This window comes from Desulfobacterales bacterium (genome assembly GCA_034003325.1).
In the GTDB taxonomy this organism is placed as follows: domain Bacteria; phylum Desulfobacterota; class Desulfobacteria; order Desulfobacterales; family JAFDDL01; genus JAVEYW01.
This window is the reverse complement of sequence record JAVEYW010000013.1, coordinates 57,672-115,342: the sequence shown is the minus strand read 5'-3', so window position 1 is coordinate 115,342 and position 57,671 is coordinate 57,672. Positions and strand designations below refer to the sequence as shown.

49 protein-coding genes (2 of these 49 cut by a window edge) are annotated in these 57,671 nt (G+C 50.4%); 22 read left to right on the top strand and 27 right to left on the bottom strand.

Annotation, left to right across the window (positions count from 1 at the left end; translation table 11 throughout):
- From RBT11_14600 to RBT11_14550, 11 genes are all read right to left on the bottom strand, one after another.
- Window positions 1-961, bottom strand: the 5' portion of a protein-coding gene (locus RBT11_14600; protein ID MDX9788011.1) for a class I adenylate-forming enzyme family protein. Its footprint begins 719 nt before the window's first position; 961 of the gene's 1,680 nt are visible here — the first part of the coding sequence; it begins with the start codon at window positions 959-961; its stop codon lies off the left edge, out of view.
- 113 nt (window positions 962-1,074) lie between these two features.
- The gene (locus tag RBT11_14595) at window positions 1,075-2,595 is read right to left on the bottom strand and encodes an FAD-dependent oxidoreductase (GenBank protein MDX9788010.1); all 1,521 of its coding nucleotides are present in this window, start codon (window positions 2,593-2,595) and stop codon (window positions 1,075-1,077) included.
- 99 nt (window positions 2,596-2,694) lie between these two features.
- Entirely contained in the window at window positions 2,695-4,779 is a 2,085-nt protein-coding gene (locus tag RBT11_14590; GenBank protein ID MDX9788009.1) for an acetate--CoA ligase family protein, read from the bottom strand.
- A gap of 108 nt (window positions 4,780-4,887) precedes the next feature.
- Window positions 4,888-6,048: an acyl-CoA dehydrogenase family protein gene (locus tag RBT11_14585; protein MDX9788008.1), complete on the bottom strand. Its 1,161-nt coding sequence runs from the start codon at window positions 6,046-6,048 to the stop codon at window positions 4,888-4,890.
- A 43-nt stretch (window positions 6,049-6,091) separates the two neighbouring features.
- The gene (locus RBT11_14580) at window positions 6,092-7,228 is read right to left on the bottom strand and encodes an acyl-CoA dehydrogenase family protein (GenBank protein MDX9788007.1); all 1,137 of its coding nucleotides are present in this window, start codon (window positions 7,226-7,228) and stop codon (window positions 6,092-6,094) included.
- 21 nt (window positions 7,229-7,249) lie between these two features.
- On the bottom strand, window positions 7,250-7,714 hold the full coding sequence (locus RBT11_14575) for a hypothetical protein (GenBank protein ID MDX9788006.1): 465 nt from the start codon (window positions 7,712-7,714) through the stop codon (window positions 7,250-7,252).
- An 84-nt stretch (window positions 7,715-7,798) separates the two neighbouring features.
- Window positions 7,799-10,180, bottom strand: coding sequence for an MMPL family transporter (locus tag RBT11_14570; protein ID MDX9788005.1), 2,382 nt, complete (start codon window positions 10,178-10,180; stop codon window positions 7,799-7,801).
- Entirely contained in the window at window positions 10,181-11,356 is a 1,176-nt protein-coding gene (locus RBT11_14565) for a YCF48-related protein (protein MDX9788004.1), read from the bottom strand.
- 75 nt (window positions 11,357-11,431) lie between these two features.
- Window positions 11,432-12,808 (bottom strand): DUF1329 domain-containing protein, encoded by a 1,377-nt coding sequence (locus RBT11_14560; GenBank protein ID MDX9788003.1) that lies wholly within the window; start codon window positions 12,806-12,808, stop codon window positions 11,432-11,434.
- A gap of 116 nt (window positions 12,809-12,924) precedes the next feature.
- Entirely contained in the window at window positions 12,925-14,484 is a 1,560-nt protein-coding gene (locus tag RBT11_14555) for a DUF1302 family protein (protein ID MDX9788002.1), read from the bottom strand.
- Window positions 14,485-14,637: 153 nt separating this feature from the next.
- Window positions 14,638-16,317: a class I adenylate-forming enzyme family protein gene (locus RBT11_14550; protein MDX9788001.1), complete on the bottom strand. Its 1,680-nt coding sequence runs from the start codon at window positions 16,315-16,317 to the stop codon at window positions 14,638-14,640.
- A gap of 449 nt (window positions 16,318-16,766) precedes the next feature.
- On the opposite strand from RBT11_14550, the gene RBT11_14545 reads away from it, so the two are divergent.
- A complete protein-coding gene (locus tag RBT11_14545; GenBank protein ID MDX9788000.1) occupies window positions 16,767-17,042 on the top strand; it encodes a DUF4338 domain-containing protein in 276 nt (91 codons plus the stop codon).
- Window positions 17,043-17,050: 8 nt separating this feature from the next.
- A complete protein-coding gene (locus tag RBT11_14540; GenBank protein ID MDX9787999.1) occupies window positions 17,051-17,434 on the top strand; it encodes a DUF4338 domain-containing protein in 384 nt (127 codons plus the stop codon).
- 39 nt (window positions 17,435-17,473) lie between these two features.
- Here the strand turns inward: RBT11_14540 and RBT11_14535 are convergent, their stop codons facing one another.
- Together RBT11_14535 and RBT11_14530 are read right to left on the bottom strand one after the other, a co-directional pair.
- On the bottom strand, window positions 17,474-18,103 hold the full coding sequence (locus RBT11_14535) for an MBL fold metallo-hydrolase (GenBank protein MDX9787998.1): 630 nt from the start codon (window positions 18,101-18,103) through the stop codon (window positions 17,474-17,476).
- A gap of 340 nt (window positions 18,104-18,443) precedes the next feature.
- The gene (locus RBT11_14530; GenBank protein MDX9787997.1) at window positions 18,444-19,190 is read right to left on the bottom strand and encodes an N-acyl homoserine lactonase family protein; all 747 of its coding nucleotides are present in this window, start codon (window positions 19,188-19,190) and stop codon (window positions 18,444-18,446) included.
- 224 nt (window positions 19,191-19,414) lie between these two features.
- On the opposite strand from RBT11_14530, the gene RBT11_14525 reads away from it, so the two are divergent.
- A complete protein-coding gene (locus RBT11_14525) occupies window positions 19,415-21,199 on the top strand; it encodes an adenine deaminase C-terminal domain-containing protein (GenBank protein MDX9787996.1) in 1,785 nt (594 codons plus the stop codon).
- A 128-nt stretch (window positions 21,200-21,327) separates the two neighbouring features.
- Window positions 21,328-21,801 carry a CBS domain-containing protein gene (locus tag RBT11_14520; GenBank protein ID MDX9787995.1) on the top strand — a complete coding sequence of 158 codons (474 nt, stop codon included), beginning with the start codon at window positions 21,328-21,330 and terminating at the stop codon, window positions 21,799-21,801.
- Between the two features lie 91 nt (window positions 21,802-21,892).
- Here RBT11_14520 and bioB read toward each other — a convergent pair whose 3' ends face one another.
- The 5 genes from bioB to queD form a co-directional block, all read right to left on the bottom strand.
- A complete protein-coding gene (gene bioB / locus RBT11_14515; protein ID MDX9787994.1) occupies window positions 21,893-22,897 on the bottom strand; it encodes a biotin synthase BioB in 1,005 nt (334 codons plus the stop codon).
- Complete coding sequence (bioD, locus tag RBT11_14510) at window positions 22,888-23,559, bottom strand: dethiobiotin synthase (protein ID MDX9787993.1); 672 nt, start codon at window positions 23,557-23,559, stop codon at window positions 22,888-22,890. The genes bioB and bioD overlap by 10 nt, the downstream gene beginning before the upstream one ends.
- Window positions 23,549-24,715, bottom strand: coding sequence for an 8-amino-7-oxononanoate synthase (locus RBT11_14505; GenBank protein MDX9787992.1), 1,167 nt, complete (start codon window positions 24,713-24,715; stop codon window positions 23,549-23,551). Before RBT11_14505 ends, bioD begins: the two co-directional genes overlap by 11 nt.
- Window positions 24,708-26,012, bottom strand: coding sequence for an adenosylmethionine--8-amino-7-oxononanoate transaminase (gene bioA, locus RBT11_14500; protein ID MDX9787991.1), 1,305 nt, complete (start codon window positions 26,010-26,012; stop codon window positions 24,708-24,710). Before bioA ends, RBT11_14505 begins: the two co-directional genes overlap by 8 nt.
- Before the next feature lie 361 nt (window positions 26,013-26,373).
- On the bottom strand, window positions 26,374-26,754 hold the full coding sequence (queD, locus tag RBT11_14495; GenBank protein MDX9787990.1) for a 6-carboxytetrahydropterin synthase QueD: 381 nt from the start codon (window positions 26,752-26,754) through the stop codon (window positions 26,374-26,376).
- 258 nt (window positions 26,755-27,012) lie between these two features.
- Between queD and RBT11_14490 the strand changes: the two genes are divergently transcribed.
- From RBT11_14490 to RBT11_14480, 3 genes are all read left to right on the top strand, one after another.
- The gene (locus RBT11_14490; protein MDX9787989.1) at window positions 27,013-27,348 is read left to right on the top strand and encodes a hypothetical protein; all 336 of its coding nucleotides are present in this window, start codon (window positions 27,013-27,015) and stop codon (window positions 27,346-27,348) included.
- 348 nt (window positions 27,349-27,696) lie between these two features.
- The gene (locus RBT11_14485; protein MDX9787988.1) at window positions 27,697-28,239 is read left to right on the top strand and encodes a YeeE/YedE thiosulfate transporter family protein; all 543 of its coding nucleotides are present in this window, start codon (window positions 27,697-27,699) and stop codon (window positions 28,237-28,239) included.
- Window positions 28,236-28,766, top strand: a complete 531-nt coding sequence (locus RBT11_14480; protein MDX9787987.1) for a YeeE/YedE thiosulfate transporter family protein — start codon at window positions 28,236-28,238, stop codon at window positions 28,764-28,766. The genes RBT11_14485 and RBT11_14480 overlap by 4 nt, the downstream gene beginning before the upstream one ends.
- 6 nt (window positions 28,767-28,772) lie before the next feature.
- Here RBT11_14480 and RBT11_14475 read toward each other — a convergent pair whose 3' ends face one another.
- Window positions 28,773-29,594: a radical SAM protein gene (locus RBT11_14475; GenBank protein MDX9787986.1), complete on the bottom strand. Its 822-nt coding sequence runs from the start codon at window positions 29,592-29,594 to the stop codon at window positions 28,773-28,775.
- Between the two features lie 216 nt (window positions 29,595-29,810).
- Here RBT11_14475 and RBT11_14470 point away from each other — a divergent pair, with 216 nt between their 5' ends.
- A complete protein-coding gene (locus RBT11_14470; protein ID MDX9787985.1) occupies window positions 29,811-30,317 on the top strand; it encodes a ferritin family protein in 507 nt (168 codons plus the stop codon).
- Between the two features lie 9 nt (window positions 30,318-30,326).
- Here RBT11_14470 and RBT11_14465 read toward each other — a convergent pair whose 3' ends face one another.
- Complete coding sequence (locus tag RBT11_14465; GenBank protein MDX9787984.1) at window positions 30,327-31,004, bottom strand: Crp/Fnr family transcriptional regulator; 678 nt, start codon at window positions 31,002-31,004, stop codon at window positions 30,327-30,329.
- 153 nt (window positions 31,005-31,157) lie between these two features.
- Between RBT11_14465 and hcp the strand changes: the two genes are divergently transcribed.
- The 8 genes from hcp (at window position 31,158) to RBT11_14425 (ending at window position 39,893) form a co-directional block, all read left to right on the top strand.
- Complete coding sequence (hcp, locus tag RBT11_14460; protein MDX9787983.1) at window positions 31,158-32,786, top strand: hydroxylamine reductase; 1,629 nt, start codon at window positions 31,158-31,160, stop codon at window positions 32,784-32,786.
- Window positions 32,787-33,108: 322 nt separating this feature from the next.
- Complete coding sequence (locus RBT11_14455) at window positions 33,109-33,849, top strand: HD domain-containing protein (GenBank protein ID MDX9787982.1); 741 nt, start codon at window positions 33,109-33,111, stop codon at window positions 33,847-33,849.
- A 59-nt stretch (window positions 33,850-33,908) separates the two neighbouring features.
- Window positions 33,909-34,667 (top strand): 4Fe-4S binding protein, encoded by a 759-nt coding sequence (locus tag RBT11_14450; protein ID MDX9787981.1) that lies wholly within the window; start codon window positions 33,909-33,911, stop codon window positions 34,665-34,667.
- 551 nt (window positions 34,668-35,218) lie between these two features.
- Complete coding sequence (locus RBT11_14445; protein MDX9787980.1) at window positions 35,219-36,400, top strand: ABC transporter substrate-binding protein; 1,182 nt, start codon at window positions 35,219-35,221, stop codon at window positions 36,398-36,400.
- A 40-nt stretch (window positions 36,401-36,440) separates the two neighbouring features.
- Window positions 36,441-37,358: a branched-chain amino acid ABC transporter permease gene (locus tag RBT11_14440; protein ID MDX9787979.1), complete on the top strand. Its 918-nt coding sequence runs from the start codon at window positions 36,441-36,443 to the stop codon at window positions 37,356-37,358.
- An 11-nt stretch (window positions 37,359-37,369) separates the two neighbouring features.
- Window positions 37,370-38,386, top strand: coding sequence for a branched-chain amino acid ABC transporter permease (locus tag RBT11_14435; protein ID MDX9787978.1), 1,017 nt, complete (start codon window positions 37,370-37,372; stop codon window positions 38,384-38,386).
- A gap of 17 nt (window positions 38,387-38,403) precedes the next feature.
- Window positions 38,404-39,171: an ABC transporter ATP-binding protein gene (locus RBT11_14430; GenBank protein ID MDX9787977.1), complete on the top strand. Its 768-nt coding sequence runs from the start codon at window positions 38,404-38,406 to the stop codon at window positions 39,169-39,171.
- Entirely contained in the window at window positions 39,171-39,893 is a 723-nt protein-coding gene (locus RBT11_14425; GenBank protein MDX9787976.1) for an ABC transporter ATP-binding protein, read from the top strand. Before RBT11_14430 ends, RBT11_14425 begins: the two co-directional genes overlap by 1 nt.
- Before the next feature lie 117 nt (window positions 39,894-40,010).
- Here RBT11_14425 and RBT11_14420 read toward each other — a convergent pair whose 3' ends face one another.
- Together RBT11_14420 and RBT11_14415 are read right to left on the bottom strand one after the other, a co-directional pair.
- Complete coding sequence (locus RBT11_14420) at window positions 40,011-40,712, bottom strand: OmpA family protein (GenBank protein MDX9787975.1); 702 nt, start codon at window positions 40,710-40,712, stop codon at window positions 40,011-40,013.
- 408 nt (window positions 40,713-41,120) lie between these two features.
- Complete coding sequence (locus RBT11_14415) at window positions 41,121-41,438, bottom strand: glycogen-binding domain-containing protein (protein ID MDX9787974.1); 318 nt, start codon at window positions 41,436-41,438, stop codon at window positions 41,121-41,123.
- Between the two features lie 521 nt (window positions 41,439-41,959).
- Between RBT11_14415 and RBT11_14410 the strand changes: the two genes are divergently transcribed.
- Window positions 41,960-43,024, top strand: a complete 1,065-nt coding sequence (locus RBT11_14410) for a mechanosensitive ion channel family protein (protein ID MDX9787973.1) — start codon at window positions 41,960-41,962, stop codon at window positions 43,022-43,024.
- On the opposite strand, the gene RBT11_14405 is transcribed toward RBT11_14410, so the two are convergent.
- The 5 genes from RBT11_14405 to RBT11_14385 all read right to left on the bottom strand — a co-directional run bounded on the left by RBT11_14405 (window position 42,994) and on the right by RBT11_14385 (window position 52,433).
- Window positions 42,994-45,675 (bottom strand): GNAT family N-acetyltransferase, encoded by a 2,682-nt coding sequence (locus RBT11_14405; GenBank protein MDX9787972.1) that lies wholly within the window; start codon window positions 45,673-45,675, stop codon window positions 42,994-42,996. The two genes, RBT11_14410 and RBT11_14405, sit on opposite strands and share 31 nt — an antisense overlap.
- A 60-nt stretch (window positions 45,676-45,735) precedes the next feature.
- Window positions 45,736-47,874, bottom strand: a complete 2,139-nt coding sequence (glgP, locus tag RBT11_14400; GenBank protein MDX9787971.1) for an alpha-glucan family phosphorylase — start codon at window positions 47,872-47,874, stop codon at window positions 45,736-45,738.
- A gap of 278 nt (window positions 47,875-48,152) precedes the next feature.
- Window positions 48,153-48,623, bottom strand: a complete 471-nt coding sequence (locus RBT11_14395; protein MDX9787970.1) for a DUF1499 domain-containing protein — start codon at window positions 48,621-48,623, stop codon at window positions 48,153-48,155.
- A 172-nt stretch (window positions 48,624-48,795) separates the two neighbouring features.
- The gene (locus RBT11_14390; GenBank protein ID MDX9787969.1) at window positions 48,796-51,192 is read right to left on the bottom strand and encodes an ATP-binding protein; all 2,397 of its coding nucleotides are present in this window, start codon (window positions 51,190-51,192) and stop codon (window positions 48,796-48,798) included.
- Between the two features lie 128 nt (window positions 51,193-51,320).
- On the bottom strand, window positions 51,321-52,433 hold the full coding sequence (locus RBT11_14385) for a hypothetical protein (protein ID MDX9787968.1): 1,113 nt from the start codon (window positions 52,431-52,433) through the stop codon (window positions 51,321-51,323).
- A gap of 224 nt (window positions 52,434-52,657) precedes the next feature.
- On the opposite strand from RBT11_14385, the gene RBT11_14380 reads away from it, so the two are divergent.
- The 5 genes from RBT11_14380 to carB form a co-directional block, all read left to right on the top strand.
- Window positions 52,658-53,248, top strand: a complete 591-nt coding sequence (locus tag RBT11_14380) for an N-acetyltransferase (GenBank protein ID MDX9787967.1) — start codon at window positions 52,658-52,660, stop codon at window positions 53,246-53,248.
- A gap of 83 nt (window positions 53,249-53,331) precedes the next feature.
- Window positions 53,332-54,723 carry an argininosuccinate lyase gene (gene argH / locus RBT11_14375; GenBank protein MDX9787966.1) on the top strand — a complete coding sequence of 464 codons (1,392 nt, stop codon included), beginning with the start codon at window positions 53,332-53,334 and terminating at the stop codon, window positions 54,721-54,723.
- 287 nt (window positions 54,724-55,010) lie between these two features.
- Complete coding sequence (locus RBT11_14370; GenBank protein MDX9787965.1) at window positions 55,011-56,276, top strand: argininosuccinate synthase; 1,266 nt, start codon at window positions 55,011-55,013, stop codon at window positions 56,274-56,276.
- Window positions 56,277-56,355: 79 nt separating this feature from the next.
- Window positions 56,356-57,462, top strand: a complete 1,107-nt coding sequence (gene carA, locus RBT11_14365) for a glutamine-hydrolyzing carbamoyl-phosphate synthase small subunit (protein MDX9787964.1) — start codon at window positions 56,356-56,358, stop codon at window positions 57,460-57,462.
- A gap of 5 nt (window positions 57,463-57,467) precedes the next feature.
- Window positions 57,468-57,671 carry the 5' end (the start) of a carbamoyl-phosphate synthase large subunit gene (carB, locus tag RBT11_14360; protein ID MDX9787963.1) on the top strand. Its footprint extends 3,006 nt past the window's final position, so the window shows 204 of its 3,210 coding nt (coding positions 1-204); its start codon is at window positions 57,468-57,470; its stop codon lies off the right edge, out of view.

The window sequence follows — 57,671 nt, the reverse complement described above, 5'->3', positions numbered from 1 at the left end:
ATTTTATCAAACTACTCAAGTCATACTTTTCTGCAAAGGGCCCCAGCAGCGCCCTTTCGCCCATGGCCGGTACCCCATTCCACATGGTTATTTTTTCTTCCTCGGTTAAACGTAAGGCCCATTCATCACTGTAATGGGTTTGCAAAACCACAGCGGCACCCACGGCCAAAGGCGTCCATATGCCCCCCCACTTCCCGGCAGTACCACTCATGGGACCGAATAAAAGTGCCTTATCACGGCTTGTATAATTCACTTTTTCGGAAAAACTTATTGTAAACGTTTGAAAATAATAAGATCCGTGAACAACAAGTTTAGGAAGCCCCGTGCTTCCAGATGTTTCCAGGATTATCCACGGATCAAAGACACCGACCTTTAAGGCGTCCAAATCTTCCGGAATAAATTTTTCCATGATTTTTGGATTCAGTAATTCAGAAACAGATACCGTTCCCTCCGGAACCTCATCGCCAATTACATATATTTTTTTAAGTTCAGGATGCTGTTTCTGATATTCTTTATACCACTTTACAATATCCCTGCCGCGCCAGTCAGGTGTAATAATGGCAATTGTCGGTTTAACGTGCTCAAGAATTCCCTGTGTCTCCGTCTGACCAAAATCCACATGATTGCTCAAAAACCAGCATCCTATTTTGCTTGCGGCAATGTATGCGTAATAGTGCTCAATGCAATTGGGCAACTGGCAAATAAGCGTTTCACCTTTAAACAAACCGGCTTCCAGCAGGTTAAAAATATATAGGTTAATATCATTAAGCGCCTGCGGCCATGTTTTTCTACGTCGTTTTTCAGCTTCGATGCCATACAGGGTATCGACCAGTGCTTCTTTTTTGGGATATGCAAACGCATTTCTTTTTACCCAATCATACTCGGTGGTCATGTCGTAGAACCGGCGCGCCCCCAGCTCTCTGCTTTTATAGATCATGTCTGCGGTGAACAACGTTTTCATCGTACTCCTCTCTTAACATAGTTAAGAATTTACTTTTCCATAAAAACAATCCGTTTCATTCTTTGAAGCAATATCGAAAAATCTGCTTCCCCATACTGATATATTTTTCTCTTTCACCTCATGTATTCCGGAAGTATTTTCAGGCAATCTTTCCCCGTCACGGCTGATGCGCAAATAAGTGCGCCGTGGGCCGCACCACTGGTGCCCACATCCCATTGGCTAACCGTATCCCCTGTGAAAAACAGGTTCTTAAGATACGGGTGTTTGACCCCCGGTCTTCTATCGCCTATCTGGCCGGGGATGGGGCTACACCCATACACCGACTCAGCAACCACGGTAATGTACCACTCAAGAATTTCATCAAATCGGGGCCACTGTTTCCTTATAAAATCCAGTTGCGCCTTGTTCGCCTTTTGCATCAGTTCCTTATTGTGAATTTCATCCGGGTCTTTTGCTGAAATAGGCATCCATGTCTGCGTAATACACCCTTTCCCGTTAATTATTCTGGAAGGATCAACTTCGCTGATCTGCTCGAACCCCCATACGGGATTACCGCCTTTCAATTCAATCCCCGGTAAGCGATCTATGACGTAAATGCCCTTGGGCCATTCCGTTTCAAACGGCTCACGAGTCTTGATACACATTAACAAACCGGCAACCGGTTCATAACTTTCAATTCTTTTAGCAAGTTCCTCAGGAAAGTATTCTTTCGGTATAATGCTGAATATCTGACTCATTTGGAGATTCGATATCACATTTTTTGCATAAATCTTTCTTTCCTTGCCGTTTACCTCCACAACAACGCCGGTTGCCTTGTGCTTTTCTATGATAACGTCTTTGACTTTCGCCTTGGTAACGATTTCGCCACCGTTTTCCCTAATGATATCTGCGAAAACAAGTGCCACAACCTTTGTCCCGCCTTTGACGTCGCCCATTCCGCCGCCAAAGGATAAATGCCTGCCGGTCGCACTTGTCATATTGTTACAAAGGATCCAATCGCCGGCGGATATCATTCGCTCGTCATTAATACAGTACTGCCATCTAGCCAGTGTCGTATAAAAATCAATCACCCTTTTGTCATCCGTCAACGTTGAAAGATACTCCTTTATGCTCAAATGAAAATATTCAGCGGCCTCTGCACGGGAAAGCGAAATTCTCTCAGTAGCGATTTTGCCTCGTTCGAGACTCGACTCTTTTGACCAATCATTAAAATATTCCCTGAACTCCACCCAGTTACCATCTTTCCAGTATAGGAAACCGATGGGATTTTCGGCGGGCAGTTTTTTCCCCAATGCCCTTGCTATCAGGGAGAACCTGTTACGGTCGCCTGCCGACATACCATGCCATCCCCCTTCTATAATATGGTCCTTAAAAATACCATTCTCGATAATCTCTGAAAGAGAAGGTTTTGAATCGATCACCCAGGTTCCCATGGCCCCGCCAAGAAGGCGGCGATATTCCTCTTCAGTATATTCTCCATAAGGCCCTCCGAAGCATTGAATCCGTCCTCCTATCTCACTTTCCTTCTCAAGCACCAGCACCTTCATCCCTTCCCGTTTGGCCAGCACGGCGCCAGTTATTAAGCCTCCCATTCCCGCCCCAATGACTATTGCATCATACTCTGTGTTTTTCATCGTCTTCACCTCTCAAAATGTTTAATTTTCTACTATCAAGTCAAATGGTTAATGACTCATCCATTTCCTATTGTTGATTACCATTCATTCTACTTTAATTTAAAGAATGAACCTAACATCCAACGCCAGACAGCCCGTTTCATGGACCATGACCGGATTCATATCGATTTCTTTTATCTCTTTAAAATCCTGCGCGAGAACTGAAAGCTTAAGGAGGATATCCGCCAGACTATCCACATCTTTTGGTTTCCGGCCGCGGACGCCGGAAAGTATCCCGTAGCCTTTAATTTCCTTTATCATTTCAATAGCATCGTTACGATTTATCGGCGCAATTCGAATACTGATGTCTTCCATCAGCTCTGCGAATATACCGCCCATCCCAAAAAGCATGGTCGGGCCAAAAGACCGGTCCTGTTTTACGCCCAATATTACTTCCTGGCCGTTGGATTCAGCCTGGCCCATCACGATGGCAACAAACGGTTCATGCCCTGGCAGTGAGTTGCCCAAGCGTTGTTGCATGCGCGTGAAAGCTTCGCCCACATCGTCCGGGGTCGTAAGATTCAATTCGACACCGCCAACATCGGATTTGTGAACTACGGAAGGCACATCTATTTTCAAAGCCACCGGTAAGCCGATTTGAAAAGCGGCTTCCGCTGCAGCTTGTGCGGTATGAACAGTCCGGTATTCAGGTGCGGGGATTTGGTACCGTTTTAAAATATCAAAACATTCAGCCTGACTTGGATTGCGGTTTTCATTCGTGGCCCTGCGGATAATATTGGCGGCTTCCTTTGGGACGACCGTTCTCACTTTCGGCATTGTCCTTCGGTTGCGTTCTTGGAACAAATGACGCTGATAGGAAGCTCTCAGAGCCTGAACACCTTCTTCAGGAGTATCAAAAAAGGGGAACCCCAAATTTCTTTTTATATAACTTGCCTCCTGCTCGTCAATCATAAGGCATAAAGCAATCGGTTTCCCGTATTTTTCACTCAAGTCTTTGACAATTCGCAATAATCTTCGAGAGTCATCACCAATCTCATCATCGTATGTATAGGCCAGCAGCATCCCGTGAAAATTGTCATTCGATAACACCCGTTGGACCGTGGACGCGTAAACGGAAAGATCAAAAAGGTCGCCTAGATCAAGCGGATTTCTGAGACTGATAACACCGCCGCGCACATGTTCCCGAACGCTTGAAATCGCCTCGGCCGGGAAAGGAGGCAATTCAAATCCGGAAGACTCGGCAGTATCGGCTGCAATGACGGCAAAACCGCCGGAGCGGGAAACAATAGCCAGGTTTCGGCCTCTCATCAACGGCAAACCAAATATTTTAACTAAATTTACCATCTCGCCGGTAGTCTGCACGCGAAGGATACCGGCCTGCTTAAAAGCAGCGCTCACCACCTTGTCGTCTGTCGATAACACGGCGGTGTGCGATGAAGCTGAAGCAAATCCGGCTGCATTGATACCGGCTTTGTATGCGAGTATCGGTTTTTCGCTTTGAGCGGCAATCTCCATGAGTCGGCGCCCTTCTTTTATGCCTTCCAAATACAAGCAGATGATCTCAGTGCCATTATCCTCCTTAACCAGGTATTCGAGCAGATCGGATTGATTCACGTTTAATTGATTACCAATAGAAATAACTTTGTTGGTGTATATGTCATAATGAGAAAAATATTCTATATAGGTGTCGGCTATACCGCCGGACTGAGATATGATGGAAACATTTCCTGTTGCTGAAGGAATTTTTCTCGGCAAAAAAGAGGTGGCAAGACTGGTTTCGGTATTGACGATCCCAATACAGTTTGGACCGATAAATCGAATGTCAAATTGCCTTGCAAGGCTTACCAATTCATTTTCCAATGTCTTTCGATCACCGGCGAATTCGGTAAAACCGCCTGATTCGATAATGATCCGCTGAATGCCGGCTTCACCGCATTCCCGCACGGCTGTCGGTACAACGCTCGCCGGTGTGATAATAACCGCCAAGTCCAGATTAGATCCGATCTCCTTCGGGCTTTTATGGATAGGAGTTTCCCTTATCATCCCTCCGCTGGGACCAACGGCGTAAACCATTCCTTTAAAGCCGATATCAATCAGGTTTTGGACAATATTCCGGCCTAAATTATCCGGCTTATCACTCACGCCGACGACCACGATGCTTTTCGGGTAAAAAAACCCTTTCATAATTCTCCAATCCCAACGTTATAACAAACGAAATGCATATAAATAGGCATTGTGCAGGTTATGCCCCTGCGTCATTCGATAAAGGCCATCCCGCCCTTCCCGGCCGACCTATATAGACCGACTGATCAATCCTTTCATTATCTCGGATGTTCCGCCGTAAAGTCGCATAACGCGAGAATCCCGCCAGAGGCGGGCGATTTCGTACTCTTCCATATAGCCGTAACCGCCGAATAGTTGCAGACAGTCATCCACAACGCTGCTGCGAAGCTCACTGTGCCAAAGTTTGGCGGCCGCCGCCTGATGAATAGTGAGTTGCTTATCAACCAGAGCTTGTATACATCCGTCAAGGTGCGCCCAGCCAACCTGAAGTTTGGTTTTTATGTCGGCTAATACAAAACGGGTATTTTGAAATTCCAGGATGGTTTTGCCAAAGGCTTTGCGATCTTTGACATAGGGAACAGTAATGTCATAGGCGTGCTGAGCTGCCGCCTGACAGGAGATCGAAATCGAGATCCGCTCTTGAGGCAACTCTTGCATCATATAAGCAAAGCCCCGGCCTTCCTCGCCAAGTAAATTTTCAGCCGGAACAAACACATCATCAAAAAACAGCTCGGCCGTATCGTTTGCGCGAGTACCGACTTTTTCCAATTTCCGTCCCTTTGTTAAGCCCCTGGCTTTTCCGTCACAAACAAATAACGAAAGGCCTTTGCCGCCCTTTTCGGTACCGGTTCGTGCTGAAACAACTGCCACATCACAACTGATACCGTTCGTGATAAATGTCTTGGCGCCGTTCAGCAAATAGCCGCCATCAGCAGGTGTCGCTTTGGTTTGAATCGCTTTTGAATCGCTGCCCGCATTCGGCTCCGTCATGCAGATGGCGGCAATGGCTTCCCCTGTTGCCATTTTAGGGAGCCACTGTTGCTTTACCGTTTCAGCACCATAGGTGTTAATATAATGCGCGACGATATCGTTATGGGGGCCAAAACCGGGACCACATGTCCCTGCCATTGACGTTTCTTCCAAAATGATCGCGTTGATTTTAAAATCAAGGCCACCGCCGCCATATTCTTCCGGTATGTCCGGCAATAACAGGCCTTGCGCGCCGCAGGCGAGCCAGAACTCACGATCTACCATTCCGACCTTCTCCCACGTTTCAACCTTAGGCAAGAGCTCACGTTTATAAAATTCTTTAACACTATCGCGAAACAGCTCGTGATCATCATTGTAGATAGAACGCTTCAGCATAGAGCCTTCCTTCCTTTCATCCAACAATTACTTTCCATTCTCTCACTTGGAATCTTTGATTCTAAAATTAGATAGACCGGCTGATTAAATCTTTCATTATTTCGGACGTGCCGGCATAAAGTCGCATGCAGCGTGAATCCCGCCAAAGTCTGGCGATTTCATATTCTTCCATATAACCGTATCCGCCGAAAAGTTGCAGACAAGCATCCGCAACGTCGAAGCGAAGCTCGCTATGCCAGAGTTTGGCGGCGGCCGCCTGGTAAACGGTGAGTTCTTTATCCAGCAAAGCCTGCAAACAGGCATCTATGTGCGCCCAGCCGACTTGAAGCTTGGTTTTTATTTCAGCCAAGACAAAACGGGTGTTTTGAAAATCGATAATGGATTTACCAAAGGCTTTTCGCTCCCTGACATATGGCACCGTGATGTCATAGGCGTGCTGTGCCGCCGCTTGAGCGCGAATCGCGACCGATATTCGCTCTTGCGGCAGCTCTTTCATCATAATGGCAAAACCTTGACCTTCCTCGCCGAGCAGGTTTTCTGCCGGGACAAACACATCATCAAAAAACAGCTCGGCCGTATCGTTTGAACGGATACCTATTTTTTCGAGTTTTCGCCCTTTTTTAAACCCATCGGCAGCGGCATCGCAGAGAAATAACGAGATCGTTTTGGCGCCTTTATCGGACCCGATTCTAGCGGCCACAATAGCCACATCGCAATTAATGCCGTTTGTAATGAAAATTTTAGAGCCATTCAGCAGATAGCCGCCATCGACGGGGGTTGCTTTGGTTTGAATCGCTTTTAAATCACTGCCGGCATTCGGCTCAGTCATGCAGATGGCGCCAATGGCTTCACCTTTTGCCATTTTGGGCAGCCAGTATCGCTTGGCCGTTTCAGTGCCATAGTTATAAATGTAGGGTGCAATTACATCATTTTGGGGCCCGAAACCGGGACCGTCAGTTCCGGCCATCTGAGTTTCCTCAAAAATGATTGCATTTATTCTGAAATCAAGCCCCCCGCCCCCATATTCTTCCGGGATATCCGCCAATAGCAGTCCTTGCGCACCGGCGGCCAACCAAAACTCACGATCCACAATCCCGTCCTTCTCCCACTTGTCAATCTTCGGCAATAGTTCGCGTCTAAAAAATTCTTTAACACTTGCGCGAAACATTTCATGATCTTCATTATAAATTGTTCTTTTCAACATCGTCATTATCCTTCTTGCTTTTTATTCAACAATAACTTTCCCTTCTCTTATAATTTTTCGTCTTTCGCTATTCCCTGGTTTTTTGGCTTTTTCCAATATCTCCAATCCGTAACCAAACGTCCCGGGTTCCTTAAACCGTAGACTTACCGTCTGACCGTAAGCTAAAAAATCGGTAAGAAAGCATCCTTCCGCTTCGATAAAACCGGATGGTGACTCACTTGCAATGATGCATGATTTTGAATTTTCATGAAAATTGATACTGACATTTTCTTTTTCAATCCAACTGACCCAGATAACACAACTGCCTTTAGGCACTTTCACCTCATTTGGATAGAGATAGATTCGGCTCTCTCCGCCGACAGTCTCTTTGGCAATTCTGACGATAAAACACTGCGCGGCATCGGATATACCGGTATAAGGCAGCATAAAAGTACCGATGACAGCCAGTATTAAAATCGCAACCAGATAACGCTTATTTCCCTTCATTTACCGTCCCCTTTTTACCATGAATATAGTCATGGCACGGTTTTCCGCGATAAGCCTCATCAAAGGCAAATGGCAGATCATTGGTTACGCCGCCATCGCAGATCCTATTTTTGCCGACCGACGCTTATACCGCACTAACAAGCTTGCCAAGGCCGGCAGCAGAACGATCGCTCCGATCATATTCACCAAAAACATAAAGGTGAGCAGGATGCCCATGTCCGCCTGAAACTTGATCGGCGAAAAGGCCCATGTCGCCACACCGACGGCCAACATCAGCCCAATCAGAATGACCGCCTTGCCGGTGGTTATAACGGTTCGGTAATAGGCCGTGGAAAGCGATAGCCCATCGCTCAGGTACGACTGCAATTGGCTGTATATATAAATTCCGTAGTCAACCCCGACACCCACCCCTAACGCAATCACGGGCAGCGTTGCGACCTTGACCCCGATACCGAGCCACATCATCACCAATTGACAAAGCGCCGAGGTCAGCATCAGCGGTAAAATGATGGCCACCATCGCTCCAACCGAACGGAAGGTGAGCAGGCAAAGCCCTGCCACGATGCCATATACCCAGATCAGCATTTTATATTGGGCTTTGCTGATAACAATGTTGGTGGCCGCTTCAATGCCCGCATTTCCGGCCGCCATTAAAAATTGAGAAGTTTCCGTAATGTTCTTGTAAGCAAACCGGTTGACCACATTAACCACGGCCTGAAGCGTCTCCGCCTTATGATCCTTCAGGTAAATGATGATCGGCGAAAGCGTCCCTTCACGATTATTGGCAATGGGCGTAGTTCTTACAGCCGATGCATTTAGCGTCTGCTGATTGCGGGGTAACCCCTTCCATTTCAAATTCCCCTCATTAAATCCCACCAGTAGTGTCTTTATTTCATCCACCAGGGAACTGGTTGATTGAACTCCCGGAAGCTGTTCAAGCCGCAACTGGAGCTGTTCCATTGCAACCATATTGGCATAAGCGCTGTTTTTCTCGGGCGGCGTTTTTACCATGACAACAAACAAATCGGAACTTGATGAGTAATTCTCCCCCATAAATGCATTGTCCAAATTATACCGTGAGTTCGGCCTGAGTTCAGGCGCACCGGGGTCCAGATCACCGATTTTCAAATTCTTACTGCCGACGATTCCGAATATAAAGAGCCCCCCCGCCACCAACACGGCCACCGATGCCGTCTTGGGACCTGTCATTTTTGCAAGAAATCCCCAAATTGGGTGTTTATCAGCCATTTCATCCTGCTGCTGGTACTCGACTTGCTTTCGGCTAACGCCCAAATATGACACCATAATCGGGAGCATCACCAGGTTGGTAACAATGAGAATGATGACACCGATGCTGGCCCCTAATGCAAGATATTGAATAACCGTCACTTGAATGACGGCCATCGTGGCAAATCCGATACCGTCAGTTATCAGTGCAGTAAGTCCCGGTTTATAGATCCTGCGAAAGGTTAATCGTGCCGCCTGAAGCCTGTCCGCCCCTTTGGCCGATTCACGGTGTATGCCGGAAAGGATTTGTACACCGTGGCTCACGCCGATAGCAAAGATCAGAAATGGAACCAGCATGGAATAAGGGTCAAGATCGAGGTGCATTATCCTCAAAATCCCCAGTTGCCAAACAGCCGCTACAATTGAGCAGACAATTAAAACGAGTGCACTTCGCAAACACCTGGTGTAGGCTAACAATATTACCATCGTGATCAGAATCGTGACGGCAAAAAAAATGGCCACCTCCCGGCTTGCGGCCAACATGTCCCCCATCACCTTTGCAAACCCGACCATATGAATTTTAATGGTATCGCTTTGGAACTTTTTACGAACCAGTTTCTCAATGCTATTTGAAAATTCCCGGTAACTAAGCGGTTTCCCGGTATCCGGATTGATATCCATAAGGGGAACATTCACAATGGTGGACTTAAAGTTGTTCGCCACCAGAGATCCAACGATTCTAGCTTTGAGAAGATTCTTTTTCACTTGCTCAAGAGTCGCAGGCGATCCGTCATAGTCATCCGGAATCACTGCGGCGCCCTCAAAGCCTTCCTCGGTCACCTCAATCCACCGGGTATTAGGTGTCCATAAGCCTTGAATGGCCCCCCGCTCCACACCGGGAATAAAAAATATCTCATCGGTGATTTTTCGAAGAGTTTCCATATACTCTTTGGTGAAAATATCGCCCTTTGTGGTTTCTACCGCCACCCTGATAACATTTCCAAAGCCTTTCAGATCTTGCTTATGCGCCAGGTAATTCACGATAAAGGGATGTTTGGTCGGAATCATTTTTTCAAAACTGGCATCCAATTGAAGATCTGTCGCCTTATATCCCAGGAAGAACGTTGTTATTGTAAAAATAATCAATAAGATAAGACGATTTTTAAAAATTAGGGATTCCAGCAACGGTGGTTTTTCATCCATCGATTTCAAGATAATTGTTTTCTCTTGTGAAGCCATCTATTTATCCCCTTGCTTGTCATCAGCGATAGGTACCTGTTTCGCTCCTCTCATGCCGACAATAACGGCGTGGCCATCCCGTGCGTCTGCCACACCAATCAGACCCACACCCACCTTTTGTTGATCAAACACAGCCGTGTCTCCAGACCCAATCAACATCAACCCGGAATAAGAAACCATCATCAGCCTTCCGTCGGAACATACGGCGCCCCCGCCCAAAGCACCGCCGGTTCCAGTCAGTATGTGCCGCCAACTTTCGCCCAAATCCGCGGAATGAGCGATGTTGCCGTTAATCCCGAAAGCGATGACATACGAATCGTTGGGGCTGGCCACAATACCGAAAAAAGAGCCTTCATAAGGGGATAACAGCGTTTCCCAATGCTCGCCGCCATCCGGCGAACGAAACAGGGTTCCGGCTTCGCCGGCGATAAAAAGCGCCCCTTTTGCTGCTTGCGTAATTCCGTTAAGATGAAGCCGATCCGGATTGTCGGTTCGGTCCCACCAGGCCTGCCACGTCTTTCCCCCATCCACCGTTCGGCAAAACTGGCCGTAAGCGCCAACAACAAAGCCTTCTCTCTCATTTTTGAACCAAACATCCATAAACGGCTCGCAGCAAATGTCATCATCAAGAGCCCGCTGAAATTTCTCCAGTGTGCGTCGGGAATCTTCCAGCTCTTTTGAAAACTTCTCGCGTTCCTCTGGCGTTGCATGGGAGAGAGCAGCCTCTTTGTTTTCAACAAGCGTCTTTGATAAAGAGGCATTGGCTTTTAAAATCCCGTGCCCATCCAATTGCTGTGTCCAACTTTGGCCACCGTCATTCGAATGCAGGATCACACCATCATGTCCGACCGCCCACCCTTTTTGAGAGACCGGGAAAAACACGGCCGTTAGCGTTAAACTTGTCGGTACCGTTGCTTGTTTCCAGGACTTTCCATTGTCCTCCGAAAAAACGATGACGCCGTGTTCTCCAACGGCCACAAGACGGGTGCCGGTATTGACTACATCCGTCAGCATTGATTCGGCTGCCTTATCGTTCTTCATCGCGGGAAGATCCAGTAGCGCCATGACGGCAAAAGCAGATGGGATTGCGCCCCAAAAAGCCGTTAGCAGCACCGCGGCATAAAACGGCCATACGCGTTTAAAGGGCGCAATTAATAATTGAGGAAAAAAGAACATACTCCCCCCTCTTGGAAAACCGGATAGGCCTCTCGCGAAAACCCCTTCAGCCTACGCGAGAGGCCGGGTTTTAAATTATTGCCCCATTCTTCTTATCTGATCGGGCGTGAAGTAGTCTTCCGGTAACCGCTGGTTGAAAATCGTCAACTTTTCAGCTTCCGTAGGATCAAAATTGGTAGCATAAATACCACTTGGCAAATCGTAATGAATATTAGTGAACGAATTTACGCCCGGCAAATCATAAGCATTCGCAGTGACGGCCATATTGGTTCGCCAGAGTTTATCCCGTCCATCAAAACTATCCGTTAAAATGAGAATATAGCTATCCTCGTCATGAATAAAGATCCGCCGACCATAACTATGCCGCTCTCCACTTTTCAAGGTTGCCTCCACCACCCAAACCCGGTGCAACTCCCAGCGAAGATACTCCGGATTCATATGGCCTTTTTGATACTTGGCGGATGGTGCCGTTTTTTCAAGCGCTTTGTAACAATTGTAGGGAATAAACATTTCTTGCTTGCGTATAATTTTCCAGTCGTATCGCTCCAGTGTCCCATTGAACATAAAGGCATCGTCATAGGTAACTGTACCGCTGAAAGCGGGGTTCGGAGTGTCATAAGCTACCGTGGGTGCCCTTCTCACTCTGCGCTGTCCGGTCAGGTACTGGTAGCTTCTCCGCGGGTTGTGCGCCAAATCGACTGAATCGATAACTAATACAATCTCGCCTTTCCTTCTTGCAGGTTGAATATATAGTGAAAGATATAAAAAATAATCTCCTTTGAAGCTTTCCAGCCCCCCTTCCTTATAATAATAAGGGTATTGCGTATTAATAGTCGAACCGCTGGAAAGAACGATGTTTCCGTCCGGCTGCACAAGAAAACAATTATAAGTAAGTGATTGCGCATCTCCCAGCCATCTTAACGTATGATTCCAGACAATCTCACCCCCTGTTTTGGGGATTGGAAACGGAACGCCGCCATAAGCGCCTGTCACATGATTATCATCGTCTATAAGCTCGGCACGAGTAGCATTTTCCTTCGTGTGATCGTAAACCCACTCTGGAGCGGCATGGGACCGGTGCGTAGGATAAACATCCAGTCTGTAGGTGTCCGGATACTTGCGTAACAGCTCCTTAACGCCGTCACTCAACTGATCACCATATTGTTCCATGTTCCCGGCATTGATGCTGAAAAGTTTTTTATCATCCTGATACGGGTCGGGGTATCGGCTGCCCGGCCCCTGATAGCCCAGCCCGGCGGGCGGTGCGGTTATTCCACCGTCCCACGCGGGTATCGTGCCCGCCGCGTTTCCTGCCCGCTCAGCCCCAAAGGGGGTTAAGGTAGTCCCTAACGCCGCCGCTTCTTCGGCAGTAACTTTGGCCATCACAACAGGCGCGGTTATCAACCAGAAGCTGATGAGTATACCAAATATAAACAATATCTTTTTGTCCATTTTTACCTCCAAGGAACCGTATCATTATTTAGAATTAAGTTAATATTTACCGAATTCACCGGGGCTGCCCAAAAAACGTCTCTTGGTTTCATTAGCTTACAAACCCTATTAATTTGCTAAAATGTATACTTTATATAGGCAGACACGTAATCTCGATCCGATTTTGCATAGTCTTGTGCGTCGCCTAAAAAGTTCGTGTAACTCAGGCTAAATTTCAAATTCAAGTCGTAGGTAAAGTCGAGCCCCATGGCGAGCTCATGTTCACGTTCCGTCCAGGTCCCAGTAAGAGCGGATTTACCTTTGACCTTGTGTTTAAAAGTAACCGGAACCTCTAGATCGACCCTGGGCAGCACACGAAAAAATTGAAACGTGGTTTTGATCAGATAGCCACACGCATCGGTATCCTTGGAAAGGTTTTCCGCTTCCAACACGGAGTTAAAACCGCCTTCGAACAGCACGATCGTGTTGTCTATAAAGGACATGGGACCAAACACGTGATATACATTTAGAAGAACCTGGACAAGATCAACTTCCTCATAAGTCGGCAACCCCGCTTTTACCTGTACCGGAAGATCCATTCGGTAGGCAATTTCACCACCGTAATTCGTATCTCCGATCGTCGTGCCGAAGCTGGCGCCGATGAGTCCGACATCCTCCGGGTACACGGTGTAGTAACCACCCGCTGCAGGGTTAATTTTTAACAGCGGAAATTTTTCATGATAATTGATGTAACACAAAGCAAATTCGGTATCATAGAAATTCTGCGCCCTGTAGCGAAGTGAAGCGCCCCACTGCCCGCCATTGCTTGGCTCCTCATCTGCTATTCGGGTAAAAGCCACCATGTTTGGCGCGCCCAGATAATAATGCCCGCCTTTATCTATCAGGTCTGAAGTGCTGAAAAATGAACCGGCTGCATCGAGTATATTTTTCTCCCACTCCCACTGGTAATATCCGGAAAGAGACAAATCATCCACAAGCGCAACCTGAAAATAGCCTGCACCGGTAGGAAGAAAAACATCCCTCAGCTCGTAGCCCGGCACGTTAATCTTCGTTGCATCCGCATAGCTCATGGCAGATGATATACTACCAAAAGTTGCAAGGGATTCCCCCCAGGAAATAACTTGCTTTCCGACACGAACCATTAAACTCCGGTCTGCTATTCGAAAGTCGCCGGAAACATAAAGGTCTCGAAGATCCCCCGACCTGCCATGAATTTGCCTGGTGTCACCGTCAAATTCATCATTTTCTGCAATACGGCCCCCCACAAAATTATTGTTTGTCGATGGAGAATCGTTTTCATTATCGGCATTATATACCAGATCATAAAAGCCATATAGGTTGGTATAAAAGGTTAAGTTTTTGATAATATATGCAACCTCTGTCGATATCGAGCCACGGTTGGAAGTCAATTTTCCTTTATCAAAATTCCGATTGCCGTCATCTCCATTGATATTACTAAGGAGTGCAGAATCAGGGTCCACCAAGCGCATGGAAAAACCGTAATTTAATGTGGTTTTAATGTCGAGATTGGCATCCCCAGGCATGTCTATATTAATTGCGTATGCTGCAGATGCAAGGATTCCAGACAAGACAAGGTTAAACACCACCAGACTTACCGATTTGATACACCCCTCCCAAAAGTGCACCAGACCCATTCTTTTTTCCTTCGTCACCATCTTCTTCCTCCTCCTCTACGTTTTATGGGTTCATAAATCGATCCGGCAGGGAAAAAACCGCCCCGTCCGGCCGTTCCGCGATAACAGCCTTTACAGATTGTTGACTGACCTTCCGATTCAATGTATTGATCTTCCGTCGCATGGGCATTAACGCTATTGACAACTTTCTTCTTTTATTTTTTTTGCAATCAGTTTCTCCAGCTTAAGTTTGTCAATCTTTCCCGCTACACCAAATGGTATTTCATCTATAATTTCTATTCGTTCCGGATACTTCATTTTCGCCAACCCTTTGTTCCCCAGAAACGTAGCCACTTCACCCAAGGTTAACTGCTCTCCTTCATTAAGTGCTACAAAGGCACAGGCTCTCTCATGTAAAACAGGATCCGGCATTTTCACTATTGCCACCTGGCTAATTTTAGGATGTGTTATTAAAATTTCTTCTATTTCTCTTGGAAAGATATTTAAAGCGCCTCTCAAGATCATATCCTTTGATCTTCCGGATAAAACGAGATGGCCTCTCTCATCGAATTTCCCCAAATCCCCTGTCCGCTGATACCCTTTCCATTTACCACCCTCAATCCACGCCTCTGCCTGGTATTCCGGCTGGTTATAATAACCATGATGCATCGACCATATATATACCTCTCCGATATCACCCTGCGGGACTTCATTGCCCTCGCTGTCAACTAATACAATTTTATGGCCCGCAGGAGGTGTCCCTATTGTATGAAGCAGCTCGTCCTTATTCATCCAGTAATTTAAAGATGCAATGCCGCCGGATTCGGTAGTACCATATGCGTTTATAACTTTTACGCCCTTGTCTATTAATAGAGATGATATCTCTTTAGATATGGGCCCACCTGCCGAAGCAAATTTTATCAAACTACTCAAGTCGTACTTTTCCGCGAACGACCCCAGAAGCGCCCTTTCGCCCAAAGCTGGAACCCCTCCCCATACCGTTATTTTTTCTTCCTCTGTTAACAGTAGGGCACTTTCATCGCTGTAATGGGTCTGAAAAACAACCGTGGCACCCACATGCAACGGCATCCATACGTATGCCTTCCCGGCAGTGCCGCTAAGAGGGCCGAACAAAAGGGTCCTGTCGCGACTGGTAAAATTTGCTTTCTCGGAATAGCTACCCATAAATGTTTGAAAATAGTAGGAACCGTGAACAACAAGCTTCGGAAGGCCTGTGCTTCCAGAGGTCTCAAGGATCAACCACGGATCGTAGACACCAACTTTTAAAGCATCTAGATCTTCCGGTATAAATTTCTCCATAATTTTTGGATTAAGCAGTTCAGAAACAGATTCCGTTCCTTCAGGGACATTCTCTCCAACCACATAAATCTTTTTTAATTCAGGATGCTGCTTTTGATATTCTTTATACCATCTCGCGATATCCCTGCCGTGCCAGTCAGCAACGATAATTGCGATTGTCGGCTTTACGTGTTCAAGAATTCCTTTTGTTTCAGTCTGCCCAAAATCCACATGATTGCTTAAAAACCAGCATCCTATTTTACTTGCGGCGATAAAGGCATAATAGTGCTCAATGCAATTTGGTAGTTGACAAATGAGCATTTCACCCTTGAACAAACCGGCTTCCATCAGGTTGAAAATATGCAAATTGATGTCACTAAGCGCTTGAGGCCACGTTTTTCTTCGTCTTTTTGACGCCTCAACGCCGTAGAGAGTGTCGACAAGCGCTTCTTTCTTGGGATAGGCAAACGCATTTTTCTTTACCCAGTCGTACTCGGTGCTCATATTGTAAAACCGTCGGCCGCCCAACTCTCTGCATTTATAAATCATATCGGGGGTGAACAGGGTTCTCATCATTTTACTCCTTCATTAATTTTTAACTTATTCTTGACTATACTCAAACAATCATTGATCATTATAATATTATACTTGCTCAGCATGTATTTAAAAAAACGGGAGCAAACCGGCAAACAGACACATCGATCCGTAAACACTCAAAACTTAGGCTATGCGTATAACAACGGCATGATGAAATAGAAGAATTATGCGCTGTAATGCTTTCCAAATACCAATATCCAGTCAGCTTGAAATGCCCTAAAATTTCTTTATATATGTTCCGCAAGGAACAAGTGAGCTTCGGTTCTTCCCGCTGTCCTAATAGGTGTCTCTTCATGCCACGGTATTTACCATCGGCTCAAGCTACAATGTCTCATAAAAGTAAAGCTTCGGTACACTTTTGAATAAATGTACTATAATTTTTTTCTGAAATTAGAATTGCATTGTAACCAAAAGGTTGGAAGTTTCGAATGCGGCAGTTGCGTTGCCTCATCAATTCGCCTCACGGTTGGCTTGACGGTTTGGGATTTGCGGCGGCCGCTCTGCAACTGGACGACCGCGATGAGTGGATCGGCTGGAATGGCGAACAGCGGCAAGCGCATCTGGATTTGGTGGTGGGCATGAGCCGTTTTCTGATTCGTTCGAGTGTGCAATGTCGGAATCTGGCCTCCAAGGTGCTGGCCATGAGTAGGCGGTTTAACCCGAGGATTTCGAGCGGCGATTCGGCTACAGGCCCAGCCTGGTAGAGAGTTTCGTGGATACCGATCACTATGCTGGGACGTGCTACAGGGCTGCAAGTTGGATCGAAGTGGGAAAGACCAAGGGGCGGGGCAGGCAGGATCGTTTTAAACACTCGACGCTCAGCAGGAAGGCGATCTATGTTTACCCCATCGACAAAGAGTTCAGAAAACGAATGGGATTATCCGCCGATGCCGGTCTCGGTGCACTGACTCCGGATGATGAGTTGGCCTGTGAGCATTGGGCGGAAAACGAGTTCGGCGGCGGCGCCTCCCTTGGGGATGGCCGGCTGAGCAAAAGGCTTGTGAGTGTGGCGGAAGATAAAGCACAGATGCCCAGTGTTGTGTTCGCCTATATATGGGCAAAGGGTAACGGTAGTCAGCCTTTACCCTTACGATGAAGGCGCCGGTAATGCCAGCGGCATTGTCTCATCATAAAATTATGCCGGTTTCAAAACCACCACATCCATCTCGCCGGAAAGCGCCGCCTTCACTCTTTCGGCATCGCTCACCGCTCCCACAACGGTTCCGTAATGCATCGGAATGACAACGCGGGGCTTGATGGTACGAGCCGCCTGAATGGCTTCATCAGCCGTCATCACATAGGTGCCGGAAACCGGGAGCAACGCGACATCGATTTGAAGATGCTTCATTTCCGGTATGAAGTCGGTATCCCCCGCATGATAAACGCGCACCCCGTCGATTTCGACGACAAATCCAAGCCACCCGTTCGCCTTTGGATGAAACGGCTTGCCTATATTATAGGCCGGAACCGCAGTAATAGTCACCTCCCCGATCATCACCACATCGCCCGGCGTGACCACCCGTACATCACCAGAGAGCTTTGCCGCAGAATTCTTTTCCGTAACGATCACGGTATGGTCCTGTTGAATACGCGCGATGTCATTCGGAGAGCAATGGTCAAAATGCTCGTGACTGACCAAAATGATATCCGCTTTCACGGTTGAAGACGTCTGAAACGGATCGATATAGAGGGTTCGAGACCCGTCAATTCGAAATCCATCATGCCCCAGCCAGACGATTTTCTTTAAAAATGATTCTAACACCATTTGTCCACCTCCGGTGCTGATAAAGAATCGCTATTGGTCTTCGCGTTACGCTCCTTATTTTATTCACCATGTATTTTAGCGTTTAATCCATTCAAGGCCAATAGTCAATTAACCGTGTTTAGAAACAACCCAATGGAATAAAAGCACTTTCTTAAAACCCAACGGGAATTTCAGCCATACCGGGCAAAACGTCCAGGGAAAAAGCAAGTCCCCCGGGCACTGACTCATGGGGCATCGTCCTTTATCGGAAACATGCACGAAAAAGCGTGTATCATTGGAGAAGGTTGTTAGCTGCCAAGCATCCCAGCATCCCAGCCGCCCAGCTTCCGGCTTTGCCGGATTAAGGGATCGTATCCACCGACGCAAACGCGGGCTCGTGAAGCGGCAGCAAAATATCCGCCGCTTCTTTTATTTTCAGCATGATATCATAAGCCTCATAGACGTTGACATGGGTTCCCGGCGGGATCACGTCCATCTCCATGGCCTTGATTTCAACGGGCGGGTCAAAATTTTCGTTGATAACACAAAAGCCGGTAATAACCGCCTTGCCGGACGGGGTGTCAATAAAGACGGACAGGCCGCCCGCGGTATGAACCGGCGTATGCACGCAAGTGATTCCCGGTAGTATCTGGGTATCGCCGTGAACGGTTACAATCTGGCCGTTATCTTCAACATCTTCGATAAAGTCCACCAGGTAGCGATAATCCAACGGGTGCGGATTGTGTATGGTCTCAAGTTCTTTTTCATGTACGATAAATTTTGCATTTTCGCATTTATAGTCATTTTCACAATGATCATTGTGAAGGTGGGTATGAATAATCAGATCAATATCCTTCGGCGAAAGGTGCCAACGCGCCAGACCCTGCTCAAAGGTATAAATTTGACCTCCGACGGCTTTTTGCCTTTCCGCGGACTGAATCGGGTTCATTTCCCCGGTATCCACAAGAATTTTTTGGTCACCGCCCTCAATATACCAGCAGTAAATCGGAATTGTATACAGTTGACCGTTTCCGTATTGGTAGGTCATCATGCTTTTATCAAACACCTTGGTTCCCATGACAAGGGGATGAATTTTATATTGAGTCATTTTTCAAATCCTTATGCCCGCTTTGCTGAAAAGCCGCTGGTTCATAGCCGCTAGTTTCAAGTAAACGCCTCGTCAGCGAATATACCCTTTTTCAGTTTCATGACACACAAATTACTTTTCATATAACCGCTGACCCTATATATTGAATGAACAAAAGAAAGCGATTTGTCAACCATTCCAGCCCGGCATTCGCGGGTCTGATAAAACATGAAAGGAGCCGCTGCATGAATGGCTTTGGCCCCCTCAATGCGGTCAAAAACCGAAACTCCCGATTACTGATGAATGTCGCGATGGGAAAGCTGGCGGCCGATCTGGTTATCACGAACGCGAGCCTCATGAATGTCTATACGGCGGAGATTCTGGAAAACCACGCGGTCGGCGTAAAAGGCGATTTCATCGCCTATGTGGGAGAGGCGCCTGAGAAGCTGATCGGCCCAGCCACACACTGCATCGATGCCGCAGGGAAGACGCTCGTACCGGGCTACATTGACGGGCACACCCATCTGGCCTTTATGTATGGCATTGACGAATTTTTGAGACATGCGATTCCGGGCGGCACCACCACCCTTATTACCGAGGTCATGGAACCTTACCCGGTCAGCGGTGTTGCCGGTGTGCTGGACTTTTTAGCGTCGTTGCAACATCAGCCGGTCAAAATTTATGCCACTGCGCCGGCCATGGTGTCCATTTCCGAAAAAACGAAGGGAATCCGACCCGAAGATTTGCAAACCTTGCTGGACAGAGATGATGTTCTGGGTCTCGGCGAATCGTACTGGCAGGCCGTGTTGCAGTCTCCCGAGGTGTATCTTCCGGCACTTGAACAAACACTGCAACAAGGCAAGGTTCTCGAAGGACATTCCGCAGGCGCCCGGCACCACAAGCTATCGGCCTATGCCGCCTGCGGCATCACCTCGTGCCACGAACCCATCAGCGCGGAAGAAGTGCTGGAACGGTTGCGGCTGGGCTTTTATGTGATGGCCAGAGAGGGAAGCATTCGACGGGATTTAAACGCCATCGCGGAAATAAAAGACAGGAATGTCGATCTACGCCGGTTGATTCTTTGCACCGACAGCATCGCGCCAGGCGAATTGATTGAAAAAGGATACATGGAACATGTCGTGCAGCAGGCGGTGGGGTATGGCATTGATCCCATCACGGCCGTTCAAATGGTTACGCTCAACGTAGCAACGCATTTTTCCATCGAGCATCTGGTCGGCGGTATCGCGCCCGGCAGGTACGCCGATATGCTGATATTACCCAATCCAAGCACTTTTTCACCGGAACTCGTCATCAGTTGCGGAAAGGTAGTCGCCCGAAACGGCCAATTAACCGTTGCGCCGAGAAAGCATCCCTACTCTCACCAAAGCAAACATAGTATTGCATTGCCTAAAGCGCTAACACCTGCTGATTTTATCATTCAAGCGCCCTTTTCAAGCAAGGCGGTTGCAAGCGTTCGCGTCATCGAAATGGTGACGGACCTGGTGACGGCGGAAAAGATCATGAGCCTTCCCGTAACAAATGGGGCAATCGAAATTTCAGCCGATCAAAACCTATTGAAAATCGCCGCCATCGACAGAACCCATACACCGGGCCAACTATTTACCGGGCTCATTCTGGGATTCGGTCTTAAAACCGGCGCATTTGCCTGCAGCGCCACGTGGGACGCTTCCGATATCATTGTGGTGGGGGTGGATGAATCGGATATGGCCCTGGCCGTCAACAGCGTTGCGCAGTTGCAGGGCGGCGCCGTGTTGTGCGCTAACGGGCAAATTATTTCTCAACTGGCGTTGCCGGTATTCGGCCTCCTGTCGGAAGCGCCTATGGCGGAAATCGCCGCCAATATCAAGGCCATTAATGAACGGACAATCGGCCTGGGGGTTTCCTTTCCGGACCCGCTGTTGTCCCTGAACACCCTGACCGGCGCTGCGATTCCCTATCTCAAAATTTGCGATGAAGGCTTGGTGAATCTTAAAGACGGCAACCTCACCGGTTTGTTCGTGGAAGTCTGACAGCAGCGAAGAACAGACATTGTAAAAATAATTTCGGAATGGTAGTTAATAACTTAAAATCATCCCAAAAGGTTAGTATAATTTTAATCCATTGAGATTTCATACGATTTAATAAAGAGGCGACAGAAATGAAAACCATAAAAAGCCTGTTGGCGGAAAAAGGCCATGACGTATGGTCTATTTCATCCGGCGAAACCGTTTACAAAGCGCTGGAATTGATGGCGGAAAAAAACATCGGTGCCTTGATGGTCATTGACGATTGCAAGGTCATCGGCATTATCACGGAGCGCGATTATTGTCGGAAAGTGATCCTTAAGGGAAAATCCTCTTATAATATCCTCGTTGGCGAGTTGATGACGACGAACCTTACCTGCGCGACACCTGAAGACACGCTGGACCATTGTTTGTCGCTAATGGTCGCCAGGGATTCTCGTCACCTGCCGATTTTTGACCATAGCGAATTAGTGGGTATCGTAACCCTGGCTGATGTTGTTAAACAGATGCTTTCGAAACAACAGATCGAAATCGATAATTTTGAGAATCTGGTATATGGTGGTTATCGGGCCTGTGACACCCCTTCCACGCCGCCGAAGGAACGATAACCGGATCTCACGCAAGATCGCAACAATTGCAGCGCTGCTCTATGGCTCCTTCTGGGCGTTCTTGGCGGGTTTCGCGCTAAAAATTTCTTTTTTATGAAGTCGTCAAACCTGAGCCGCACCTTTCTTTCACCACCATTCCCAACTGTTTCAAAAGCACCAAATCGCTTTCCACGGTGCGGCCGGCGGCAGTCAGGTAATTTCCCGTCATGATACCGCTGGCGCCGGCATAAAACACGAGGGGATGAAGTTCTCTTAAATTGGCTTCCCTGCCGCCGCAAATCAGAATCTGCTTATCGGGCAGCACAAACCGAAACAAAGCGATGATTTTCAAACAGCGCAACGGCGTCAAACCCACGGACTTCTCAAAGGGCGTCCCCGGAATCGCCACCAGGAAATTCAGCGGCACCGCATCGACATTAAGGTCGCGCAACGCGAGGGCCAATTCCAGCACCTGGTCATCGGTTTCGCCGATCCCGAAGATGCCGCCGCTGCACACCGTCAGCCCGGCCGCCTTGGCAGCCCGAACCGTGGCCACGCGATCCGCATAGCGATGCGTGGTACATGTATTATCAAAATGACTTTCCGCGGTTTCCAGATTGTGATGGTAGCGCCCTACCCCGGCGGCTTTCAAAATTTCAAAATCCTGCGAAGTTAAAATCCCCAGCGATGCGCAGGTTTCGATTCCCGCCTTTCCCACTGCCGAAAGCGCGGCGGCGACTTCCTTCACCTCGGATGTTGCAAGGCTTCTGCCTGTGGTGACAATGGAATAGCGATGGATAGGAGAATCGGCAGCGCGTGTTCCCACTTCAACCAGTTTGCGCCTTTCCAGCAACGGATAGACCGGGGCATCCGTGCAGTAATGGGCCGATTGCGCGCAAAACCGGCAATCTTCGCTGCATCGGCCGGACTTGGCATTGCAGATGGTGCAAAGATGCACCGTGTTGCCGAAAAAATGCGCCCGCAACAGATCCGCCCCTGCCATAAGGTGAAATACCTTTTCTTCGGGAAAGCGGGCAATGGCGCGCAAGGTCTTCAGGTCGGGGGTTTCCCCGTCGATCCTATTCTCAGCCAATGCGATAATTTGTTTTAAATCCATTCATCCCCCTGTCTTGCGGCCGCAGCCCGCTTCAAATCAAAGCAACGGTTGAACGTGTCCAAAAGGCTTTTCCCGGTGATAACAGCCATGGGCGGAATTTCTGTGATCACCCGAATATGGCCGAACGATTCGATGGCGGCCCGGTTATCCGGGTTGATTGGCCCATTCATGACGACACCGAGAATGTTGGCTTTGATGCTTCTCAATTTCTCCAGGGACAATAAGGTATGATTGATGGTGCCCAGCGTGCTTCGGGCCACCAGCAGCACCGGTGCACGAAGCTGATGAATGAGATCCGCCATGGTCTCTTTTTCGTTCAGCGGCACCATGATGCCGCCGGCACCCTCAATAATCAGGTGATTGGCCAGGCGGCGTTCGGGCAATTGAATGGCAGCCAGATCAATGCGAACGCCTTCCCGGGAGGCCGCCGCATGGGGAGAAAGAAATGGCGAAAGCACGTATACCTCCGGGTGAAAAAACGTGTTCGGCAAGCCCGTTTTGGATCGTATCCACTCCGTATCCGTGCCCGCTTCGGCGCCGCTTTGCACCGGCTTCCAGTATTCCGCGCGAAGTCCCGCAACCAGCAACGCGGAGACAACCGTTTTACCAACCGCCGTATCCGTGCCTGCAACAAAAATCGTGTCCGGGAAATTACCTGCCATGCTGCTCGCTCCAGGCCTTAAACGCATCGATGACCTGTTGCGCCTGCTGCCGGGTGTGCAACGCGGTCAGCGTGAGCCGAATGCGGGATTGCCCGGCTTCAACCGTGGGCGGCCGAATGCCGGTGGCCATAATGCCCCTATTTTCCAGAAAGGCCGATAAGGCCATGGTTTCTTCTTCTCCCCCGATCACCACCGGCACGATCTGAGTAGTGGACGCTCCCGTCTGCCAGCCCATTTTCAGCAGAGCGTTGCGAAGATAATCCGCATGCGCGGAAAGCTGCGCGCGCTCGGCATCCATTTGCGGCACCAGGTCCAGCGCGGCATCGATGCTTCCCAAAACCGCGGGCGGCAAGGCCGTGGTAAAAATAAGCCCATGACAGCAGTTGATCAGATAGTCGCGAATTTTTTCCGAACAGGTCACATACGCCCCGTAAGCCCCGCACCCCTTGCTGAAGGTGCCCATGACCACGTCCACCTTTTTCCCGGCCGTAAGGCCCATGCCTCGCACGCCGAAAACACCGGTCGCATGCGCCTCATCCATATATAAAATGGCGTTGAACGCATTGGCCAGCTCGATCAACGCATCCACATCGCACCGGTCCCCGTCCATGCTGAACACGGATTCGGTGACAATCAAAACCCGCGAATACGCCTTTTTTCGGCTTTGCGTCAAAAGTTGCGCCAGATGCGCCAGATCGTTATGACGAAATCGCTCAACGCGACACCGGGCCAGCAGCGCGCCCCGAATCAGGCTGTTATGGTTCAGCCAGTCCGATAATATCAGCGAATCCCGGTCCGCCAGCGTGGAAAGAAGCGCGATATTCGTCTGATAACCCGCATTCATGATAAGCGCGGAAGGGCTGCCCTTAAGATCGGCCAGTTTTTTTTCGATGCCGTCAAAACAGCTCAGGTTGCCGCAAATATGTCTTGAGGCCGTTGCCCCGGCGCCGAATTTATCCATAAATTCGGCAGCTCGCTCCCTTAACAACGGATGTTTAGAAAGCCCAAGATAGTCATTGGAGCAGCAATTGAGCACCAGTTTACCATCAAGGGACACCATCGGGCCTGTTTCCGGCGCAATTGAGCGAAACCTGCGAAACAGATGCCGGGCGTGCCGGTCCTCAAGCGCATGGTCGATAAAATCGAATTTATTCAACTTCCGCTTCCGTCACCACCTCGCAAATCGCCCGCGTCACCGTTTCCAGATCCTTTTCCGAAATGATGTAGGGCGGCATCGTGTAAACCAGTTTACCAAAAGGCCGAATCCAGACCCCCTTGTCCACAAACCGCTTTTGCATTCGGGCCATATGGACGGGCTGCTTCAGCTCCACCACGCCGATGGCGCCCAGCACCCGCACATCCGTTACCTGTGCCAGGCGCTTGCAGGGCATGAGACCGGCCAAAAGCCCTTTTTCAATATTCAGCACGCGTCTTTGCCAATCCGAATTCAACAGCTTTTCAATGCTGGCCGCTGCCACGGCACAGGCCAGAGGATTTCCCATAAACGTCGGACCGTGCATAAAGACACCCGGCGCATTGCCGCAAATGCCGTCCGCCACTTCCTGAGTGGTCAAGGTGGCGGCAAGGCTCATGTATCCACCGGTAAGCGCCTTTCCCAGACACATAATATCGGGGTTAATCCCCGCATGCTCACAGGCAAAGAGTTTTCCGGTCCTGCCGAATCCGGTGGCAATCTCATCCAGAATCAGCAACACGTCATACTCATCACAAAGCGCCCGGACCCGCTGAAGGTAAACCGGCGAATAAAAGCGCATGCCGCCGGCGCCCTGCACCAGCGGCTCTAAAATAACGGCCGCGATCTCGTGATGGTGCGCGGAAATCAGGGCCTTGAACCCGTCCAGGTCCGCCTCGTCCCAGGGCGCATCAAACCCACATGGGGGAGCGTCTGCAAAATAATGCACCGGCAACACGCCGGTAAACAGCTCATGCATGCCGGTTACCGGATCACACACGGCCATTGCGCCAAAGGTGTCTCCGTGATAGCCGGATCGAACCGTCAACAGCCGGTGCTTGCCCGGGCGTCCCATGGCATGCCAGTATTGAATGGCCATTTTGATGGCGACCTCTACCCCCACGGAACCGGAATCGGAGAAAAAAACCTTTTCCAAAGGCTCAGGCGTCATCTGCGTCAGCAAAGCCGCCAGCGCCACGGCCGGCTGATGCGTGATGCCGCCGAACATCACATGACTCATTAATGTTACCTGGTCACAAAGCGCCCGATTCAGCTCCGGGCAGTTATAGCCGTGAATCGCCGCCCACCAGGAGCTCATCCCGTCAATGAGTTGCCTGCCGTCCGCAAGCGTCAATCGAACCCCATCGGCCGATACCACCGGATACACGGGCAGCGGGTCCGTTACGGAAGTATAGGGGTGCCAGATATGCTCCCGGTCGAATTTTAGCCAGTTGTCGGAAAAAGTCTCTCGCTTATTCATCCATCCACTCGTAACCATAAAAAAAATTAACGCCGGTTTAAAAGGTCCATTACCCTTCAAGACAGAAGCTACCCGCTTGCCGATGGACCTCATGCGGCTCATTCCTATGGAGCATATCGTCATTTGTCAATAATCCATTCGATGATACGGATCTTTTCCATTGGGAAACATGGTGCCGAAGGCCTAAAAATTCGAAACCGTTTGTTTTCGGAATGTGCGCCACCTGGCGCGGGTGGACAACGAAATGCCTTTTCTGCGGTTTTTGGGAGCGGCAGCCGTACTCTCCAGTCAACTGCTCAATCTTGTATCCTTACCGGCAATAGGTCTTTAGCCTTTCGAAGAGATTGCGGATCTACGGCACTCATTCTTCCCAATAAAACGCGCCGGCATTCGGGGTTTCGCAAACCCTTATTTTGGAAACCTGAACAGCGTCGTTATTGAGCATGTTGCCAATTTCATTGTACAAAAAACAAGCTATGTTTTCAGATGTCGGATTGGTGTTTTGAAAAGCGGACAATTCATTTAGATTGAAGTGGTCCAGGCCGGTTAACACCTCCTTGACCGCCGTTTTAATCTCTCTGAAGTCGACACCAATCCCGATTTCATCTAATTTTTTGCATTTAACGTACACCTCGATGATCCAATTATGCCCGTGCAAACGGGCACAGTCACCGGAATATCCCTTCAGCGCATGGGCCGCGGAAAAATGCGTTTTAATATATACCTCATATATGCCGGCCATTTTCGATACCTTTTGCCACATAGGGCGTTTTAAAATGAACCCAATATAAAATATTGGCGTTATCATCAGTACCATCGGGCAATCTCAATGGCAATTTATAAACAACGATTCGAAGCGCCCATCAAAATAATGGGGTTTCCCTATCATAATCTCCTGATTTAATCCCTGTTGCACTTTAACGCGATGATCATATTCTTTAACCATAAAAAGAAGAACAGCACTGGTGTAAGCTCATCGGAAAATAAGGAGGAAATAACCATGGAAAATAGACTGGACAAGGTATTGACCCGAATGAAAGACAAGTTTCAGAATCACCTGATAACAGACTCCAGGCACTACATGGAAGTCGATATCGGCAAGGAGGCCGATGAGATGGGGTTCGTTGACATAAAGGAAAAATATCATCATGTTTATGCGGTGATTCCGCTCAAAGAGGCGGTTGCCGGTATAAAGGTGCGTATTGACGGCAGAACTTTTGTCAACTATGCGCAGTTCGACTCGGGGATTGCCGTGCCGGGATACGTCGCCAAAGACTCCGGGTTACCGTACAAGACATTTATACCAAAAAACAGCATGATCTGTAACATTGCGTAACCGGTCGGACGCCACTTATCGGTGTAGAAACACACCGATTCCGGAAAAACCCGATGCAGTTAACTTGATCCGCGCCGTATGGCCTAATCCGGCAAGGCCGGATGCTGGAATGCTGGGATGCTGGGATGCATAAAAGCCATCTTTCAGCTTTGGCGAATGTACATGCAAAAGCGTGCATGTTTCTGGTAAAGGGTATAATCCGGCAAAGCCGGAAACCGGGCCGCTGGTCAATTGATGTATTTTAAGGTATAAAAACAGAATCGGCCGCGGGCGAATGGGTTCGGCGCCGTTGAGCGCCAGGTCCTGTTCAATCAGCATGAAACATTAGATGGAAAGGAGATTTCCGGAATGAGTCAGCAAACAAGGAATGGCGGATGGAGCCCCTATGTGGCAGGGGCACTTGTGGGCCTTCTGGCGATTGCGTCAGCCTATGCCACCACGCAGTGGCTTGGGAAAACCAGCTACCTGGGGGCTTCAACCACCTTTGTTCGAGCCGCCGGTGTGCTTCAACAAGCGATTGCCGCCGAGCATGTGGCTGCAAACGAATACTATCAGGAGACGAAAATCAAGATCGACTGGCAGTTTATGCTGGTATTGGGCATTTTTCTGGGGGCATTCATTTCTTCCATGTCAGATAAAAGTTATAAATTTGAGCCTGTCCCCCCTACTTGGGAAGAGCGGTTCGGCCCATCCATCGGAAAACGGGCGGTTGCCGCTTTTCTCGGCGGTGCAGTCGCCATGGTGGGGGCTCGCCTGGCGGACGGCTGCCCGAGCGGGCATGGTCTGAGTGGCATGATGCAATTATCGGTCAGCTCCTTTGTCGCTCTGGTCATGTTTTTCGGCATCGGCGTTCTGGTTGCCAACCTCGTTTACCGAAGGAGGTCCTCATGACTACTGATCAGTGGCTGGGTCTTATCACAGGGGTTTTGTTCGGGTTTTTGCTTCAAAAAGGTCGGGTCCTTCGCTTCGACAAACAGATCGGCGCCATGCTGTTCAAGGACATGACGATTTTAAAATTCATGCTCTCGGCGATAATGGTCGGCATGGTCGGTATTCTTCTGATGTCCGATTTGCAGCTCATTAAACTGAGCCACAAGCCAATGAATGTGGGCGCTATTGTGATCGGAGGGGGACTTTTCGGCGCCGGATGGGCGATCATGGGGTTTTGCCCAGGCACGTCGATCGGCGCGCTGGGCGAGGGCCGCTGGCATGCGCTGTTCGCGGTAATCGGCATGGTGGCCGGCGCCGCGCTTTTCGCGGAGCTTTATCCTTTTTTTAAATCAACGGTTCTTGCCTGGAAAGATTTCGGAAAGATCGGGATGCCGGAGACGATCGGTCTGTCGAAGTGGGTCATTGCGCCGCTCTTTTGGGTGGGGGTGATCTCTTTATTCTTTTGGTTCGAGAAGAAAAAAATTTAATCTTCGTTACGGGGCGGCAGGCCGCCTCATGTTACAACGCCGGTACGCCTTCTGCCAGACGGGAGACATTTTCGCCTGTTTCGTGGGCCACTGAAACCCAAAGTGGCCGCAATACCGGCAAAACAGGCGAAGATGATTCTCCAGGTCGTCACCCGGCTCGGGCAATTGCGGTCTGCCGACATTAAACTCGAAAATTCGGTCGATTCCACCCGCAACGGCGCAAGCATAATAGCCCATGGGCGTCAGCCCGATACCGCAGTCACCTAAAATCCGGCAACCGCAGGAAAAGTCGGCGAATCGATTCCATCGTGAGTCAACGGGGGCCCTGTTAAAGGGCCGGAATAAGCGTTGCCCGCCTAGTTTGGATGTATTCTTTATTGCGATATCTGCGGGCAGTTGTTGAAGCCGCCTTTGAACCTTTGCTCCGCATCCGTTTGTGCAGACAACGATTCTCAGTTCCGGGTTGTGCGCCGTTCGGTAGGCACGCAACAACTCGATGATATCGAAAAACCGGGTGTGCAGGGTCGGTTCGCCGCCCAGCAGACGAATTCGCCGCCATGTTGCACCGGATGCAATGCTCTGGTCGATAAAGGACACAATGGTTGCCACCGGCATTTCAATAGGGCTCGGGCTTTGCGTGCAGGAGCGATTGCAATTAAGGCACATCAGGTTGCACCGATAGGTAATATCAATTTCAATATAATGCCTGCTTCTTTGAAAGGGGTTTCCGAACAAGTAAACCAATGGCCGCTGGCATCTAAGAAATTGAATAAAATCCAGGGCCAGGCGTTTTACGGTAATATTACGATGGATTTTGTTACCCCTCATGGCGTGGCGTACCTTCTCGATGATATTACCGCTACAAGCCGGATTTCCCATTCTCATTATCTGCCTTGTTCATCCACCGTTTGTCAACTATTCTGATCAGTTGCCCTGTGGCCGGGGGGGGCACCGTGCTTTACAACGTAACATCGAGTCGTTATATTGGAGAACATGTGATGCGGTGCTTAATTTCCGGTAGAATGAAAGGAACGGCGACAGATTATGATTTATGATTTTAATGCAGATGCGGTATTTGAAATGGCGGAGCACATCGAAAAAAACGGGGCTAAATTTTATCGGAACGCCGCCAGACGCGTGACAACGCCCGGCATTAGGGAAATGCTGCTGCGGCTGGCCGCAATGGAAGATGAGCACCAAAAAACCTTTGCCGAGTTTCGAAAAAAATTATCCGCGTCGGAAAGGCAACCCCTCATGGCCGGAATCGACCCGGATATTCAAAAATATCTTAAAGCACTGGCCGATACACGGGTGTTTCATCATAAGAAAAAGCCCAATGTAGCGATCAGCGAAACACACACTGAAATCGATATTATCGAAGACATCTACCGTTCCGCCATTCGCGCGGAAAAAGATTCCATCGTCTTTTATGCGGGCATCAGGGAAATGGTACCCGAAGCCTTTGGAAAGTCAAAAATAGACGACATCATCAAGGAAGAAATGGGCCATATCACGACCTTAAGTGTCGAGCTGGCGGGGGTGAACAAGTAGCGGGCGCCTTCATTCCAACGTCATGGCGCCATCGGAAAGAAACTGAAGTCCTTCAGGACTCCTCAATCCGATGCGCCGGCCGCTGACTTCAATCAGATCGGCTTTGCTCATTCTGGCCAAAATGCGGGACAAGGTTTCGGGCATGGTTCCCAGAAGGCTCGCAAGCTGCCCCTTGGAAATAGATAAGGTAACCTTTTGCGGATGTTTTTGCTCCTCCGAAAGATACAGCAGATAAGAGGCAAGGCGGGCGGGCACCTCCTTTAAGGACAGGTGCTCGATCTGCATGGCAAACTGGCGAAGCCGCATAGCCAACACCGCCAGCATGTTCAGGCCCAGGGAAGGATTTTCGGTAATAAGGCGAACAAAATCGTTTCTCGGAAAAAAAAGGAGGCTGCTGGCGGCGATGGCATGGGCATGGGCCGGAAAAGGGTTTCCGGCGAAAACGGGCACCTCTCCGAACGGTTCACCGGCGCCGAAAATATGTAGAATTTTTTCCTTCCCGTCCAGGGAAGATTTAAAAATTTTCACCGTTCCGCTTTTGACCACATAAAAGCCGTTGCCGGGATCACCTTCGGAGAAAATGATTTCATCCTTGCTGTATTTTTTTACCACTGAAATGGCCTTCAGCGCGTTCAAATCGCTTGGGGCAAGGCCTTCGAAAAGGGGAATGCTCGAAAAAAAGTCCATCATTTTTCCTTTAATTTTCAGTTTTTTGAAAAAATCTCATTTTTTTTGATCTAAGTCAAGGCGGCAAGCCGTGGAATTCGGTAGATATGAATCAAACAGCAATCATGTGTCATTTGTACTTAACTCATAGAAACACCTTAAGGAGGATCAACCATGTTTTGTTTTCAATGTGAACAGACCGCTAAAGGCCAGGGATGCACCAAAATCGGTGTTTGTGGAAAACAACCGGAAGTCGCCGCGCTTCAGGATCTGCTGATATATGCGGTAAAGGGAATAAGCCAGGTGGCGCTGGCAGGCAAAAAAGTGGGCGTAAAGGACGCCGCTATCGACAATTTTACCTGTGAAGCCATCTTTTCGACACTCACCAACGTTGATTTTGATCCGGCGCGCTTTGACGGCCTGATTCGCCAGTGCGTCTCGTATCGCGAGGCACTAAAGGAAAAGGTAAAGGCCGCCGGCGGCAACGTGGCGTTTTCGGACGGACCGGCGGTATTTGAGCCGGAAAAAACCCTTGAGGGGCTGGTAGCGCAGGGCGAAAAGGTCGGTATCAAGGCCGATCCCAATGCCAACGAAGACATTCTCTCTTTGCAGCAGCTCCTTATTTATGGGCTTAAGGGCGTGGCCGCCTATGCGGACCATGCGCGAATTCTCGGGCAAACCGATGATGCGGTCTTTGAGTTTATTTATGAGGCCATGGGAGCAACACTGGATAAGAGCCTGGGCGCCGATGAACTGGTGGGTCTGGTCATGAAATGCGGCCAGATCAACCTGCGGGCAATGGAGCTACTGGACGCTGGAAATACGGGTGCTTATGGACATCCGGTGCCCACAAGCGTTCCTTTGGGTGCCAAAAAGGGAAAGGCACTTCTCGTCTCCGGTCATGACCTGAAAGACCTGGAAGCCATTTTAAAGCAAACCGAAGGCAAGGGAATCAATGTTTACACGCATGGCGAGATGCTGCCCTGCCACGGATACCCGGAACTTAAGAAATATTCTCACTTTTACGGTCATTACGGTACGGCCTGGCAAAACCAGGCACGGGAATTTTCCCAGTTTCCCGGAGCGATCGTCATGACCACCAACTGTATTCAAAAACCCCAGGAAATCTATCAGGACAATATCTTCACCACAGGCCTCGTTGGATGGCCGGGCATTCCGCATATCGCCGACAAGGACTTTACGCCGGCGATTAATCGCTCCCTGGCACTACCGGGTTTTGCCGAAGATGTTCCCGGAAAAACCGTGATGGTCGGTTTTGCCCGCAACACGGTCATGGGCGTCGCCGGCACCGTGATTGAAGCCGTAAAGAATAAGGCCATTCGCCATTTCTTCCTGGTCGGCGGCTGCGACGGCGCCAAACCGGGACGCAACTACTACACGGAATTTGTGGAGAAGGTGCCGAAGGATTGTGTGGTTTTGACACTTGCCTGCGGCAAATTCCGGTTCTTTGACAAAGATCTTGGCGACATCGGCGGCATTCCGCGCCTTCTGGATGTAGGCCAGTGCAATGATGCTTACTCCGCGGTTCAAATCGCCGTGGCGCTGGCCAATGCCTTCGGGTGCGGCGTCAATGATTTGCCGCTGTCCATGATTCTGTCCTGGTATGAACAAAAAGCAGTCGCCATCTTGCTGACGCTGCTTTCCCTGGGGGTTAAGAACATTCGGCTCGGCCCCTCCCTGCCGGCGTTCATCTCCCCCAACATTCTCAACGTGCTGGTGGAAAAATTCAATATCATGCCCATCAGCACGCCGGACGAGGATCTGAAGGCCATTCTGGGATGAAATCCGGCTTTAGCCGGATGCTGGAAAGCTTGAAAGCCGGGACGCTGGAAGGCTGGGAAGCAAAAAGGCTTTAAAGAAAAGGGCCGCCTTCGATGACAAACGGGCGGCCCATCTTCCGGCCCTATCGGCTGGATCCGTTGGGGGTTATGCCAAAAGCAAACAGGTACCCGTTCATAACGAATTTTTAATCAAAATCGGAACTGAGTGTTGAAAACTTCAGGCGGGAGCAATTGCTAAGATGCTTATGAAAACGAGGGCATCCTCAGATGCTCAACTCTCAATTCTCAATTCTTAATTATCAACTGTAGTCAGGAGGTTTCCCATGAAATGCCCGGGACAGGACAGCAGGTACTGGGAAGCAAGCGCTATTTTTGAAGCGCATTGCCCCAAATGCGGCGCAAGCGTGGAGTTTTTCAAAGACGACACGGCGCGAAAATGCCACCAATGCGATCATCGGTTTATAAACCCGAAAATGGATTTCGGTTGCGCGTCCTATTGCGAGCACGCGGAGCAATGTCTCGGCACCCTGCCCCCCGAGCTGCTTGCGCAAAAAGAGGATCTGCTAAAAGACCGGGTCGCCGTTGAAATGAAACGGTATTTTAAAACGGATTTTAAGCGCATCGGCCATGCCATGCGGGTGGCGCGCCATGCCGAACACATCGGCAAGGGGGAAAAGGGCGACCTCGGCGTCATTCTTTGCGCAGCCTACCTGCACGACATCGGTATTGTGGAGGCAGAGCGCCAGCACAACAGCAATGCGCCCAAATACCAGGAACTTGAAGGCCCTCCCATTGCCAGAAGCATTTTAACCAAGCTTCGCGCACGCGAGGAGATCATCGCCGAAGTGACCGACATCGTCGGCCATCACCATCATCCAAGGGAAAAAGAAACGCTGAACTTCAAGGTGCTTTATGACGCGGATCTAATCAGCAACCTGGAAGAAAAGCATAAAACCGAGCCCATCGCAGCGGATCAGATCAAGAACCGATTGAACAAATCGCTATTTACTGAAACAGCCAAGGCGTATGCCCGCAAACTTTTTAATGTAGAAGCGACGTTATGATCGATTCCAATCCACAGCTGATGGCTCTTGATTTCCGGCAACGCCGGCATAGGTGACATATGAAAAAAGTAAAACGAAAAATTATTCAAATAGATGAAGAACGCTGCGATGGTTGCGGCCAATGCGTGCCGGCTTGTGCGGAAGGGACCATCGCCGTCATCGACGGCAAAGCCAGAATCGTGGCGGACAATCTCTGTGACGGTCTGGGCGCCTGCCTCGGAGAGTGCCCCAACGGCGCGCTGAGAATCATCGAGCGGGAAGCCGAGGAGTTCGACGAAACAGCAGTCGAAAAACGTCTGGCGGAAATTGAAAAAGCGTCGGCCAAGGCCGAACCGGCCGCCATGCCATGCGGGTGTCCGTCAACCCATATTATGGAGTTCGGCAAAGCACGACCCTGCCCTGAATCCACCCCTGGGAAAATCGAACCGGCAGTCAAGTCGGAATTGACCCACTGGCCGATCAAGATTCGGTTGGTGCCGCCTGACGCTCCTTTTTTAAAAAACGCGGATCTTTTGGTCCTGGCGGACTGCGCGGCGACGGCCTGTCCGGAGTTGCACAAAAACCTTCTGAAGGGCCGCGTCGTCATGATGGGATGTCCCAAATTTGACGAGGTTCAGGCTTATGTTGACAAATTCGAGCAAATCTGCCGAAATGGCGGCATCCGCAGCATTACCACCGTCATTATGGAGGTTCCCTGCTGCAGCGGGCTAAACGGCATTGTTCGAAAAGGCATGGAAGCATCCGGGAAAAATATCCCGCTCGAAGAGATCGTTATCGGTCGCAGGGGCGAGGTGGTTGAACGCAGAAAGGTCGCGTAATTTGTCCGGCCGGTGGGGCGAGGCTGCAGGATCAAACCGCAACGTGCACGTTTGACTGGTCTTAATAAACACCTATCCCGGCGGCATTAGAACAATCACCTTTCTCTTCGTAGGCCGCGACGCCGTAGAAGGATAATCAGATTCCAGCCGTGTCAAACTCACCCATAAGACCTTGTAATGAAAAAGCAGCCTGCCATGAACGCGCACACCTCAAATGAGCCATCATAATAGCCAGTAGGTTGTTATTGAGCGTAAACCGGCGGGCTGCGTTTTCATAACAACGCCTAATGGGTTCAAACAGTGCCACAGCCTCCATCCGATCATCCTTCCACGGCGCCGCTAATGCCGCTGCAACCAGATAGATAAGCAATTGCACGGGAAGGATATGTCATTCATCTTGATTTTTAATGGTCAGATGGTATGAGATGCACTGCATCACGAAGCTGATCGCTAGATTCAACGCAGAAAAGTTGGGCCGGTCTTACTGTTTAACTTAATGATATTTTTTGTTTTTCAGGCTTCGTTCCGATTCATTCAGACAGGAGGCAGGTATGAAAAAATCCTTGGCGATTTTTATCGTCATATTTGGCACCACCGCGTGTTTTGGGGTCTTCGGCTGCGGAAAGCAACAGGAACAAACGATCAGAGTCGGGTTTAACATTGAATTGACAGGCGACATTCCAAAGGTCGGGGAAGCCTCCAAATATGCCGGAGAATTGCTGAAGGATGAAATTAACGCGTTGGGCGGGCTTCAGGTCGGAGATAAGAAATACAAACTTGAATTTATTTACGGCGACAACGAGGCCAAGCCCGAATCCGCGGTCAACACGGCATTGAAGTTGATTACGCAGGATAACGTGTTGGCCGTCATCGGCCCGAACTCAAGCAAACAGGCCATTCCGGCGGGCGGTACCTGTAACGACAACCAAACGCCCATGGTGTCACCCTGGTCCACCAACCCGGATACGACGAAAGATCGTCCCTGGGTTTTCCGGGCGGGCTTTCTGGATCCCTTTCAAGGCCCGGTAGCGGCCAATTTCGCGATCAAGCAGTTTCATGCCAAGACATCCGCGGTTCTTTTCGATATGACCAATGATTACAGCAAGGGCCTTGCCGAAATTTTTAAATCGGTCTGGATCGAAAAGAACGGCGAGGGCTCCGTGGTGGCCTTTGAGAGTCACAGCGACAAGGATCAGGATTTCAGCGCCCAGCTCACGACCATCATCGCAGCCAAGCCGGACTTTATTTTTATCCCCGATAACTACAACCAGGTGGCACTCATCGTAAGACAGGCATTGGACCTTGGCTGGAGCGGCCCGATCATGGGATCGGATGCCTGGGGCTCTGCGGAGCTCATGACCCTGTGTGGCGATCACTGCAAGGGGCTTTTCTTTTCCACGCATTACGCTGCCGAGGGGGCTATGGGAAAAACCAAAGAATTTATTGATAAATACCATGCCAAATTCGGTTATGTGCCGGATGACGTGGCTGCGCTGACCTGGGATTCCCTGGGGATTGTTCTCAAAGGAATACAAGAAGCCGGAACGTTGACCGGCGATCTTGCCGCGGACCGAAAGGCCGTGCGGAATGCCATGGCAACGATCAGCGATTATGACGGCATCACCGGAAAGATGAAGTTCGACGGCACCATCGGCGACCCCATTAAATGCGCCGTCGTCGTGCGCATCAGCGATGAGGGAAAATTCGTTTTCCAGGAATCGGTTTGCCCGTAACCCGGCGACCCCTTCCCTTTTCGTTTTATCGGTGAATGACGTGGTTGAACTAGTGATTCAAAATGGGGTCAATGCCCTGCAATGGGGAAGCTTTTACTCCCTGATTGCGTTGGGCTATTGCCTCGTGTACGGCGTGCTTTCCCTGATCAATTTCGCCCACGGCGACATCTTCATGGTCGGGGCGTATATCGCCTTTTTCGTTTCCACACTGTTGCTCGGCGTTTCAACACCGGTCTTGCCCAATGGGGTCATCCTCGCACTCACCATCCCCCTGACCATGGCCCTGACCGCCGGCGTCGGGGTTTTCATCGAACGGGTGGCCTACCGGCCGTTACGCAAAAAAGGCGCGCACAAGCTCTATGTGGTCATTACCTCTCTTATGTGCGGGTTGATGCTGGAAAGCGGCAATCTCGCCCTGCTCGGCGCCAGCCGGAAAAAATTCCCCGACCTTCTGGACAAAGTCGTATACACCGTCGGTGGCGTCAGCATCACCAATCTGAAAATCATCGTGGTGGTGGCCGCGCCGATCGTCTTTCTCTTATTGCAGTTTATCGTCACCAAGACCAGAGCCGGAATGGCCATGCGGGCCATTTCCTACGATCGGCTGGCCGTTCCGCTCATGGGTATTCCCATTGATTATATCATCATTGTCACGTTCGTGCTGGGCTCTGCGATGGCAGGGCTTGCGGGCGTTCTGTTCGCCCTGTCCTATCCGGTGCTGGAACCCTATATGGGCGCGCTCATGGGATGGAAGGCCTTTATCGCCGCGGTCGTGGGCGGCATCGGCGATATCCGCGGGGCGTTTGTGGGTGGTTTTTTACTGGGGTTTCTGGAAATTATCGTGGTGGCGGTTTTTCCCTCCGCCTTTCGGGATTTGATTGCGTTTGCCATTTTGCTCGTGATTCTGTCCTTACGACCGACCGGGCTTTTCGGCGTGGCAAAAACAACGAAAATATAAACCGAAAAAAAATGATGCGAAACTATAGCCTTCCCTTACTCATCGCCGCACTCTTTGCCCTTTTGATGACCCTGTTTGCGACCCATTTTCTATCCGGGTATATGCAGCAGGTCATTCGCTATATGTGCATCAACGTGATGCTGGCGGCCAGCCTGAACCTGGTGAACGGGTATATGGGCGAATTTTCCTGCGGACATGGCGGATTCATGGCGGTGGGAGCCTATGTATCCTCGGTGCTCAGTGTGCTTTTGTTCGCGGAAAGCAAATATTTCGGCGCCCCCCTGTTGTCGCCTTCCCTGGCGGTCTATTTATTTCCCGCTATTTTGCTTATTGGTGCCGTATGCGCGGCCCTGGCCGGATTATTGGTGGCGATTCCCTCTTTTCGAACCCGGGGGGATTATCTGGCCATCATCACGATTGCGGCCATTTTCATTATTATCACCCTCATCGTAAACCTTGATTTCATCGGCGGCCCCAGGGGATTTATGGGCATGACCCAGGTGGTTCGTGCCATGGAAAAGGAATTCAACATTCCCTGGATGCTCCTGTGGATTTATTCGGGCATGATTCTGACCCTCTGGCTGCTGCGGCGTTTTGTCGACTCCACCCTGGGCAAGGGCGTTATGGCCGTGTGCCAGGATGAAACCGCCGCCGAGATGATGAGCGTCAACACCAATCGAATGAAACTGGTGGCCTTTATGATCTCCTCGGGCCTCGCGGGGCTTGCGGGCGGGCTTTTCGCTCATGATTACGGATATATCAACCCGAACGCCTTTGGGATCATGAAATCTACGGAATGCATGGTCATGGTCTATCTGGGCGGCATGGGGTCTTTGAGCGGCGCGGTCCTGGCGGCGGTGCTGTTTACCCTGCTTCTGGAATCCCTTCGCGGGCTTCAGATTCTAAAATGGGTGATTGTGCCGTTCATGCTGATTATTCTGATGCAGTTCCGGCCAGAAGGAATTATGGGAAACCGGGAGCTATCGGATCTTTTCCCGAAATTAAAGCGTTTTTACCGCTTCAAATGACCGATTGGAAATAGGGCATGCCTCTTTTGGAAATACGGAACCTGACCCGATCTTTCGGCGGTCTTTGCGCGGTTTCGAAGTTTGATCTCACCTTGAACGGCCACGAACTCTATGGCGTCATCGGCCCGAACGGCGCGGGCAAAACCACCATTTTCAACCTGATCAGCGGCTTTTACCGGGCAAGCCGGGGAAACATCGTTTTCAACGGAACCAACACCCGCGGACTCAAACCCCACCAGGTGACCCGCCTGGGAATCGGTCGAACCTTTCAGAATATTCGGCTGTGGCCGGCCATGAGCGTACTGGACAATCTTCGCATCGCTCAGCATTACCAGTTAAATTACGGGCTATGGGACACTTTTTTTCGTACCCGGCGCTTTTTGAACCGGGAGGAGGCGATTCTGAATTTTGCCATGGAGATTCTCGATTCTCTGGGGCTTTCCCAGGTGGCTCGGGAGGTTCCGGGCAACCTGCCCTATGGATTGCAACGCCGTGTGGAAATCGCAAGAGCGCTGAGCCTCAAGCCCAAACTCCTTCTTCTCGATGAACCAGCGGCCGGGCTCAACTCCTCGGATGTGCAGAACTTGATCGAGCTGGTTCGCGCCATTCATCAAAGATTCAATGTGACCATTCTTCTCATCGAGCACCAGATGAAGGTGGTCATGAGCCTCTGCCAACGAATCAAGGTGATCGATTTCGGCGCCACCATCGCAGAGGGAACACCGGAAGAGATTCAGAACAACCCGCTGGTCATCAAGGCATACCTGGGAGACGAGAAAATTTAATGCTGAGCATCGAGAACCTTCATGTACGGTACGGAAACATCGACGTCCTTCACGGCGTCTCCTTTCATGTGAATGAGGGAGAAATCGTCACCTTGATCGGCGCAAACGGCGCCGGAAAAACCACCACTCTTTTTTCCATCTGCCGGGTGCAGCCCCCGGATGGCCCCACCGTGGTGTCGGGTAACATTCAATTTGAAGGAGAAAGTCTGCTTGCCGTTGAAACACACGAAGTCGTGGCCAAAAAGAAAATTTCGCTGGTGCCGGAGGGCCGCCACATTTTCGGAAATCTCACCGTCCTTGAAAACCTGGAGCTGGCTACTTATGCCCGGAAAAATGATTCCGGCATCAAGGCGGATTACGAGCGGGTTTTTTCTCTGTTTCCCCGGCTGCTCGAACGCGCCAGGCAGCGTAGCGAATCCTTATCCGGCGGAGAGCAACAGATGCTGGCCGTGGGCAGATCCCTCATGACCGGATGCCGGTTCTTACTTCTGGACGAGCCGTCCATGGGGCTGGCGCCGGTATTGATGTATGACCTGTTCCGGGCGTTAAAGGAATTAAATCGCCAGGGAATCACCATTCTGGTGATCGAGCAAAACGCGAGACTGGCCCTACAGTTCGCTCATCGCGGCTATGTCATGGACACCGGCGAGATCGTGGTGCAGGGATCCTCCGAAGCGCTGAGGAATGATCCCGATGTGAAAAAGGCATATCTCGGGGGCTGACATGCTTCGAGACGCCATGAAGGAAAACGGCGCCCCCCTGATTAAATTCTTCAAGGGGGAGCCGTACCCGTTTGTTGAATAATCTTATCAAATATCAGCCGCGGAACGGTATTCACCCTATTTGAGGATCACCAAATCCACCCGGCGGTTCTTGGAACGGCCTTCCCGCGTGGTATTGGGGTGTTTCGGTTGCGCCAGTCCGAAACTCACCGTTTTCAACCGATCGCTGCTAATCCCCTTTGATACTAAATAATCATGCACGGATTTGGCCCTTCGGTCACCCAACGCCTTGTTATAGGACGCTGGCCCCATGGAACATGTGTTGCCTTGCAGTTCCAGCACCACATCCGGGTTATCCATCATGGTCTGGGCCGCCCGATCCAATTCCGCCTTGGCGTCCGGTGTTAGGTCCGCCTTGTCGAAATCAAAATACACTGAATGAAAACTAATGGGCTGCCTTTCTACCGGCGCCGGTGCGGGGGCGGGCGGCGGGGTCGGTGCGGGCGGCGGCTGACAGGCTTTCGCTTCGTTTGCCAGATCCCGCGCTTGGGCCAGCATGTTCATCGCCTTGCTTACATCACACGTCGTACAAGACCAATAGGCGATCATTGCCTGTTTGGCCAATTCTTCCGCCTGTGCAATTTTTTCAGGACAATACGTTGCACCCTCGGATTGTTTGGCACTTGCAATGGCTTCCTCTGTCTGTGCAACCTCCGGCGGCACGATGAGGGTCCGGTCGGTGACACCGAAGTGAGATTTTGCACACCCGACCATACCGATAAACAGGACACATAAAATCAGAACCCATTTCTTATTCATACCAGACGCCTCCCATTTGAATGACAATCTGTTCATAAAACGGAGAACGAAAACGTTTCCATTTTCTTTTCTCCCCCAGGGCCATCCTCCCCAATCACAAAAGAAAATTCAGATTAACGGCGCACATGCAGTAAAATTATGCTGACCCCCGTCTTTTTTCAAGCTATTTTTTTTCAAGTATTCCATACACGCCGCAAACAAGACAATTTTCAAGATATAAAAGATTATTATCAATCACCTAATCCGGCAGAGCCGGATGCTGGGATGCTGGGATGCTGGGATGCATAAAAGCCATCTTTCACCTTCGGCGAATATACACGCAAAAGCGTGCATGTTTCTGGTAAAGGGCCTAAATCACCGGTCGATATATCAGGACACCCGCTGCGTAAGAATTTTCCAAGCGGTTTGCTATGAAACACCCCTGTTATTTTTGGTGTGCGGCACCACCACGATATAATTATTGACCGTACCGAACGGGTTGGGACAACTCTCCTGATTTGGATCATTTTTCCACTCACCGTCCACCAGAAACCGGTACTCGTATGTTTCAGGAGCCAGCATGAGTGATATTTTCCACAAGCCTTTTCTATCATGTTTCATCGGATGCGCCTTTGAATTCCAATTATTGAAGTCCCCCATCAGAATGACTTCTTTGGCTTCCGTTGACTCGTATGAGAAACTGACTCTACGCCGTTTTTCCTCTTTTACGAATTTTCCTTTCGCCATCATCGCCTCCTTAACCAAATTACAACGTTAGTAAACAATGCGGATATAAAGTTATCCTCCCTATCCCTTATAGCTAAAAGCAGGCACAGGGGGAACCGGTCACGCCGAGGAAACAATAAAACGATATAATGAACATCCTGGTAATGTAAAATTAAAATCCGTAGCCCGGACCAGAACAGCCGGTTCATCCCGCCTGAAAAAGTGACCAATATCTCAATCTATATGCGCGACCGGATGTAATGTCAAAAAAAATGACTTAAAAAAATTTAGGCTCCTCCGTTTCATGTCCTTAGCGCTCTCTCACGCACTGTCGACTTCCGGAAAAACCGGCTCCTCTAATTAAAACGTGCACGAAAAAGCGTGCTTAATTGGAGCAATTCTTTGGCCGCCAAACAGCCCGGCTCCCGGCCTGGCAGGGATAGGCATAGGATAAATGAGTAAGCAACCGACAGTTCTCACAAATTTGACATTTGGCGCCATAATGAATAAGCTTCCCGAAAAGACCGATTGGAAGGATGCCTATGTTTTCAGAAATTATCCTCTATCACAATCAGTTAGTGGAATGGCTGATCGCTGTCGCGATGGCGATGTTCTTTTTTCTGGCCGTGGAAATAGCCAGGCGCGTCATCTACAAAAAGCTCTCAGCCTTTGCCGCCAAAACCGACACCATCTGGGACAATTTACTGGCGGAATTGATTGATCGCCTGAATATCCTCTGTTTGCTTGTTCTGGCCGTCTATCTTGGCTCTCTGCAGCTTTCTCTTCCGGAAAAAGTCAATGCCGTTCTTGGCCATACGGTGGCTATTTTCGTTTTGATTCAGATCGCCGTTCTTTGCACCCATAGTGTGAGTTTTTGGGTCAACCGCTATCGGTCACAAAAACTAGCAAGCAATGCCGGGGCGGTCACCACATTGACCTCTGTCGGGTTTCTTTTGCGCATGATGATCTGGATCATTCTGCTCCTAATCGGCCTGGACAATTTAGGTTTCAACATCACCACTCTCATCGCCGGGCTCGGTATCAGCGGTATTGCCGTAGCCCTGGCCATTCAGAATGTGTTGGGGGATTTATTTGCCTCTTTCTCGATTGTTCTGGATAAACCCTTTGTCATCGGAGATTTTATCATTATCGACGATTACATGGGCACGATAGAACATGTGGGCTTGAAAACCACCCGAATTCGCAGCCTATCAGGAGAACAACTCATCTTTGCCAATGCCGATATGCTAAAAAGCCGCATTCGCAACTACAGGCGCATGTATGAACGGCGCGTGGTTTTTTCCATTGGGGTGGTCTACCAAACGCCCCATGAAAAAATCAGTCAAATTCCCGAAATGATTCGCAAGGCAATTGAAAAAAATTCCAAAACGCGCTTCGACCGCGCCCATTTCAAAGAATATGGTGATTTCGCGCTGAAGTTCGAAGTTGTGTACTGGGTTCATGATCCGGATTTTACGCTCTATATGGATATTCAACAGGCCATCAATCTGGATATTCTCAAACAGTTCGGTGACGCGGGCATCGAATTTGCTTACCCGACCCAGACATTAATGCTTCAGCGACCTTCTTCGCCTCCTTCAAAATGAATAACCAGCTCATTATCTCCGGAATCAGGATCCTTGTTGATTTCAAAGCCCAACTTTTTTCCCAGCATGAGCATGTTCTTGTTCTCTTTTAATACGATGCCGTGCACCAATTTAAACCCTCGTTTTTCGGCAATTGTGAGACATTTTTCCAGCAGGGTCGAACCAATTCCCCGGCCTTGCCAGGCATCCCCTACCAGAACGGCAAATTCACCCGTCTTTCCATCCGGATCACCAATGATTCTGGCAACCCCCAGCATTCGATCGGGTTGCGCCTCTTCATCAATGGCAACCAACGCAATCTCCCGATCGTAATCGATCTGCGTGAACCGGGCCAGCATCTCGGGGTTAAATTCCTTTAACAGCCCGAAGAAACGATAATAAATGGTCGTGGGGGAAAGTTCCTTGAACAACGCCGTAAACAGGGGGACGTCCTCGGGCTTGACGGGCCGGATAAAAATCCGGTGTCCCTCAACACTGAGCATATGGGATTCATCCTCCTCCGGATACGGGCCGATCACCAAATGCAGGGAGGACGGCACATCAAGCGGTGAAACCAGTATGCGGGCATCGACCGCAACAGGATTGCCGTTCTTGATCAAGACGGGATTCATATCCAGCTCGGCAATTTCGGGAAAATCAATCAGGAGCTGAGAGAGCCGAACGATCATTTCTTCGAGCCGTTCCATGTCCGCGGGGGGGCGGTTGCGGAATCCCTTTAACAGGGAAAAGGCTTTGGTTTCCTGCATGAGCCGCCGGGCAAGCAACCGGTTCATGGGAGGGAGCCCCAAGGCACCGTCCTTTAACACTTCCGTGAAAATGCCGCCCATACCGAAAAGAATCACTGGCCCGAAATTGGCATCGCGCTTGGCGCCGAGTAAAATTTCAAAATCGGGATTTGCAAAATAGGGCTGAATCGTTACCCCTTCGATTCGGGCGTCGGGGTTGTACCGCTGAGCAGACAATGTGATTTGGCGGAAGGATTCCCTGACATCCGCTTCGCAACGTAAATCCAGCCGGACCCCGCCGGCATCGGTCTTGTGGGAAATGTCCGGAGAGTGAACCTTCATGACCAGCGGGTATCCCAATTCACGACCGATACTCGCGGCTTGTGACGCGCTCGCCGCAAATTCCGTCCGGATAACGGGCAGGCCATATGCCATGAGCAAATCCTTTGAATCCGTTTCCGGCATAAAGGTTTGCGCGGGCGCCCGGGAAAGCAGTGCTCGGGCTTTTTCCTGATCAAACACCATCTGCCCGGTCAATTTCGGTGGAATTTCCAAAAGGGTTTCAAGGTTTCCGGCATACTCCACCATATACAGAAAGGCTCTGACCGCCCGTTCCGGTGTATCATAGGTTGGAATTCCGGCATGATTCAAGCGTTCCACGGCAACCTCGATGCTTTTGCCGCCCATCCAGCAGGTAAACACCGGATACCGGCGCCCTTTGGTTGCGGAAGCCAGGACTTCGGCCACCGAAAGCGGATCCGTAAGGGCCTGGGGCGCCAGAATGACCAGCACCCCGTCCAGGTTCTTGGAGGCAAAACAGATCTCCAGAGCACGGTGAAACCGTTCCGCCGAAGCATCGCCGAGAATGTCTATGGGGTTTCCCTTGCTCCAAAAGGTCGGCAGAAAGGAATCAAGCGCCTGAAAGGTTTCAGCGTCAAGCGGGGCGGGCTCTTGTCCATACCGGGCAAGCGTGTCGGTCGCCATCACGCCCGGACCTCCGCCATTGGTGAGAATCGCCAGCCGGGGGCCGCGCGGCCGCGGTTGCTTCGCCATCAACTCCGCGCAGTCGAAGAGTTCTTCGATGGTGTCCACGCGCACGATGCCGGCCCGTTTGAAGGCAGCGTCATATACCGCATCCTCGCCGGCCATGGCGCCCGTGTGGGAAGCGGCGGCCTTGGCCCCAGCAGGACTTCTGCCGGACTTGAGAACGATAATGGGTTTGATCCGGGAAACGGAACGGGCCGCGCTCATGAATTTTCGGAAATTCGTCAAACTTTCGATATATAACAGAATGCTTTTTGCCGAGGAATCATTCCCCAGAAAATCGATCATATCGCCGAAATCAACATCCAGCATGGAACCGATGCTGACAAAATGGCTGAAGCCGATATGCTCCTTAAACGCCAGATCCAGAATCGCCGAACAAATGGCGCCGCTCTGGGATACAAAAGCCAGACTCCCGGCCACGGGCATCTCGGAAGCAAAGCTGGCATTGAGCTTTCCCGCGGGCTGAATAATGCCCATGCAGTTCGGCCCCACGATTCGCAGCCCCCCGTCATGGGCGATCCGCTGAATTTTTTCTTCGATCTTCCGGCCCTGCTTGCCAACCTCCTTTCCCCCCGCCGAAATAATAACGGCGCCCCCGACCTTCTTTTCGACGCATTCACTCACGATCTCTGCAACGCCATGAATCGGTGTTGCGATAATCGCCAAATCCACTTCCGTTTCCAGCGCGGAAATCGATTTAAAGGACTGATGCCCGTGAAGGATTTCATGTTGGGGATTCACCGGCAGCAACGTTCCGGAAAACCCGCCGTCAATCAGATTTTTCATCAGCGCGTTGCCGATGGTTCCCGCTTTTTCGCTTGCCCCCACTACCGCAACATGGCGCGGTTTAAACATACGATTCAGATTGTATTGCCCCATCGCTCTCCCCGTCTTTTTCTAAGCATAAATCTTGTGACTGCAGATTAAGCTGTCGCAACACTATCCCTTCAGCGTTATTTCAATACTCCTGGAATAGAACTTCTTGATATATTCCTTTACCATTCTGCGCGCGGAAAACCTGGCGGCATTGCTTTTCATGGCCGCCTTCATCACCTTGACCCAGTCAAGCGGAACACCGTTCTCCGAAACTTTATAGTACATCGGCAAAATTTCCTTCTCGATAATATCATACAATTTTTCCGAATCGGCTGAATCCGGGTCCGCTCCTCCTTCTTCGCCGGCAAAGGCCCATCCGTTTTTCCCGTCAAACCCTTCCATCCACCAACCGTCCAAGATACTCAGTTGCGGAACACCGTTGAGCGCGGCCTTCATGCCGCTTGTTCCGCTGGCCTCCAGCGGCGGCAAGGGGTTGTTCAACCATACATCCACCCCATGCACCAGGTATTGGGCCAATTGCTCGCCGTAACCCTCAACAAAGGCGATTCGACCGCCCAACTGCGGATCACGCGCCAGATTGATCAGATTTTGCAACACCCGCTTGCCGGGGTCATCGGCCGGATGCGCCTTTCCCGCGAAAATAATTTGAATGGGCCGCCATTTATCCTTCAGGTGCTTTTTTAGCCGCTCCAGATCCTTGAAAATCAAAAGCGCTCTTTTGTAAGTGGCAAACCTGCGGGCAAATCCGAAGGTCAACACCGAAGGATCCAGAAAGGCACCCCCGGTCAGCATGACGGAAGCACTGGCGCCGCCGTGAGACCATCGCCGGCGGGCACGGTCCCGAATCGCATCGATCAGCTTCACCTTGAGCCAAAAATGCGTCCGCCACAACGCATCATCCGGAATATCGTCCAGGGACGCCCATGTCTCGGCATCATCATGCGCACCAAGCCATTGCGGACCCAAATACTTGTCCAGCAACAGCTTCATTTTCGGTTCAATCCAGGTAGGCACATGTACGCCGTTGGTCACATAGTCGATCGGTATGTGATCTTCCGGCACATCGGGCCACAGACTTTGCCACATTCGCCTGGACACCTCGGCATGGCGCTTGCTCACGGCATTCTTGCATCCGGAGAGCCGAAGGGAAAACGCCGTCATATTAAATCCGGCAGTGGGTTGTTCCGGATGGACACCCATTTGAAAAAAAGCCTCCCGGTCAAGACCTAACCCGGGCCAATATTGATGGAAATATCGCTCGATCAACGGGTAAGGAAATACGTCATGTCCCGCGGGAACAGGCGTATGGGTCGTAAAGATGGTGGAGTCGACCACCCGTTGACGCGCCGCAGCAAAATTCTTACCCCGCGCCACCTGTTCCCTGATTCTCTCCAGAAGCGCAAAGGCGGCATGCCCCTCGTTCAGATGCAACAGGTAATGCTCGATTCCCAGGGTTTTTAAAACCACCGCGCCGCCGATCCCCAAAACGATTTCCTGGCGCAACCGCTGTTCCAAATCTCCGGTGTAAAGCCGGGCACTGATGCTTCGGTTCCAGGGGTCATTCGCCGCGACATCCGTATCCATCAGGTAAAGCGAAATTCTTCCCACGCTGACCTTCCATACCGCAACATAAATGGGCGGATCCGTCATCGGAATCTCAACAACAAGTTGTTTCCCGTTTTCATCCATTACCCTTGAAATAGCCGCGGCATCCCGATCAATCGGCTCATTCAGATTTTCCTGCCATCCGTCATCACGGATTTGTTGCCTCAGATACCCTTCCGGATACATGAAGCCCATGGCCACCAGCGGAACACATAAGTCACTGCATTCCTTTATATAATCTCCAGCCAAAAACCCGAGCCCCCCCGCATAAAAGGGCAGCGAGCGATGCAACCCGTATTCCGCTGAAAAATAGGCCACGGCATAGGTATGGTTTTCCGGAACGGTGGCCAGCAAATCGCATGCTCTTTTCGTCATGTAGTCCTTGAAAATCGCCATAATTTCATCGTAGCGCTGAAGATAGGCCTTGTCTGAAACCGCCGATGCCAGAATCTCCGGCGGCAACTCCCGCAGCATCTTATCCGGGTTATACCCACTGTCTTTCCAGGCCTGGCGATCCAGTGATTTAAAAAGCATGCGCGCGCCGGGATTCCAACTCCACCATAAATTTTCCGCCAGCTCTTCGAGCCCCGCGATGCGGTCCGGCAAATGGGGAAATAACGGCTGATCCATTTCCATGTGCGTCCTCTCTTTTGAAAGTGAATGCGCCGAATAATTTGGCAGTCACCCTATAGATTTCTATTGATAAGCAAGTATCATACCCACCATCCGGTAACATCAATTAAGAGATAACTCATTGACAATAATGTATTAATTTCCAACGTGGGTGCTTTGCGGGATTTCCCCGGCGTCGGCTTTTTTTACAGCTGTAAGCCGTTGCTTACCCAGGGGTGCCAGCGCATCTGAAAATCGCTCGGTGAAAACCGAAAGACTTATCTCATAAAAAATAACGATGGTCAGACGTGGTTCTCTATAATTCCCTCTGATATCAGCTTCCGCCTTAGAGACTCGACCCGCCGGCGATTGACGCCCAGGTCCGAATACCCGGTTCTTGAAGCGGAGCGAATGGATATAACGCCATCGGAAAGGTTCAGAGATAATTCAAGGTCATCCACAAATCGAAAGATTCGGCTCCTGCACTCTGCATGAAGATAGGTGTCCGTCGCCAAAACAATCACCGTTCTCGGAATAGTAGCCACCAGTTCTTCAACCCGGCGCCAATTCGCGGCAAAGTCGCTTTTTAAGCGATACGGTTCGATCTTGTGCCTTTCATCGGCAGCTTTCGTTGAAACACAATTGGGGCGATCCGGGCATTCGGCAATGCCGTAGGGAGTATCCTCAGGGGCGCGCGCCGGGCTGCCTGAGCACCCCCCCGTAATCGATAAGATTAGCATGGTTTTAAGAAAGGCATTAAGCGATGGCGGCATCTTCACGGATTTTTCCTCATCTATTATCAGCTTATTCCGGAAAGAAAGCAGCTATGAAAACCACCTCGTTTCATAATAAGCTACTATAATCATGTTTTTCCGGAATTTCCAATCAGAAACCATATCCGCCAGGGCAATCGCATGCGCTCAAAAAAACCCATTCCTGTCGATCTCAAACCATAACCATTTGATATTTTAAGGACTGTTCCAGATAAGAAAAAAGCTTTTTCTGAACCAATCCGTACAGGCTGTCTGAAGGGTACACTCCTTTTGCATTCGGGGTTCCCGCCGCGATGCCGGTTAACATCTCAATTCCCTCCTCAATGGTAGCCGCAGGGTAAACGTGAAACATTTCCTTTTCAGCTGCTTCAACAACTTCTTTTCTCAGCATGAGGTTTTTTACATTCGCTTTTGGAATGATAACCCCCTGCTTTCCGGTCAACCCTTTTGCCTTGCAGACATCAAAAAACCCCTCGATCTTTTGATTCACGCCGCCGATGGCCTGAATCTCCCCCTTCTGATTTACCGAACCGGTGACGGCAACGCCCTGGCGAATGGGAATGCCGGACAGGCTGGATAAAATTGCGTACAACTCTGTTGATGAGGCACTGTCTCCGTCTATGCCGATGTAACTCTGCTCAAAAGCGATGCTGATGGATAAACATAGCGGATATTGCTGGGCAAATGTTCGGCCTAAATATCCGGACAATATCAACACCCCTTTGTCATGAGTTCTGCCGCTGAGATCGGCTTCCCGTTCGATATTGATGATCCCGTGCTTGCCCATGAAGGTCTCGGCGGTAATACGCGAAGGACGGCCAAAAGAGATATCGCCAATGGTAAAAACCGCCAGGGCATTTACCTGACCCACCTTTTCCCCGGCCACATCGATCATGATCGAGTTGTCGGTATAGGACTCCTGGATTTTTTCTTCATAGAGGTTGTATCGAAAACGGTATTGATTAAAGGCCGTTACGACGTGCTGCTCGGATATAATGCGAGCGTTATCCCTGCGCGCCCAATAATCGGCTTCTTTAATGATGCCGACGACGGGGCCGAACCGCAAACTGAGTTTATCCCGATGGGCCACGGCTTTCTTTCCGAATTCAACAATCGCGGCCACCCCTTCGGCCGATACCGGTTTTAATTTTTCTTCCCGGCAGACACGCGCCACAAATTTGGCATACTGCTGCATGGTCGCTTCGCTGCATTGGGTTTCATGGTCGAAATCCGCGCGCACCCTGAATATTTTATTAAACTTGCTGTCGTTGTCCTGCAGCATCTGAAAAATTTCGTAGCTGCCGAGTAACACGACTTTCACTTCCAAGGGGATCGGTTCAGGCCGAAGGGATGCCGTGCCTATCCCCATGCCAACCGCCGCATCTTCAATATAAAGTAACTTATTTTGCAATGCGCGCTTTAAGGCCTCCCAAACCGGTCCGTTCTGCAGCACCGATTCAATCTCCAAAATCAGATACCCGCCGTTGGCCCGTAGAAGAGAGCCGGCCTGCACCATGGTATAATCGGTGGTGAGCATGCCCATGATCGCTTTTTTCTCGATACTGCCGAACAAATTGGCATAGGTCGGGTTCGGTTCATAAATTACCGGCGCACCTTTGCTGAACCGATGATCCACCAGCACGTTTACCTTGAACGGGTCTATTTCCACATCCATGGGAGGGGTCGATCTATCCGGGCTTTCCACATCGTCCGAGGACTCCGGTAAAATCGTTTCGATATTTTCCGATATGTAACTCTTCATTTCATCCAAGTAATTCAAAATATCCTTGCTGTCGCGATACTGGTTGCGAATCGAGGCCATCCGATCGCTTAGAACAAAAAGCGTTGTCTCCTGCACCAGGGTGTCGATTCGTTTCTGTTGCTCATAACTGATTTTACGAATTTCCGTCATTGCCGAATCGATTTTTTCATTAAACGCCTGCAATTCCGCTTCTATTTCCGCTTTTTTCTCGGCCGAAAGCGTTTGAAAAAATTCTGTGGTCATAGGCTTCCCCTCAAAGAGGGGAACCGGTTGATATCCCGCCGGGCCCTTGGTGATAACGATTCTCTTCTCGGTAGCAGCTTCATCCAATTGCATGGTCAGTGCTGCTTTTTCCCGGTTAAAACTCTCCGTTATTTCCTTTAGTTTTTCCGTATAGGGCTTGCTTTCAAATTCTTTGGGCAACCTCACGGTCACATCATCGACCACCTTTTGAACCGCCCGGCAAAATCGGGTCGCCTTGCCCGAAGGAACCGCAATGGGGACCGGCCGATACACGTCATTAAAGTTATTCACCAGGCACCAATCCATAGGCGTTGGAAGATTTCTGGCGAATTTTGTAACCAGATCCTTGACAATCGTATTTTTGCCGGTGCCTTCAATCCCGGTTACGAAGATATTATAGCCCGGGCTTTCCATATTGAGTCCGAATTCAATGGCCTGCACGGCGCGTTCCTGACCGATGACATCGGCAAGCGGGTCTATTTCTCCGGTATGTTTAAATAAAAATATATCCGGACTGCAGTTGCTTCGAAGATCGCAAACAGCCAATCGGTTCATTTCAGGCATGAAAAACTCCTTTTATCGCTCACTATCCATAACAAAACAGTTCGTTATCGTTGTATTCAAAAATTCTACCGACAGTAACAGGTGATTTGATGTCGATGCCAAGCCGCACAACCTAAGGCTTTGCCGAATCAGGCATAAATGATATTCCACTTCAGCGGCGGATATTTCCAGACACCGGGCTTGGGAAGAATATGTTGAAGACCAACGGAGAGCCAGAAGGGATCCGGGTTGATTTCCCTTAATCGGCCGTCCTCCGGCGGACGGGCGGACGCCGTATAGGCATAGGTGGTCTGGAAAATGCAGATGGCGTTCTTTTTCTCATGCACCACTACGTAATTCTTGTAGAACTGCCTGACCGAAAGACCATGCGCCTCGGCAATCTGATGAATCTCCTGAAGCGACAGTTTGATCAGAATCGATTTACTGACCCCTCTTTCGTTCACGCGAATCAATGCTCTGGATTCGCTGCTGCCCGCATATACCGTGGAAATAGAGGACAGCCGCCGCATATACTGGGCGGCGACAATGGCGGCCGTTCTTCTGCCACCCGCCATGACGGGCAGACCGTAATATTCGAAAAATTTCTTTTGAATGTCTTCGGCGTATTTGTCGCCTTTTTCGTAAAGGTCTTTGGAAATATAGCGAAGTGTTTGCGCGAGATCCTCGGCTGCCTCCGCAATGGGCCAGTCGATTCGGACATGAAAATGGGAAAGGGCGTACCGATCCTTTGCCGCAGCGGTCACATCCCGCTGAATCAGCAGCGCGTAATCCACAGGAAGCAACCCGCGAAGGAAATCAAAAAAACGGACCGAATCCAAATATTTTTGACTGCGATCAAAAGGCCCGTCCAGCGGCAAAAAATCGGACTGCAGCAGATTACATTTGGTCGTCTTATTGACATCAAAAAAACGAATATATTTTTTATGAATGTCCGGAATGGCCCCCTCGATAAAAATGACCAGAAACGCATTCTGCTCCCCATACTCCACAATCGGTATCCTCGCTCGGGGCTTAAGCTCGCGTTTTTCAACAAAAGGATAGGGGATTTTTTTTTCTCTGAAATTCGTGTAAGAATCCACCAGGGCATACTGAAGCAAAAACGAATCCAGTTGATCCCGCAGCAGTTCATAATACGAACGTCTTAACCGCTCCTTCTGACTTAATTCCTCACGGATACTCCAGAATACCAAGGTATGCCCCTCTGACCCGATGCAACGCCCCCATCCAGGTGGTTGCAGCAAGTGGCCATCCAAGTTAGCACGGATCGGAATAATTGGTATTTATTAGCATTCGTTACATAACCCGTCAATACGAGAGGCACTCTCTTTCAATTATTTTCCATCGCAATCCATCACCCGTATGCGGAAATTAATATTGCGCTCCCCTCTTGACAGGCCGCGGGTTTTCCCCCATAATTTCATTTTTCTTGGGATATCAACTAGTAACTATTAACTAGGGAACGCGCATGGACTATATTGACATTCCGCCGGACCCGGGCCAGCTTCCGGAGACCGGGGATTCGAAAATTGATAAAATCCCCTTCGACGCCAGGGGAGACAGCGACTATCCCGTTCGAAAGGCCAGAGTAGCGGATGTCCGGGGCATTTTAACGCTGGTAAACAGTTTTGCCGCCTCTAATCTCATGCTGGCCAGGGGGCCGCAGTACATCTATGAGAACATCAGGGATTTTGTGGTCGCCGTGGACGATCGGCGCAAGTCTCCGGATTATCCGGCCGGGCAATCATCCCCCCTGATTATCGCTTGCGGCAGCTTACATGTGCTCTGGGAAAACATCGCGGAAATACGCTCTACGGCCATTCACCTGGACTACCAGCATAAGGGCCTGGGAAGAAAGCTCATCGATCACATGAAAATAGAGGCTGCGGAACTCGGCATCAACATGTTGTTTACCTGGACACTGGCGGAAGATTTCTTTAAACAACTCGGTTTCAAACGCAAAGGAAAAGAAGAGCTTTCTCAAAAGGTCTGGGGGGAATGCAGCCGGTGCCCCAAATATTTCAAGTGCGACGAAGTGGGCATGGTCCTGGAAATTTGATAGTACCGGACAACCGTCTTCGATCATACACGCTGTTGCGTGTCAAAGAGATAACGAACGAACCGATTCAAAAGGGATCATCAATGAAAAAACCATGGGGGGGGCGATTTCGGGAAGCCACCCGGTCCTCAGTGGAGGGTTTCACGGAGTCGCTGTCATTTGATCATCGTCTTCACCCGTATGACATTCAGGGAAGCATCGCTCACGCCGGAATGCTGGGCAAGGCCGGCCTTATCGGGGTGAATGAAGCCCAAACCATTATCACCGGCCTGAAAGCGGTGGCCGAGGACATCGAAAACGGCCGAGTTGTCTTTGATCCGGCATTTGAAGACATTCATATGCTCATAGAGCATTTGTTGACCGAGAAAATCGGCCCGGTCGGCAAGAAACTTCATACGGCCCGCAGCCGCAATGATCAGGTCGCCACCGATATTCGCCTTTGGTTGAAGGATGTGGGGGCAAACCTTTCAAGTCGCTTACGAAAACTTCAAAAGGCCTTTCTGGACTGCGCCATCGCCAACGAGCACCTGATTATGCCGGGCTTTACGCACCTTCAGCATGCCCAGCCGGTGGGCGTGGCCTTTTATCTGCTGGCCTTTCTGGAAAAATTCGATCGGGATATCTCCCGTATCGAAGATTGCCTGAAGCGGGCCGATGTCCTTCCGCTGGGCGCTTGCGCCCTGGCCGGCACGACGCTGAACATCGACCGGAACATGGTCGCAGCGGCGCTCAACTTTCAGCAGGTTTCCAGAAACAGCATGGACAGTGTGAGCGATCGGGATTTTCTCATTGAATACGCCCTTGACCTATCCCTCATCGCCACCCATATCAGCAATTTTTGTGAAGACATGATCATCTGGGCAAGCGCCGAATACGCGTTTATCACCATTGACGACGGCTATTGTACCGGTTCCTCGATCATGCCGCAAAAGAAGAATCCGGATGTGCATGAACTCTTGCGGGGAAAAACCGCTCGCGTGCATGCGGCGCTCTATGCGCTGTTGACCTTGATGAAGGGGCTGCCTCAGGCGTACAACCGGGATATGCAGGAGGACAAGGAGCGGATTTTCGACGCGCACGACACGGTGTTCGCCTCGGTCTCCATTCTGACCGAACTGATCGCCCACACGCATTTTAACCAGGGCCGCCTGCTCGACTCCACCCAAAAGGGATTTATGGAAGCCACCGCCCTGGCGGAACACCTGGTGGCAAAGGGGGTTTTTTTCAGAGACGCCCACCATGTCGCAGGCGAGCTTGTCCGGTTGGCGGAATCCGAAAAAAAGACGCTGGCGGCCCTGACGCTTGCCGACATGAGAAAGGTGAGCCCAGCGATTGACAGCGATGTTTTCGCCGTATTGTCCTGCGAGAAAATATTAGACCGGGTTTCCAGCGCGGGCGGCACCGGCTGGGCCGAAATAAAAACGAATTTGAATTATTGGGAAAAGCGGCTTGCGGCACCGGCCCGGAATTCCTGACCGGCAAAAATGGCAGCCCCATTTTTTCCCCATTTTTTTCTTGACAAGTGTAAGGCGATTTGTCAGGTTCAGCCACAAATTTAATGCTGAATAGTTGAAGATAGAGCATATGAAACATTTTTCACTCAACACAAAAACCATTCGTATCCGCCGCCGCCGTACCCGCCGAGAGGCCGGGTGGTTTATGCATTGGCATAAGGTAAGCGCGTGACACAACCTAACATGCATAAAGCCCCGGCAACTTGCCGGGGCTTTTTTTTTGCCGATAAATAGAAAGGAAAAAGTGTATGACAACAGAGCGCGTCAAAAAAGTGGTGTTGGCTTATAGCGGTGGATTGGACACTTCGGTCATCGTCCCCTGGCTGAAACAAAATTATGATAATTGCGAAGTCATCTGCTTTACGGCGGATCTCGGGCAGGAAGAAGAACTGGAGGGCCTGGATAAAAAAGCTATCGCCTCGGGCGCCAGCAAACTTTATGTTCGGGACATTCGGGAAGAATTTTTAAGGGAGTATGTCTACCCGACCCTTCAGGCCGGCGCCGTTTATGAGCGCGATTACCTTTTGGGCACCTCCTTTGCCCGGCCGCTGATCGCCAAGCACATGGTGGAGATCGCCGAAGCCGAGGGCGCGGACGCGATCGCCCATGGATGCACCGGCAAGGGAAACGATCAGGTGCGGTTTGAACTGAGTGTCATGGCCCTGAATCCCAAATTGAAGATTATTGCGCCCTGGCGGGAATGGCATATTCGAAGCCGGGAAGATGCGCTGGCCTATGCCGCCAAACACAACGTGCCGGTCACTCAGACCAAAAAGGACATCTACAGCCGGGACCGGAACCTGTTTCATTTGTCCCATGAAGGGGGGCTGTTGGAAAACCCCTGGAATGAGCCCGAAGAGAGCATGTTTCAGCTTTCGGTCAGTCCGGAAAAAGCCCCGGACAAGCCGGAAATGATCGAGATCGCGTTTGAAAAGGGCGTTCCCACGAGTCTCAACGGGGAGACGCTCTCGGCCGTGACGCTGTTTACCCAATTAAACCGGATCGCCGCTGCGCACGGAATCGGCCGCGTGGATATGGTGGAAAACCGGCTGGTGGGAATGAAGAGCCGGGGCGTCTATGAAACCCCCGCCGGCACCGTCATTCACCGGGCGCACCAGGCCCTGGAGAGTATCTGCCTGGACAAAAACACCATGCACTACAAGGATTTTGTAGCCGTTAAATACGCGGAACTGGTGTATAATGGCATGTGGTTTACGCGGCTGAAGGACGCCATGGACGCCTTTGTCACCGTCACGCAGCAGCAGGTTACCGGCACGGTCCGCCTGAAGCTGTACAAGGGCAACATCATCGTGGCCGGCAGAAAGAGCCCCTTTAGCCTGTACCGGGAAGATTACGCCTCTTTCGGAGAAGAAGACGTTTACAATCAGAAGGACGCACACGGCTTTATTCAGTTGTTCGGGCTTCCCCAGAAAGTCGAGGCGTTGCTGGCCATCGACGGCGGCGGGGCGAGCCGGCACAGAAAGCCGGATTATAGCATATTCAAACGCGACTGATTTGAAATGATGAATTGTAACCTTGTAGGGGCGAACGGCCCATTCAAACAAACAACCTTTACTCGCAATTGATGAAATGATGAGCAACCCTATGAAAGCACGGTTATTACTGGCGGACGGCACCCTGTTTGAGGGGATTTCCCTGGGCGCACCGGGCACCCGCATCGGAGAGGTGGTATTTAATACCGCCATGACGGGCTACCAGGAGATTCTGACCGATCCCTCCTATCATTTTCAACTGATCTGCATGACCTACCCCCAGATCGGCAACTACGGGGTCAACCCGCAGGATTTTGAATCCCGGAGAATTTACGCGGCCGGATTCATCATTCGCGAATGCAGCCCGGTGGTCAGCAACTGGAAGGCGGACCGGTCCTTGAATGATTATCTCAAGCACTACGGCATTGTCGGCATCAGTGAGGTGGATACCCGCGCGCTGACCCGGCATATTCGGAATCACGGCGCGCAGCTCGGCGTGATCACTACCAGTGATGATCCGGTGAACACACTTCTTGCAACGCTGAGCGACAGCCCGAAGCTGGTCGGCCGGGATATCGTGCAGGAAGTCACCGCCAAAGCGCCCTATGACTGGCCCCCGGATTTAACGGATGACCACGCCGAATCCCTGCCGTTTAAAGTCGCGGTATACGATTTCGGCGTGAAGTTTTCCATTCTGCGGCTGCTCTATGATGTGGGATGCCGGTTGCGCGTTTTTCCCGCCGATGCCCCGGCCGAGGATCTTCTGGCCTGGGAACCCGACGGCATTTTTCTTTCAAACGGGCCGGGTGATCCCGAACCCGTGACCTATGCCATTGAAAACGTTCGCCGGTTATTGGGAAAAAAACCGATATTCGGTATTTGTCTCGGCCTTCAGATTCTGGGGCTGGCCCTGGGGGGGAAAACCCATAAGCTCAAATTCGGCCATCACGGCGCCAATCACCCGGTCAAACACCTGCCGACCGGCGCCGTGGAGATTACCTCTCAGAACCACGGATTTGTGGTGGACATTCACAGCCTTCCCGAAAAAGAGGTCAAAGTAACGCATATCAATCTCAACGACAACACGCTCGAAGGGTTTAAACATAAATCCCTGCGGGCCTTTGCCGTGCAATATCACCCGGAATCCGCTCCCGGTCCCCACGACAGTCGGTATCTTTTTCAACAATTTATCGAGGACATGAAATAACCGCTATGCCGAAACGAAAAGACATCAAACGAATACTGGTTATCGGATCCGGCCCGATCGTGATCGGTCAAGCCTGCGAATTTGATTATTCCGGCACCCAGGCTTGCAAGGCCCTTCGGGAAGAAGGGTTCATCGTCATTCTGGTCAACAGCAACCCGGCCACCATCATGACGGACCCGGAGCTCTCGGATCGAACCTATATCGAGCCC

Bases quoted from the DNA above. Each gene is read 5' to 3' on its own strand.
- RBT11_14555 (MDX9788002.1), bottom strand. From the start codon at position 14,484: ATGGTGACGAAGGAAAAAAGAATGGGTCTGGTGCACTTTTGGGAGGGG.
- RBT11_14465 (MDX9787984.1), bottom strand. From the start codon at position 31,004: ATGGACTTTTTTTCGAGCATTCCCCTTTTCGAAGGCCTTGCCCCAAGC.
- RBT11_14550 (MDX9788001.1), bottom strand. From the start codon at position 16,317: ATGATGAGAACCCTGTTCACCCCCGATATGATTTATAAATGCAGAGAG.
- RBT11_14575 (MDX9788006.1), bottom strand. From the start codon at position 7,714: ATGAAGGGAAATAAGCGTTATCTGGTTGCGATTTTAATACTGGCTGTC.
- RBT11_14395 (MDX9787970.1), bottom strand. From the start codon at position 48,623: ATGCCGCCATCGCTTAATGCCTTTCTTAAAACCATGCTAATCTTATCG.
- queD (MDX9787990.1), bottom strand. From the start codon at position 26,754: ATGGCCGGCATATATGAGGTATATATTAAAACGCATTTTTCCGCGGCC.
- RBT11_14520 (MDX9787995.1), top strand. From the start codon at position 21,328: ATGAAAACCATAAAAAGCCTGTTGGCGGAAAAAGGCCATGACGTATGG.
- RBT11_14590 (MDX9788009.1), bottom strand. From the start codon at position 4,779: ATGAAAGGGTTTTTTTACCCGAAAAGCATCGTGGTCGTCGGCGTGAGT.
- RBT11_14445 (MDX9787980.1), top strand. From the start codon at position 35,219: ATGAAAAAATCCTTGGCGATTTTTATCGTCATATTTGGCACCACCGCG.
- RBT11_14570 (MDX9788005.1), bottom strand. From the start codon at position 10,180: ATGGCTTCACAAGAGAAAACAATTATCTTGAAATCGATGGATGAAAAA.
- glgP (MDX9787971.1), bottom strand. From the start codon at position 47,874: ATGGAAATGGATCAGCCGTTATTTCCCCATTTGCCGGACCGCATCGCG.
- RBT11_14475 (MDX9787986.1), bottom strand. From the start codon at position 29,594: ATGAGGGGTAACAAAATCCATCGTAATATTACCGTAAAACGCCTGGCC.
- RBT11_14595 (MDX9788010.1), bottom strand. From the start codon at position 2,595: ATGAAAAACACAGAGTATGATGCAATAGTCATTGGGGCGGGAATGGGA.
- argH (MDX9787966.1), top strand. From the start codon at position 53,332: ATGAAAAAACCATGGGGGGGGCGATTTCGGGAAGCCACCCGGTCCTCA.
- RBT11_14580 (MDX9788007.1), bottom strand. From the start codon at position 7,228: ATGTTGAAAAGAACAATTTATAATGAAGATCATGAAATGTTTCGCGCA.
- bioD (MDX9787993.1), bottom strand. From the start codon at position 23,559: ATGGCAGGTAATTTCCCGGACACGATTTTTGTTGCAGGCACGGATACG.
- RBT11_14380 (MDX9787967.1), top strand. From the start codon at position 52,658: ATGGACTATATTGACATTCCGCCGGACCCGGGCCAGCTTCCGGAGACC.
- bioA (MDX9787991.1), bottom strand. From the start codon at position 26,012: ATGAATAAGCGAGAGACTTTTTCCGACAACTGGCTAAAATTCGACCGG.
- bioB (MDX9787994.1), bottom strand. From the start codon at position 22,897: ATGGATTTAAAACAAATTATCGCATTGGCTGAGAATAGGATCGACGGG.
- RBT11_14450 (MDX9787981.1), top strand. From the start codon at position 33,909: ATGAAAAAAGTAAAACGAAAAATTATTCAAATAGATGAAGAACGCTGC.
- RBT11_14370 (MDX9787965.1), top strand. From the start codon at position 55,011: ATGACAACAGAGCGCGTCAAAAAAGTGGTGTTGGCTTATAGCGGTGGA.
- RBT11_14530 (MDX9787997.1), bottom strand. From the start codon at position 19,190: ATGACTCAATATAAAATTCATCCCCTTGTCATGGGAACCAAGGTGTTT.
- RBT11_14545 (MDX9788000.1), top strand. From the start codon at position 16,767: ATGCGGCAGTTGCGTTGCCTCATCAATTCGCCTCACGGTTGGCTTGAC.
- carA (MDX9787964.1), top strand. From the start codon at position 56,356: ATGAGCAACCCTATGAAAGCACGGTTATTACTGGCGGACGGCACCCTG.
- RBT11_14535 (MDX9787998.1), bottom strand. From the start codon at position 18,103: ATGGTGTTAGAATCATTTTTAAAGAAAATCGTCTGGCTGGGGCATGAT.
- hcp (MDX9787983.1), top strand. From the start codon at position 31,158: ATGTTTTGTTTTCAATGTGAACAGACCGCTAAAGGCCAGGGATGCACC.
- RBT11_14425 (MDX9787976.1), top strand. From the start codon at position 39,171: ATGCTGAGCATCGAGAACCTTCATGTACGGTACGGAAACATCGACGTC.
- RBT11_14405 (MDX9787972.1), bottom strand. From the start codon at position 45,675: ATGGGGCAATACAATCTGAATCGTATGTTTAAACCGCGCCATGTTGCG.
- RBT11_14430 (MDX9787977.1), top strand. From the start codon at position 38,404: ATGCCTCTTTTGGAAATACGGAACCTGACCCGATCTTTCGGCGGTCTT.
- RBT11_14560 (MDX9788003.1), bottom strand. From the start codon at position 12,808: ATGGACAAAAAGATATTGTTTATATTTGGTATACTCATCAGCTTCTGG.
- RBT11_14435 (MDX9787978.1), top strand. From the start codon at position 37,370: ATGATGCGAAACTATAGCCTTCCCTTACTCATCGCCGCACTCTTTGCC.
- RBT11_14470 (MDX9787985.1), top strand. From the start codon at position 29,811: ATGATTTATGATTTTAATGCAGATGCGGTATTTGAAATGGCGGAGCAC.
- RBT11_14565 (MDX9788004.1), bottom strand. From the start codon at position 11,356: ATGTTCTTTTTTCCTCAATTATTAATTGCGCCCTTTAAACGCGTATGG.
- RBT11_14390 (MDX9787969.1), bottom strand. From the start codon at position 51,192: ATGCCTGAAATGAACCGATTGGCTGTTTGCGATCTTCGAAGCAACTGC.
- RBT11_14410 (MDX9787973.1), top strand. From the start codon at position 41,960: ATGTTTTCAGAAATTATCCTCTATCACAATCAGTTAGTGGAATGGCTG.
- RBT11_14480 (MDX9787987.1), top strand. From the start codon at position 28,236: ATGACTACTGATCAGTGGCTGGGTCTTATCACAGGGGTTTTGTTCGGG.
- RBT11_14455 (MDX9787982.1), top strand. From the start codon at position 33,109: ATGAAATGCCCGGGACAGGACAGCAGGTACTGGGAAGCAAGCGCTATT.
- RBT11_14420 (MDX9787975.1), bottom strand. From the start codon at position 40,712: ATGAATAAGAAATGGGTTCTGATTTTATGTGTCCTGTTTATCGGTATG.
- RBT11_14415 (MDX9787974.1), bottom strand. From the start codon at position 41,438: ATGGCGAAAGGAAAATTCGTAAAAGAGGAAAAACGGCGTAGAGTCAGT.
- RBT11_14490 (MDX9787989.1), top strand. From the start codon at position 27,013: ATGGAAAATAGACTGGACAAGGTATTGACCCGAATGAAAGACAAGTTT.
- RBT11_14485 (MDX9787988.1), top strand. From the start codon at position 27,697: ATGAGTCAGCAAACAAGGAATGGCGGATGGAGCCCCTATGTGGCAGGG.
- RBT11_14525 (MDX9787996.1), top strand. From the start codon at position 19,415: ATGAATGGCTTTGGCCCCCTCAATGCGGTCAAAAACCGAAACTCCCGA.